Origin of the sequence: Streptococcus timonensis, assembly GCF_047463455.1 — a bacterium.
In the GTDB taxonomy this organism is placed as follows: Bacteria; Bacillota; Bacilli; order Lactobacillales; family Streptococcaceae; genus Streptococcus; species Streptococcus timonensis_B.
The window spans coordinates 1-46,058 of the sequence record NZ_JASHDV010000005.1; the positions used below are offsets into that span (position 1 = coordinate 1).

Genomic DNA, 46,058 nt, shown 5'->3' on the forward strand with positions numbered 1-46,058 from the left:
AGGCGGTTAGAGGTTCGACTCCTCTAGGGTGCATTTTTTTATTTACTTCGGGAAGTAGCTCAGCTTGGTAGAGTACTTGGTTTGGGACCAAGGTGTCGCAGGTTCGAATCCTGTCTTCCCGATTGATATTGCTTATTAAGTAGACCAATGAAGGTCTTTTTTTATTTTTCATTATACTTACTTTTTTTCTACTTATTTAATTTTCTTAACTTCTATAAAAAACTTGCTATCTTGACTATAACTAAGGTATACTAGTAGTTAATAAGCTTTTTAAAAATTTTAAATGAGATATCATGTTGTAAATGAGTGTAAGTTATGGGTTTTAGGAAATTTCGATTATTAATGTCAAAGTATGGTTTTAGCATAACAATCATACTGATAGAATTAATTCTGATTTTTGGCTTGTTTTTATTCTTAAGTCAGATTGTACCACATGTTTGGATTATTCTTGTTGTATTGATAAGTGTGGCGACCATTCTGTCTATTGTTAATAGGACTATGACACCAGAGAGTAAAGTTACTTGGCTTTTAGTTGCTTTCGTTCCGGTATTTGGTCCATTGCTTTATATCATGTTTGGTGAGAGAAGATTATCAAAAAAAGAACTGAAACAACTTCAGGAGTTAAACACTATCGCTTTTCATGAGGATAATGGTAACAACCTCCATCACCAGTTAGAAGAGCGGGATAAGTCCGCTTATGGTATTATAAAATCTTTGCTGAACATGGATAGTAACTCAGAGGTCTATGACCAAACTGCTTCTAAGTTTTTTTCTTCCGGAGAAGATATGTGGCAGCAAATGTTAGAGGACTTGAGAGCTGCAGAAAAATTTATTTTTCTTGAGTACTATATAGTTGATGAAGGTTTGATGTGGGATAGTATACGTGAGATTCTTGAAGAAAAGGCTGCTAAAGGCGTTGAAATTAAGATGCTCTACGATGATATTGGCTGTATGGTTACTTTGCCAGGAGATTATACACTATACTTGAGATCCAAAGGGATTGAGGCACATAAGTTTAATAAAGTAATTCCTCGTATGACAGTAGCTTATAATAACCGTGATCACCGTAAAATTTTAGTGATCGATGGGCAGATTGCCTATACTGGGGGAATTAATCTAGCGGATGAGTACATCAATCATATTGAACGCTTTGGTCATTGGAAAGATACCGGTATTAGGATAGACGGTCCGGCTGTTCAAGCCTTTACAAGATTATTTCTTATGAACTGGTATATTAACGGAGGAGATATTAGTAATTTTGACCAATATCGTATAGAGAATCAAGCTGTTTCGGCTTCTGGCTTATGCATTCCTTATGGAAGCGGACCTAAGCCAATCTATAAATCTAAGGTAGGGAAAATAGTTTATCAAAACCTTATCAATCAGGCAACAGATTTCGTCTATATCACAACTCCTTACCTAATCATTGATTATGATTTGACGGAAGATATAAAAAATGCAGCTATGCGGGGTGTAGATGTAAGAATAGTTACCCCCCATATACCGGATAAAAAACTCATTCAACTTGTAACACGAGGAGCTTATCCTGATCTTTTATCAGCTGGGGTACGTATTTTCGAATATACTCCTGGATTTATTCATAGTAAACAAATCATTGTTGATGGTCGGTTTGCAGCTGTAGGTACGATTAACTTAGATTATCGTAGTTTGGTTTACCACTATGAAAATGCAGTATTACTGTACAAAACAGATTCAATAGCAGATATTCACAAGGATTTTGAAAATATTTTTGAACAATCTCAAGAAATCTTCTCTGACACCATAAATCCTACTTGGTATCAAATGTTGATAAAAGAAGTGACACAGTTATTTGCGCCTATGCTGTAAATAAAATGGCTGAAATGCAAATAATATTAGTGTAAGAGGCGAATGAACGCCTCTTTTTATATGAGCAGAAACCTTGACATTAGGCCATTATTAAGCTATTATATATCCATATAATATATGGGAGTCTGTGTACAGTCTGAGAGGAAGTGTTAAACTTCGACCGCACCTGATCTGGGTAATGCCAGCGTAGGGAACGAAACTTAGCCGAATCATGCACCTTTTTCATATATGAAAGAGGTTTTTCTTTTTTTCAAAGAAAAACTGTAACTTAGAAGGAGGTTTTAATGAAAGCAAGCATTGCTTTACAAGTCCTGCCCCTATCACAGGGGATTGATCGTATAGCTGTAATTGATAAGGTCATTGATTATCTGCAAGCTCAAGGAGTGACCATGGTGGTGACACCCTTTGAAACAGTTTTAGAGGGAGAGTTTGATGAACTCATGCGTATTCTTAAAGAAGCGTTGGAGGTAGCTAGTCAAGGAGCGGACAATGTTTTTGCTAATGTGAAAATAAATGTAGGAGAGATTTTAAGCATCGATGAGAAACTTGAAAAATATACTGAGACGGCACATTAGTCTGCTAGGATTTTTGGGTGTCTTATCTCTTTGGCAGGTAGCGGGTTTGTTAAAACTCTTACCAAAGTTTATCTTGCCGACACCACTTGAAATCCTTCAGTCTTTTGTTCGTGACAGAGAATTTCTCTGGTACCACAGCTGGGCAACCTTGAGAGTAGCCTTGTTAGGTTTGGTCTTGGGTGTCTTGATAGCCTGTATCATGGCCGTCCTTATGGATAGTCTGGGCTGGTTAAATGACCTGATTTACCCAATGATGGTGGTTGTCCAGACCATACCGACCATTGCCATAGCGCCTATTCTGGTTTTGTGGCTTGGTTATGGAATCTTGCCCAAAATTGTCTTGATTATCTTGACGACTACTTTTCCTATCATCGTCAGTATTCTAGATGGATTTAGGCATTGTGACAAGGACATGCTGACCTTGTTTAGTTTGATGCGAGCAAATCCTTGGCAAATCCTGTGGCATTTTAAAATCCCTGTCAGCCTGCCCTACTTTTATGCAGGATTGAGGGTCAGTGTCTCCTACGCCTTTATCACAACAGTTGTATCCGAGTGGTTGGGAGGCTTTGAAGGACTTGGTGTCTACATGATTCAGTCCAAGAAACTGTTTCAGTATGATACCATGTTTGCGATTATTATTCTGGTATCGCTTATCAGCCTTTTGGGTATGAAGTTGGTCGATGTCAGTGAAAAATATGTGATTAAATGGAAACGTTCATAGAACAATAACGTTTGAGAAAAAGAAAAGAGGAAATAAAAATGAAGAAAAAATGGAAAGTGTTTTTAACGATTGTAACAGCTCTTGTAGCTGTCGTGCTTGTGGCTTGTGGTCAAGGAACTGCTTCTAAGGATAACAAAGAAGCAGAACTCAAAAAAATTGATTTTATCCTAGACTGGACACCAAATACCAACCACACAGGACTTTATGTAGCTAAGGAAAAAGGCTATTTCAAGGAAGCTGGAGTGGACGTTGATTTGAAATTGCCACCAGAAGAAAGCTCATCTGATTTAGTTATCAATGGTAAGGCACCGTTTGCTATCTACTTCCAAGACTACATGGCTAAGAAATTGGAAAAGGGGGCAGGTATTACTGCCGTTGCAGCGATTGTAGAGCACAACACATCAGGGATTATCTCTCGTAAGTCTGACAATATCAACAGTCCAAAAGACTTGGTTGGCAAGAAATACGGAACTTGGAATGACCCAACTGAGCTTGCTATGTTGAAAACCTTGGTAGAATCTCAAGGTGGAGACTTTGAGAAGGTTGAAAAAGTACCAAACAACGACTCAAACTCTATCACACCGATTGCCAATGGCGTTTTTGATGCTGCTTGGATTTACTACGGTTGGGATGGAATTCTTGCTAAATCGCAAGGTGTGGATGCCAACTTTATGTACTTGAAGGACTATGTCAAAGAGTTTGACTACTACTCACCAGTTATCATCGCTAACAACGATTATCTGAAAGACAACAAAGAAGAAGCTCGCAAAGTCATCCAAGCCATCAAAAAAGGCTACCAATATGCCATGGAGCACCCAGAAGAAGCTGCAGATATCCTCATCAAAAATGCACCTGAACTCAAAGATAAACGTGACTTTGTCATCGAATCTCAGAAATACTTGTCAAAAGAATATGCAAGTGACAAGGAAAAATGGGGACAATTTGATGCCGATCGCTGGAATGCCTTCTACAAATGGGATAAGGAAAATGGAATCCTCAAGGAAGACTTGACAGATAAAGGATTTACCAACGAATTTGTAAAATAATGACAGAAATTAGACTAGAACACGTAAGCTATGCCTACGATGATGAAAAGATTTTAGAGGATATTAACCTGCAAGTGACTTCAGGTGAAGTGGTCTCTATCCTAGGCCCCAGTGGTGTAGGAAAGACAACCCTCTTTAACCTGATTGCAGGCATTTTAGAAGTCCAGTCAGGACGAATCATTCTTGACGGAGAGGAAAATCCTAAGGGGCGCGTGAGCTATATGTTACAAAAGGATCTGCTTTTGGAGCACAAGACGGTGCTAGGAAATATCATCCTACCTCTCTTAATCCAAAAGGTGGACAAGACAGAAGCCATTGCCAAAGCAGATGAAATTCTTGGGACCTTTCAGTTGACGGCTGTAAGGGATAAGTATCCTCATGAACTCAGTGGTGGGATGCGCCAGCGTGTTGCTTTACTCCGTACCTACCTTTTTGGGCACAAGCTCTTTCTTCTAGACGAGGCCTTTAGCGCTTTGGATGAGATGACTAAGATGGAACTTCATGCCTGGTATCTGGAAATTCACAAACAGCTAGGGTTGACGACGCTCATCATCACGCATAGTATCGAGGAGGCCCTTAACCTTAGTGACCGTGTCTATATCTTGAAAAATCGCCCTGGGCAGATTGTATCTGAAATCAAACTTGATTGGTCTGAAGCTGAAGATAAGGAAGTTCAAAAAATTGCCTATAAACGCCAGATATTAGCAGAATTAGGCTTAAATAATTAGAAACATAGAGAGTGGGTGAAGTTTATTCTTTACTTGCTCTCTTTTTTCTTTAAAAAAATCGAAAAATTCGGTATAATAGTCAAAGATAGTCAAGGTTTAAAGAAAGAGGTGGAGTGCTATGAGATTTAAAAATACATCAGACCATATAGAAGCTTATATCAAGGCTATTCTGGAGCAGTCGGGGATGGTGGAATTACAGCGAAGCCAATTAGCGGATACCTTTCAAGTAGTGCCTAGTCAAATTAACTATGTCATTAAAACTCGTTTTACAGAAAGCAGGGGTTACTTGGTTGAGAGCAAACGTGGTGGTGGAGGCTATATTCGTATTGGGCGAATTGAATTCTCCAACCATCATGAGATGTTGCGTGATTTACTGTATTCAGTGGGTGAAGAAGTTAGCCAGGTTGTTTTTGAAGATGTTTTAAGACTCTTGTTTGAGCAAGATTTGTTGACTAGCCAAGAGATGAATTTATTAGTAGCTATGGCTCCAGACCGTATTTTAGGTGAGGAAGCAAATATAATCCGTGCTAATATGCTTAAGCAGTTACTACAAGAGGTAGATAGAAAAGGAAAATAAGACCACATGAAATATTCAAAAGCATTGAAAGAATGTATAGAAAGTGCCTTTCTAGTAGCCAGTCATTATAAGGCAGAATACTTAGAGTCTTGGCATCTATTGATTGCAATGGCAAATCATAATTACAGTGTAGCTGGGGCAACCTTAAATGAATTTCCATATGAGATTGATCGTCTGGAGGAAGTTGCGGCAGAACTGACAGAGGCAAAGCACAGCGATAAAGAAGAGTATCAGGAACGTCCTTTTTCATACCGTTTGAATGTTTTGTTTCTAGAGGCTGAACATATTGCTTCTGTAGTGCATGCAAAAGTTTTGGGAACGGAACATGTTCTCTATGCTATTTTGCATGATGGGAATGCCTTAGCTACTCGTATCTTAGAGCAAGCTGGATTCTCTTACGAAGATAAAAAAGACCAGGTTAAGATTGCTGGACTTCGCCGCAAACTTGAAGCGCGTGCTGGATGGACTAGAGAAGATTTGAAGGCCCTTCGCCAACGTCATCGTTCAGCAGCAGACAAGCAAAATTCTATGGCCAATATGATGGGAATGCCTCAAAATCCGAGTGGTGGCTTGGAGGATTATACCCATGATCTTACAGAACAAGCTCGTTCTGGGAAGTTGGAACCCGTCATCGGTCGTGACCAAGAAATTTCTCGCATGATTCAAATCTTGAGTCGGAAGACAAAGAATAATCCTGTCTTAGTTGGAGATGCTGGTGTCGGTAAAACAGCTCTAGCACTTGGGCTAGCTCAGCGAATTGCTAGTGGGGATGTACCGGTTGAAATGGCTAAGATGCGAGTCTTAGAACTCGATTTGATGAATGTGGTTGCAGGAACCCGTTTCCGTGGTGATTTTGAAGAGCGCATGAACAACATCATTAAAGATATTGAGGAAGATGGTCAGGTTATTCTCTTTATCGACGAGCTCCACACCATCATGGGATCGGGTAGTGGGATTGATTCGACCTTGGATGCAGCCAACATTTTAAAACCTGCCTTGGCACGTGGTACTCTGAGAACGGTCGGAGCTACAACTCAAGAAGAATATCAAAAACATATCGAAAAGGATGCGGCGCTTTCTCGTCGTTTTGCTAAAGTAACGATTGAAGAGCCAAGTTTGGCAGATAGTATTGCAATTTTGCAGGGCTTGAAAGCAACATACGAGAAACATCATCATGTTCAAATTACAGATGATGCAGTCGATACAGCTGTCAAAATGGCTCACCGTTACCTAACCAGCCGTCATTTACCAGACTCCGCTATTGATCTTTTGGATGAAGCGGCTGCCACTGTGCAAAACAAATCGAAGCATGTGAAAGCCAATGAGTCAGATTTATCTCCAGCTGATAAGGCTCTGATGGACGGCAAGTGGAAACAAGCAGCTCAGCTGATTTCAAAAGAACAGGAATTGCCTGTCTATGAAGACTCGGTAACGGAGTCTGATATCTTGACAACACTCAGTCGTTTGTCAGGAATCCCAGTTCAAAAACTAACTCAAACCGATGCTAAGAAGTACCTTAATTTGGAGGCTGAACTTCACAAGCGTGTTATTGGACAAGAACAGGCAGTCTCAAGTATTAGCCGCGCTATTCGCCGTAATCAATCTGGTATTCGTAACAATAAACGCCCAATTGGTTCCTTTATGTTCCTAGGGCCAACTGGTGTCGGTAAGACAGAGTTAGCCAAGGCCTTGGCAGAGGTCCTCTTTGATGATGAATCTGCCCTTATCCGCTTTGATATGAGTGAATATATGGAGAAATTTGCGGCCAGTCGTCTCAATGGTGCCCCTCCAGGCTATGTAGGCTACGAAGAAGGTGGGGAGTTGACCGAGAAGGTTCGCAACAAACCATACTCAGTTCTGCTCTTTGACGAAGTAGAAAAGGCTCACCCAGACATCTTTAATGTCCTCTTACAGGTCTTGGATGACGGAGTTCTGACAGATAGCAAGGGACGCAAGGTTGACTTCTCAAATACCATTATTATCATGACGTCAAACCTTGGTGCGACTGCCCTTCGTGATGATAAGACAGTCGGTTTTGGAGCTCGAGATATTCGTTTTGATCAAGAGAGTATGGAAAAACGTATGTTTGAAGAGTTGAAAAAAGCTTATCGCCCAGAGTTTATCAACCGTATTGACGAAAAGGTGGTCTTCCACAGCTTGTCAAGTCAAGATATGCAGGAAGTGGTTAAGATTATGGTCAAACCTTTGATTGCAAGCTTGGCAGAAAAAGGGGTAGACTTAAAACTTCAAGCATCTGCTCTAAAACTTTTAGCCCAACATGGCTATGATCCAGAGATGGGTGCGCGACCGCTTCGTAGAACTCTACAAACTGAAGTGGAAGACAAACTAGCTGAACTCTTACTCAAAGGAGAATTGGAAGCAGGCAAGACCCTTAAGATTGGTGTCAAAGCTGGTCAGTTAAAATTTGAGATTGTTTAGAGAATAAGAACTAGGGATATCCCTAGTTCTTATTGCTAAAGAAGCTTACATTGTAGTATCAGAAAGGAAGTGGATGATGATTAGTCAGAAGATTCCAGCTGGAATGAAAGAAAGAGAATATTTTGAGATTCATGCGACTGAGAAGGAATTTTTAGACTGGTACAGCAAACAGGATCTTCCTCAGTATGAAAAACCGAGCGTGACGGTGGATATGGTAGCTTATTGCTTTGTGGAAGGGAAAATCAAACTCTTGCTAATTCGTCGCAAGGGCCATCCTTATCAAAACTGTTTGGCTTTGGTCGGTGGTTTTATGGATAAGAGCGAAGATGCAAGGTATGCTTGTCAGCGTGAGGTAAAAGAAGAAATCAATCTTGATCTTCCACTAGAAAAGATTGAACAACTAGTGACAGTATCGACTCCAGGTCGTGATCCGCGGGGCTGGACGGTTACTATCGCCCACTTGGTGTATCTACCTAGCCGCGCACTTGATCTCGTTCAAGCTGGTGATGATGCCAAGGATGTGGTTTTTGTCGATGTTGATTTTCAGACGGGCAAGTGCTTCCTAGAGGGACTAGAGCTGGGGGAGCAAGCCTTCGCCTTTGACCATTATGCCATTATCCAAGAGTCTATTAAACGAATCCAAGGGCGTCTTGACTGGAATCCGACCTTTCTCTATCTGCTAGAGGAGGAATTCACTGTCTATGAAGGAACCGAATTAGTCAATCTCATCAACCCAGGACGACCAATCGTCAGCAATAACTTCCTCGTAAAATACGGTGAGTATATAGAAGAAGTTGGGCTCAAACGAGTGCCTAAAAAGAAACCAAGAAAAACCTATCGATTGAAATAAAAAGCTTGGAAGCAGAAATCGATAGCCCAAGTCTTGGTTTCCTAGTTTCAGTCCTGAGAAGTTTCAACAAATCCGATGACTGGTTGAGCTTGAGAATAGAGAAAATAAAGTTTGTGTCAAAAATCAATTCAGCTATCGTATCAAAGGTTTATTATTCATAAAAAAGTGAGGTCGGGATTTTGTCCCGACCTCTTTTTGTTTAAGGATGTTTATCTTTATTAGAATTACTCATGGTTCGAATGAAGAGATCTTTGTATTTATATTTTAAATAATGTTCGTGTAAGTACATTAGAGCCACATAAACAATCATGAAAATAGTGGTTAAGTAGAACAAATCAAATATTGTTTGAGCGTAATGAGTAGCAACCCCATAAGAAGAGAAAGCACCAATAATCAACCAGGGAAGATATTTGTAATATTTCTTTGACATAAACCTACACCTCCAATATCCTATTTCAATTTTATTATAGCCCTTCAAGAAAAAAATGCAAGCGATTACACTTTTAAAAGATAGCATTTCAGTAAGAAGAATTTTTCTGTTTTTTTAAATTTTTAACGAATAATAAAGATAGGAGGGAAAAGGAAATAAATATACTCAAAAATAATTCTAAAAAATTTTAGATAAATAGTTGACAGATTTAAAAACAAATATTACAATATCATTACAGAAGTATTTCACAACATTTCAAAAAGATTACAGGAGGTAAATATTATGAAAACAAAACATTCCATTCGTTTACTAGCAGTTGCCGTATTGGCTTCAACTTTGCTTTTAGGAGCATGTGGTAATAAAAAAGAAGAAGCTAAAAATGACAATGCTAATAAAACAACACAAACCACGTCAAGTTCAAAGGCAAGTTCTTCTAACAAAGATAGTAAATCTCAAGCTTCAACAAGCACCACTACTTCAGAAAAAGCTAAAGCTTCCTCTGAACAAGCTTCAAGTCCTACAACTCAGGGTCAAGAATCCAACCAAGCTGCCCCAACTCCCCAAGCTCCTCAGCAACAGGAAACTCCTTCTCAACCATCTTCTAATCAGCAAGCTTCACAAAATCAATCTAATCAAGCAAGCCAGTCAACTTATGACCCAACGACTGACCGCAAATTACAAGATCAGCAGGCAGAACACAATAAACGTTACAAAGGCGTTTTAACCATGGTTGATGGTGATTTTTCAGCAGCAGCAGGAAGTTGGAAGGGAGCAAATGACGAAACCATTACAGTTTCACCAAGTGGCCAATTTACAGTAGAAACAGCTGATAGAAAGAAAGAAAACTATTCTATCCGAGGTTATGCTTACACTCTTGACGATGGTAAGTATAATGCTAAAATCGGTGGTGGAAAAGTCATCCAAATTACAACAGGTGCGGATGGTACAGTTTCTAGTGTTGCCTTGATTCAATAATAGTATCTAGGATTTCCTAGGATAAAAAAACCGTAAACTTCAAGTGAGTTACGGTTTTTTGTGTATTAAGCTTTATCTAATTGCAAGAGGGCTTCAATCTCAGCCAGAGTGCTAGCTTGTGAAATAGCTCCACGGAGTTTAGCAGCTCCGGATGTACCACGGAGATAGTGAGGAGCTAGACCACGGAATTCACGGACAGCGATATTCTCACCTTTAAGGTCAATCAAGCGTTTTAAGTGCTCGTAGGCGATTTTCATCTTGTCTTCAAAGGTCAAATCAGGGAGAATTTCTCCTGTTTCAAAGTAGTGGTTGATCTGGTTGAAGAGATAGGGATTACCCATGGCTGCACGACCAATCATGACAGCGTCAGCCCCGACTTCTTCGATACGCTGTTTGGCTTCTTGGACAGTGCGAATATCACCGTTGGCGATGAATGGAATCTTAGTTAGAGCTTGGGCAACCTCGTGAAGGGTCTCAAGGTCTGCGTGTCCAGTGTACATTTGCTCACGGGTACGACCATGCATAGCAAGGGCAGAAACACCTGCAGCCTCAGCAGCTAGAGCATTCTCCACGGCTAGGGATGGATCAGACCATCCCGTACGCATTTTGACAGTGAGGGGGATATCAAGGACAGATTGGACCTTGTTGATAATAGAGTAGATCTTGTCTGGATCCTTGAGCCACATAGCGCCAGCTTCATTCTTCACGATTTTGTTAACTGGGCAGCCCATGTTGATATCGACGATATCGGTCTTAGTGTTTTCTTGGATGAATTCTGCTGCGCGTGCGAGGCTGTCTTCATCACTACCAAAAAGTTGGATTGAAACTGGGTTTTCCCCTTCATCGATATGAAGCATGTGAAGGGTTTTTTCGTTGTTGTATTGGATTCCCTTGTCAGAGACCATTTCCATGACAACGAGTCCAGCTCCGAGCTCTTTTGCGATGGTACGAAAGGCTGAGTTGGTCACACCGGCCATGGGTGCTAAAACGGTACGATTGGGAATCTCAACATTGCCAATCATAAAAGGTGTATTAAGATTTGTCACGAATGAGTTCCTCCAAGTCGTTTTCATCAAAGTTGTAAGTAGTTTGGCAGAACTGACAAGTAATTTCTGCCCCGTGGTCTTCCTCTTTCATTTCTTCAAGGTCTGAGCTTGGAAGGCTGGCAAGAGCGTTCATAAAACGGTCTTTGCTGCAGTCACATTGGAAACGAATTTCTTCTTCAGATAGGCGTTTGTAAGATTCGTCACCATAGATGGCCTTGAGAAGGGCTTCGATATGGTCATCGCTTTCCAGAAGGGTTGAGATGGCTGGCATTTCTTGGATGCGTTTTTCAAAGCGGGCAATCTCTTCTTCCTTGGCCCCTGGCAACACTTGGAGAAGGAAACCTCCGGCAACTTCGACCTTGTCGTCTTTATCCAAAAGAACATTGAGCCCGACTGCTGAAGGGGTTTGTTGGCTTTCAGTCAGGTAATAGGCCAAGTCTTCACCGATTTCCCCAGAGATGAGAGGAGTCATGGAGTTGTATGGATTTCCAGTACCGTAGTCTGTGATAACGAGAAATTGACCATTGCCGACAAAAGGTCCGACAAGGACTTCACCAGTTGCAGTCTTTTTGATATCAACACCGGGATTTTGAACGTAGCCTTTAACATTGCCCTTGGTATCTGCGACCGTGATGATGGCACCGAGAGAGCTGGTTCCAAGAACTTTAACCGTTAGCTTGGTATTTCCTTTTTCATTGGCTGCGAGAATTTGGCTAGCGATAAGGGTACGACCAAGTGCAACGGTTGAACTGGCTTGGGTTTGATGTTTTTCTTGAGCAGTGCGGACGGTTTCAGTGCTATCAAGGACAAAAGCACGAAAGGCCCCGCTTTCTGATATAGTTTTAATAATTTTATCCATAGCTACTATTTTAGCATAAAAACGCCCAAAGGGGGAGCCGTGTGTTTGCTGTTTATGTGCAATAATGACGAGAAAATCAACTTTAAAATAAAATGAGAAACAGATTATTTCCGCATTTGAAAGATTTATGCTATTCTTGAAGGAGAAAATGAAAGGGGTAACAAATGTATTTAGGCGATTTGATGGAAAAAGCCGAATCTGGTCAATTTTTAGTCCTTTCCTTTTTATTACAAGATTCGCAGACAACCGTCAAGGAAGCCATGGAAGAAACAGGCTTTTCAAAGGCGACTCTAACCAAGTACATCTCTCTGATTAACGAAAATGCCTTGGAAAGAGGGTTAGAGCTGGCCATCCACTTGGATGATGAAAGCTTGCGTCTGTCTGTCGGTACTGCCACAAAGGGGAGAGAGATTCGGAGCTTGTTTCTAGACAATGCCATTAAGTACCAAATTTTGGTTTACCTTCTCTATCACCAACAGTTCCTAGCCCATCAACTAGCTCAAGAATTGATGATTAGCGAGGCCACGCTTGGTCGCCATTTGTCTAGCTTGAATCATATTTTGTCAGAGTTTGACTTATCCATCCAAAATGGTCGTTGGCGAGGTCCGGAGCATCAGATTCGTTACTTTTATTTCTGTCTTTTCCGCAAGGTCTGGTCCAGTCAGGAGTGGGAAAGTCATATGCAGAAAGCTGAGAGAAAGCAGGATATTGCTACCCTAGAAGAAATCTGCGGTGCCAGCTTGTCTTCGGGTCAGAAATTAGACTTGGTTCTCTGGACTCATATCAGTCAACAGCGCCTTCGGGTTAACGCCTGTCAATTTCAGGTTATAGAAGAAAAAATGCGAGGGTATTTTGACAATATTTTCTACCTTCGTTTACTTGGCAAGGCTTCTTCTTTTTTTGGTGGCCAGCACATTCCTCTAGGAACTGAAGATGGGGAGATGATGATATTCTTTTCATTTCTCCTTTCTCATCGTATTCTTCCTCTTCATACTATGGAGTATATTCTTGGTTTTGGAGGGCAATTAGCCGATTTGCTGACACAAATGATCCAGGAAATGAAGAAGGAGGAGTTGCTGGGGGACTACACAGAGGACCATGTCACCTATGAACTCAGTCAGCTTTGTGGTCAAGTTTATCTCTACAAGGGCTATATCTTGCAAGATCGATACAAGTATCAGATAGAGCATCGCCACCCTTATTTGCTGATGGAGCATGACTTTCGAGATATTGCTCAGAAAATTTTCGCCTCCTTGCCAGCCTTTCATCAGGGGACGGATCTGGATAAAAAAATCCTTTGGGAATGGCTTCAGTTGTTGGAGTATATGGCAGAAAATACAGGCAAACATCTGAGAATAGGGCTAGATCTAACAGCAGGCTTCCTTGTCTTTTCGAGAATGTCGGCCCTTTTAAAACGATATTTGGAGTACAACCGCTTCATTACCATCGAAGCCTATGACCGTACTCGTCATTATGACTTGCTGGTTACCAATAACCCCATTCATAAGAAAGAACAAACACCTATCTACTATTTGAAAAATGATTTGGACATCGAAGATTTAGCTACGATTCGTCAGATGCTATTTGCCTAAAAGACCTGAATTTTCAGGTCTTTTTTGTGAAATTCGCACAATCTCCTCACTTTTTTTTAAAATTTTAAAAAAATTGATAAACAGGAAAGCGCTTTATTTTGTATACTAGTTACTGTAAAGAGGAACCCCCTCAAGATTTTATCAGGAGGACAGCACATGTCACAAGAAAAATACATTATGGCTATTGACCAAGGAACTACCAGTTCTCGTGCCATCATTTTTAACAAAAAAGGCGAGAAGGTCAGCTCTAGCCAAAAAGAATTCACTCAAATTTTCCCTCAAGCAGGTTGGGTAGAGCACAATGCCAATGAAATTTGGAACTCTGTTCAGTCAGTTATTGCGGGTGCTTTCATCGAAAGTGGTGTGAAACCAAGTCAAATCGAGGCAATCGGGATTACCAACCAGCGTGAAACAACTGTCGTCTGGGATAAGAAAACAGGGCTCCCTATCTACAATGCTATCGTTTGGCAATCACGCCAAACTGCTCCTCTGGCTGAACAACTAAAAAGCCAAGGTTATGTGGAAAAATTCCATGAGAAGACTGGTTTGATCATCGATGCTTACTTCTCAGCGACTAAGGTTCGTTGGATTTTGGACCATGTAGAAGGCGCTCAAGAGCGAGCTGAAAAGGGTGAATTGCTCTTTGGTACCATTGATACTTGGCTGGTTTGGAAATTGACTGACGGAGCAGCTCACGTGACCGACTACTCAAACGCAGCTCGTACCATGCTCTATAACATCAAGGATCTTAAGTGGGATGATGAGATTTTGGAAATCCTCAATATTCCTAAGGCTATGCTTCCAGAAGTTCGTTCTAACTCTGAAATCTATGGCAAGACAGCTCCATTCCATTTCTACGGTGGAGAAGTGCCAATCTCTGGTATGGCGGGTGACCAACAAGCAGCCCTCTTTGGTCAGTTGGCTTTTGATCCTGGTATGGTTAAAAATACCTACGGAACTGGTTCCTTCATCATCATGAACACTGGTGAAGAAATGCAGTTGTCTGAAAACAACCTTTTGACAACGATTGGTTATGGTATTAACGGCAAGGTTTACTATGCTTTGGAAGGTTCTATCTTCATCGCAGGAAGTGCCATTCAATGGCTTCGTGACGGTCTTCGCATGGTGGAAAACTCACCAGAGTCTGAAAAATATGCTCTTAATTCTCACAATAATGACGAAGTCTATGTCGTACCTGCCTTTACAGGTCTAGGGGCACCATACTGGAACCAAAACGCTCGAGGATCTGTCTTTGGCTTGACTCGTGGAACAACTAAAGAAGACTTTATCAAGGCGACTTTGCAATCTATCGCTTATCAAGTACGTGACATCATTGACACCATGCAAGTGGATGCTCAGACAGCTATCCAAGTCTTGAAGGTAGATGGTGGTGCAGCCATGAACAACTTCCTCATGCAGTTCCAAGCTGACATCTTGGGAATTGATATCGCACGCGCTAAAAACTTGGAAACAACTGCCCTAGGGGCAGCCTTCCTGGCAGGATTGTCAGTGGGCTACTGGAAGGACTTGGATGAGTTGAAACTCTTGAACGAGACAGGAGAACTTTTCGAACCATCGATGAACGAATCTCATAAGGAACAACTCTATAAGGGCTGGAAGAAAGCTGTGAAAGCAACTCAAGTCTTTGCGGAAATCGATGACTAATACTGTTTCTTGATGCAATTATCAGTTTAAGAATGAAACAACTCAGTTAGAAAGTGTGTAAATATGGAATTTTCAAAGAAAACACGTGAATTGTCAATTAAAAAAATGCAGGAACGCACCTTGGATCTCTTGATTATTGGTGGAGGGATTACAGGAGCTGGTGTAGCTTTGCAGGCAGCAGCCAGTGGTCTTGACACTGGTTTGATTGAAATGCAGGACTTCGCAGAAGGAACATCTAGCCGTTCAACAAAATTGGTCCACGGAGGTCTGCGTTATCTCAAACAATTCGACGTGGAAGTGGTATCAGATACAGTTTCTGAGCGTGCGGTGGTTCAACAAGTCGCTCCACATATTCCAAAACCAGATCCAATGCTCTTGCCAGTTTACGACGAGGATGGAGCAACATTTAACCTTTTCCGTCTCAAAGTAGCCATGGACTTGTACGACCTATTGGCAGGGGTTAACAATACGCCTGCTGCAAACAAGGTTTTGAGCAAAGAAGAAGTCTTGGAACGCCAGCCAAACTTGAAGAAAGAAGGTTTGGTAGGAGGTGGAGTTTATCTTGACTTCCGTAACAACGATGCCCGTCTCGTGATCGAAAACATCAAACGTGCCAACCAAGATGGTGCCCTCATTGCCAACCACGTGAAGGCAGAAGGCTTCCTCTTTGACGAAAGTGGTAAGATTACAGGTGTCGTAGCTCGTGATTTGTTGACAGACCAAGTCTTTGAGATCAAGGCTCGTCTGGTTATCAACACGACAGGTCCTTGGAGCGACAAGGTACGCAATCTGTCTAATAAGGGAACGCAATTCTCACAAATGCGTCCAACCAAGGGAGTTCACTTGGTGGTGGACTCAAGCAAGATCAAGGTTTCACAGCCAGTTTACTTTGACACAGGTTTGGGAGATGCCCGTATGGTCTTTGTTCTCCCACGTGAAAACAAGACTTACTTTGGTACAACCGATACAGACTACACAGGTGATTTGGAACATCCAAAAGTGACGCAGGAAGATGTAGATTATCTACTTGGCATTGTCAACAACCGCTTCCCAGAAGCAAACATTACCGTTGCTGATATTGAAAGCAGCTGGGCTGGTCTTCGTCCATTGATCGCAGGCAATAGCGCTTCTGACTACAATGGTGGAAATAACGGAACCATTAGCGATGAAAGCTTCAATAACTTGATTGCTACTGTCGAGGCTTATCTATCGAAAGAAAAATCGCGTGAAGATGTTGAGTCTGCTGTCAGCAAGCTTGAAAGTAGCACATCTGAGAAACATTTGGACCCATCGGCAGTTTCACGTGGTTCGAGCTTGGACCGTGATGAGAATGGACTTTTGACCCTTGCTGGTGGTAAAATCACAGACTACCGTAAGATGGCTGAAGGAGCTATGGAGCGCGTGGTTGACATTCTCAAAGCAGAATTTGACCGCAGCTTTAAACTCATCAACTCGAAGACTTATCCTGTTTCAGGTGGAGAATTGAACCCAGCAAATGTGGACTCAGAAATTGAAGCCTTTGCTCAACTTGGAGTGTCACGTGGCTTGGATAGCAAGGAAGCTCATTACCTAGCAAATCTCTACGGTTCAAATGCACCGAAAGTCTTTGCCCTTGCTCACAGCTTGGAACAAGCGCCAGGACTCAGCTTGGCAGATACCTTGTCCCTTCACTATGCAATGCGCAATGAGTTGGCTCTGAGCCCAGTTGACTTCCTCCTTCGCCGTACCAACCACATGCTCTTTATGCGTGATAGTTTGGATAGCATTGTGGAGCCAGTTCTGGATGAAATGGGACGATTCTATGATTGGTCAGAAGAAGAAAAAGCAGCCTACCGTGCGGATGTTGAAGTAGCCCTTGCTAACAACGATCTAGCGGCATTGAAAAATTAAGAAAAACTAGAAGAGAGGGAGACAAGCCTTCCTTGCCTTCTCTCTCCTTCTTTTAAATGGAGACAACGATATGATGAAAGAATTATTTGGAGAATTTTTGGGGACCTTAATCCTTATCCTCCTAGGAAATGGTGTTGTAGCAGGTGTGGTTCTTCCCAAAACTAAGAGCAACAATTCAGGATGGATTGTCATCACTATGGGATGGGGAATTGCTGTAGCCGTTGCGGCTTTTGTATCTGGCACGCTCAGCCCAGCCCACCTAAATCCAGCTGTAACGTTTGCGATGGCCTTAAAAGGAACGCTCTCTTGGGGTTCTGTTTTCCCTTATATCCTAGCCCAATTCGCTGGAGCGATGGTGGCTCAGATTTTGGTTTGGTTGCAATTCAAACCGCACTATGAAGCAGAAGAAAATGCAGGAAATATTCTAGCAACTTTCAGCACTGGACCAGCTATCAAAGATACTGTGTCAAACTTGATTAGTGAAATCCTTGGGACTTTTGTCTTGGTATTGACAATCTTTGCTTTGGGTCTCTATGACCTTCAAGCAGGGCTAGGAACCTTTGCAGTGGGAACCTTGATTGTCGGTATCGGTCTTTCACTAGGTGGGACAACTGGTTGTGCCTTGAACCCAGCTCGTGACCTCGGTCCTCGCATTATGCATAGCCTTCTTCCAATTCCAAACAAGGGAGATGGGGACTGGTCTTATGCTTGGATTCCTGTTGTAGGACCTGTTATTGGTGCAGCCCTAGCAGTTCTCGTATTTTCACTTTTCTAAGATAATAAAACCCAAATATTTATATCTCAATAAACATAACTTACCAAAAATGACCAAAATAAGGAGCGCTGCCTCACTTCATTTTGGTCGTTTTGATTTTTTTAAGTTTATATACTGGTGTTAATTATTATTTCAGCTAAAAAACAGAGTACTTCACTAGTTCATTCATCAATCTTTTAGGTCTTGAATTATATTTGTTGTTTAAATAATTTTGTCTCGTTATTGGGGTTTAGTGGTAAGAGTCATTTGTTTTTTTATTTTAGGAAATTGGATAATAGAGATATATAGTTTTTAAATTATGATATAATGAATAAAGTTAATTATCCTTGATAATATGATAGGGACTAATCCTAAAATGACAAATCAGGAGATGAGAAAAAGAGAAAAGGAGTCCATCTGGTATGAATTATTTTGAGGGGAATGAGTTTTTCCTTCTATTATTTGTGGTTTTACTGATTGGCTTTGTTTTAAACTATTTTGGCAAGCGTAAGGATTATTATATTTTAAGTCTGTCAATTTTATTTGCAGGAGCCATCTATGGTAAGAGTAAATCCATGGTTGTTTATCTATTGGCTTTCATCATCTACCAATATGTCCTAGTTTTCATAGCACAAAGAATGGATTCAAAACGGTTAAAACCTCTAGTTATGTTATCCATTTTACCTTTAGTGGTCAATAAAGTCTTTGCAATAACCCAGCTACATTTATTGGCTTTTATTGGGATTTCCTACATGTCCTTTAAGACCATTCAGATCATGCTAGAAATATCGGATGGTTTAATCAAAGAAAAAATCAGTGTAAAAGATTATCTGCAGTTTCTACTCTTTTTCCCTACAGTTAGTTCTGGTCCAATCGATCGTAGCAGAAGATTTCTAAAAGAGATCAATGAAGTCATGCCTAGAAAAGACTACCTAGAGTTAGCAGGTGATGGTATTTATCGCATCGTTTTAGGCCTTCTCTACAAGGTTGTTTTATCAACCTATGTTTACCAGATACTACTTGCTTTAAGCAATACTGGTACAGTTGTCTACTCAATCAAATATATGTACCTGTATACTCTTTATCTGTTCTTTGACTTTGCGGGGTATAGTTTAATGGCTGTTGGAAGCAGTAATGTTTTGGGTATTCAGACACCGATGAATTTCAATAAACCTTTCTTGAGTATTGATATCAAGGATTTCTGGACTAGATGGCACATCACCTTGTCAACATGGTTGAGAGATTTCGTATTTTCAAGAGTTTTAATGCAGGTTATCAGAAAGAAATGGTTTAAGAATAGATTACACAATGCAGCCTATGCCTATATGGTCAATATGTTGGTTATGGGATTTTGGCATGGAATTAGTGTCAGCTACATCGCTTATGGTTTTTACCATGGAATCTTGATGTCTGGATTTGAAATTTATCAAAAGAAAAGCACTTTTTATAAGAAACATAAAAATAAAACTTGGTACAAGCTAATAAGTTGGTTTGTGACCATGAATTTAGTTATGGTTGGCTTCTTTATCTTTTCAGGTGAACCTTATAAGATAATTATGGCAATTCTAAGTAGATAAAGAGATCTGCTAAAACAAGGAGATTGGACAAAACAAGATGATTAAGTTAAAAGCATTTTTACTATCGCTTGTGCTCGTAATTGCGACTCTTGCTCTTTTAAATGTGACATATGTCAAGAAGATTGACGACTATTATAAAGTCAAGGACAACAGTATTCGCTACAGCACTTCTTATGAAAAGTACAAAAGTAGAGATATTCTAACAAATAATATCACTCCCAATACACTAGTTCTAATGGGTTCCTCAGAGTTAGTTGCGACGATAAATGAAGATTACCATCCCAATAAAATTTTTAACTACAATGATTTTAATATTATGCAGATAGGAACCAGTTACTCTCAAAATATCATTCAAGCTACAACCTTGAGCTCGATTGAGGGGGCTATGAGTAAGCGAAAAGTAGCCATCGTAGAGTCTGTTCAATGGTTTGAAAAGGATGGGACTCATCAAGACGCCTTCTTAAACAAGGCCTCTCAGGAACATATTTTTCACATGCTAGATAACGAGAAAATCAGTAAGGAAACGAAAGAAAAACTGATTAATCGTATTATTGAGATTACCAAAGGAAACAAACAACAAAATGATATCTATAAAAAGTATAAAAGCTATTTCATAGAAGGAAAAGGAACAATCATTGATAAAAAACTATTGGAGCTTGACAATGCAATTTATTCCTTTAAGCTTAAACGAAAATTCTATGAAAATCATGCCAAATCAGACTATCCTGCACTAGGAGATAAAACGCCGGATTATGATTGGGAGGAGATGACGAAGAAGTTTGTAGAAGAAGTTAAAAAGAAAACAGATAACAATGATTATGCTGTGGATAATAACTACTACAATACCTACTTGAGAGACCGCTATGCTTCGTTGAAAGATTCTAACAAAGACTTGAGTTACATAGAGTCACCAGAGTATTCAGATATGGAACTCTTCTTGACAGTTGCTAAGGAATTGGGAATTGAAGTTGAAGTCATTATCTTTCCTGTAAATGGTAAATGGAATGATTACACAGGTGTTTCACGAGAAATGCGTGAAGAAACTTACAAAAAAATAGAAAATATTGCCAAAAACCACGGTGCTACGGTGTTAAACTATGGAAATAAAGAGTATGAAGATTACTTTTTATTTGACGTGATGCACGTTGGAGTGAAAGGATGGATGGAAGTTGAAAAAGAACTTTACAAATTTGCAAATGAAACTAACTGACACACATCGTTTACTATTGTGGACCTTGTTTTTCTATACAGTTATTTTAAGCATCGTAATCTACTGTTTTGTGACTGATTTTTCTAACATTCAAGATTTCATCTATAGTGAATTTTAAGATTACATATTATAAAAATCTCTAGACAAAGGGAATTCTACCAATAAAGTGAGACATAAGATAAGGCTCTATAATATTTATAGTGGGGAGTCCTCTATAGGTGTATAGAGCCTACTTTGTTGTAGCTCCCAATATAATCTATACTGGAAAGCATTAAAGCTATCATTAGAAGGTATCATATGGAACAATTTAATGATGTTTAAATGTAGTGGAAATGGACGGAAAACAATTGAAAAAATAGTTTATAAAGTGGTATAATAGCAGAAAAATAAGTTAGTAAGAAATTGATTTTATTTTAGTTGAAAATTACAGGAATGAAAGGTTTTTCTTGATGAAACAGAGAAATGAACTCTATCTCTTTCTTGGTCGGACAGCCTTGTATTTTATCATTTTCTTGGGCCTGCTTTACTTTTTTAGTTATCTCGGTCAGGTTCAAGGTAGCTTTATCTATAATGAATTTTAACTTAAAGGAGAACCCCTATTGTGTCAAATAAACCAATAGTAGATATGATTGAAACCATTGAGCATTATGCTCAAAAGCAGCCTAATTTTCCAGTCTACAATGTCCTTGGAGAAGAGCATACCTATGGCCAATTGAAGGCTGATTCAGATAGCTTAGCAGCCCATCTTGACCAAATGGGACTTCCTGAAAAGTCACCTGTTGTGGTCTTTGGTGGTCAAGAATATGAAATGTTAGCAACCTTTGTGGCCTTGACCAAATCTGGCCATGCCTATATCCCAATTGACAGCCATTCTGCCTTGGAGCGCGTGTCTGCGATTGTTGAAGTAGCAGAGCCAAGCTTAATCATCGCCATCAATGAGTTTCCAATTGAAAACCCAGCTGCTCCAATCATGTCCTTGGAGCAAGTGCGTGAAGCTTATGCGGCTCAGCATGCCTATGATTTGCAACATCCGGTCAAAGGGGATGATAACTACTACATCATCTTTACTTCAGGAACAACTGGGAAACCAAAAGGGGTGCAGATTTCACATGATAACCTGCTCAGCTTCACCAACTGGATGATCACAGATAAAGAATTTGCGACGCCAGAGCGTCCGCAAATGTTGGCGCAACCGCCCTATTCCTTTGACTTGTCTGTCATGTATTGGGCGCCAACTTTGGCTCTTGGAGGCACGCTTTTTGCCCTCCCATCAGCCATTACTCAAGACTTCAAACAACTCTTTGCGACCATCTTTTCTCTTCCGATTGCTATCTGGACTTCAACGCCATCATTTGCAGATATGGCCATGCTGTCTGAAGATTTCAATGCTGAAAAGATGTCAGGTATTACCCATTTCTACTTTGATGGGGAAGAGCTGACTGTTAAAACGGCTCAAAAACTGCGCGAGCGTTTCCCAAATGCTCGCATCATCAATGCTTACGGGCCAACGGAAGCAACAGTTGCTTTGTCGGCAGTTGCTATTACAGATGAGATGTTAGCAACTTTGAAACGTCTGCCAATTGGTTACACGAAAGAAGATTCTCCAACCTTCATCATTGATGAGGCAGGAAATAAATTGCCAAATGGTGAGCAAGGTGAGATCATCGTGTCTGGACCGGCTGTTTCAAAAGGTTATATGAATAATCCTGAGAAAACAGCAGAAGCTTTCTTCGAATTTGAAGGTCTGCCAGCCTACCATACGGGAGATGTCGGAACGATGACGAATGAAGGCCTTCTTCTCTACGGTGGTCGGATGGACTTCCAGATCAAGTTTAACGGCTACCGTATTGAGCTAGAAGATGTTTCTCAAAACTTGAACAAATCTCAGTACATTGACTCGGCTGTTGCGGTACCGCGCTATAATAAAGATCACAAGGTTCAAAATCTCTTGGCCTATGTTATCTTAAAAGATGGGGTCAAAGAACAATTTGAGCGCGAGATTGATATTACCAAAGCGATCAAGGAAGACTTGGAAGATATTATGATGTCTTATATGATGCCTTCGAAATTCCTCTACCGTGACAGCTTGCCGTTAACTCCAAATGGGAAAATCGACATCAAAGGGTTGATTAGTGAGGTTAACAATAGATGATGGAGCTTCTTAAACAGCTTCCTCATATTGAGCCTTATGGGAATCCGCAGTACTTTTTGTATGTGATTACTGCTATTTTGCCAATCTTTATCGGTCTTTTTTTCAAAAAACGTTTTGGCTGGTATGAAATATTGGTTAGTCTCTTCTTTATAGTCACTATGTTGACGGGAGGCAAGACCAATCAATTGGCTGCCTTGGGTATTTATCTGTGCTGGGAAATATTGCTCCTGCTTTTCTACAAGCACTATCGAAAAAGCAAGGATGGCAAGTGGGTATTCTACCTCGTTAGTTTTCTGTCCCTCCTTCCCATCATCTTTGTCAAGGTGCAACCAGCTATTAACGGTACACAGTCTCTGCTGGGATTCGTAGGAATCTCTTATTTGACCTTTCGTTCAGTGGGAATCATCATCGAACTTAGAGATGGAGTCATTAAGGATTTGAAAATGTGGGAGTATTTGCGTTTTCTTCTCTTTATGCCGACATTTTCAAGTGGTCCTATTGATCGTTTCAAACGTTTTAATGAAAATTATAAGACGATACCAGAGCGCGATGAGTTGCTAGATATGCTAGCCGAGTCCGTTCGGTATATCATGTGGGGATTTCTGTATAAATTTATCCTAGCCCATATTTTAGGCGAGATTTTATTACCACCGCTAAAGAATTTAGCTTTACAAACAGGTGGCGTCTTTAACTATTATGTAGTGGCCATCATGTACACATTTGGTTTGGAACTCTTCTTTGATTTTGCAGGTTACTCTATGTTTGCTATAGCTATTTCAAATCTGATGGGGATTCGTAGTCCGATCAACTTCAACAAACCCTTTTTGTCAAGAGATTTGAAAGAGTTTTGGAATCGTTGGCACATGAGTTTATCCTTCTGGTTTCGTGACTTTGTCTTTATGCGCATGGTCATGGTGATGACGAGAAAGAAGCTTTTTAAGAATCGAAATGTGACCTCAAGTGTCGCTTATATTGTAAATATGCTGATTATGGGGTTCTGGCATGGGATAACATGGTTTTATATCGTTTACGGGCTCTTTCATGGAGTGGGCTTAGTCATTAATGATGTCTGGGTTCGAAAGAAAAAAACGCTCAATAAAGAACGTAAGAAAGCAGGACGACCTCCCTTGCTTGAAAATCGTTGGGCTCAGTTGCTTGGCATGGTGATAACCTTCCATGTCGTAATGGTTTCATTCTTAATCTTTTCTGGATTTTTGAATGATTTATGGTTTAAAAAATAGAAGGAAATTAAAAAATGGATATCAAATCAGAAGTTATTGAAATTATCGATGAATTATTTATGGAAGATGTTTCTGACATGATGGATGAAGATCTTTTCGATGCAGGTGTCTTGGATAGTATGGGAACGGTTGAATTGATTGTAGAAATCGAAAATCGCTTTGATATACGTGTCCCGGTTACAGAATTTGGCCGTGATGATTGGAATACAGCCAATAAAATCGTGGCAGGGATTACGGAGTTAAAGAATGCTTAAACGCCTGTGGTTAATCTTCGGGCCGATTCTTATTGCAGGTTTATTGGTTCTTCTACTCATTTTTTTCTATCCTAGTAGTAAGAGTCATAATCTAATGGAGGAAAAATACTCTGCAGCCTCAGTAAGTGCAGAAAGTTTCAAAGAGAGAAGTCAAAAAGTGAGAGCTCTCACGGATCCTAATATGCGTTTTATACCCTTTTTGGGTTCGAGTGAATGGATTCGTTTTGATAGCATGCATCCAGGAGTGTTGGCTGAAAAGTATAATCGCTCCTACCGTCCGTATTTTATGGGGCAGGCAGGAGCCGCTTCTCTTAGTCAATATTTTGGGATGCAACAAATCACATCTGAACTTGAAAACAAACAAGCGGTATTTGTAATCTCTCCACAGTGGTTTACAAAAGAGGATCATGACCCGACTATTTTTCAAACTTATTTTAACAATGATCAGTTGACTGCCTTCTTGGAGAATCAATCTGGAGACGTAGCTTCTCAATATGCGGCTAATAGACTCTTAAAGCAAAATCCAAGAGTTCCGATGAAAGGAATTGTTGAGAAGATAGCTAAGAATGAACAGTTGTCAGACTTTGATCAAACGATGGTTAATATCTCTGCCGAGTTCAATGAGAGACAAGCTGCCCTTTTTGGTCAATTCTCTATTCGAGGCCAATTAAAGTATAAAGATCATATTGAAAAATATTTGAGCAGTCTCCCAGATCAGTTTTCGTATGAAGAATTGGAAAATATTGCACGTAAGGATGCAGAGGAAAATACGACCAATAATGATTTGGGGATGGATAACCACTTTTACAATACTCAACTTAAGAAAGATTTAAAAAAGTGGGAAGAGTATCAAAAAAATTACAACTTCCTCCAGTCAAGGGAATACAATGATTTACAGCTGGTGCTTGATCAATTTGCCAAATCTAAGGTGAATGTACTCTTTGTCTTTCAACCTGTCAATAAAAAATGGATGAATTATACCGGATTAAGTGAGGAAATGTATCAACACTCTGTCGAAAAAATTCGTTACCAGTTGGAGAGTCAAGGTTTTACCAATATTGCTGATTTTTCAAAAAACGGTGATGAACCTTATTTTGTCAAGGATACGATTCATATCGGTTGGTTAGGCTGGCTGGCGTTTGATAAGGTTGTAAATCCTTTTTTAAGTAATCCAACAACAGCACCTAGTTACCAAATGAATGACCGCTTCTTTAGCCAGGATTGGGCAAATTACGATGGGAATATTAAAGATTTTCAATAAATAGCAAAAGAGCCTGAACCTTGTTTTGGGCTCTTTGTAATGAATAATTTTTGGTAATGGACAGTGTTGTAGCGGCCTCTTCATTTGAATAAGGGTAAGTAAAAAGAGATCAAGCAAATGAAAACATAAAAAATTGTTTTCATCTTTTTTCTTGACTCCATTCTTAGATGTGATATACTTAACTAGTAAAGAAACGACGAAAGACCTTTGTATTTATGGAAGTACAGTTAAGGAAAGGAGAAGTTCATGAGACAATTAGCAAAAGATATTGATCATTTTTTAAATGAGGTTATCCTGAAAGCTGAAAACCAGCACGAAATTTTGATTGGTCATTGCACCAGCGAAGTGGCTCTGACTAATACCCAGGAGCATATTCTTATGCTTTTATCAGAGGAATCATTGACCAATTCGGAGTTAGCACGACGTCTGAATGTTAGTCAGGCTGCTGTTACCAAGGCTATCAAATCTTTGATTAAAGAGGGGATGTTGGAGACATCTAAGGATCCCAAGGATGCTCGTGTCATTTTCTATCAGTTGACAGATCTAGCTAGACCGATTGCTAAAGAGCACCATCATCATCATGAGCACACCCTCTCGACTTATGAGCAAGTTGCCAGTCAATTCTCAGCTGAGGAGCAAAAAATTATCCAGCGGTTTTTAACTGCTTTAGTAGGAGAAATCAAGTAATGAGATACATCACAGTAGAGGATTTGTCCTTCTATTATGACAAGGAACCTGTGCTTGAGCATATCAATTACAGTGTTGATAGCGGGGAATTTGTCACCCTTACTGGAGAAAATGGAGCAGCCAAGACAACGCTAATCAAGGCTAGTCTGGGTATTTTGCAACCAAGATTTGGAAAGGTTACCATCTCAAAAACAAATATTCATGGGAAAAAGCTAAGAATCGCCTATCTTCCTCAACAGATTGCAAGTTTTAATGCAGGCTTTCCTAGTACTGTTTATGAATTTGTCAAATCAGGACGTTACCCAAGAAAAGGTTGGTTCCGTCGTTTAAATGCTCACGATGAAGAGCACATCAAGGCGAGTTTGAACTCTGTCGGTATGTGGGAACATCGGGATAAGCGCATTGGCTCTCTCTCTGGCGGACAAAAGCAAAGGGCGGTTATTGCACGTATGTTTGCTTCAGATCCGGATATCTTTATCTTGGATGAGCCAACGACAGGGATGGATGCGGGAACCAAGAATGAATTTTATGAGCTCATGCATCATAGTGCCCACCATCATGGTAAGGCTGTTTTGATGATTACTCACGATCCTGAAGAAGTTAAGGACTACGCAGATCGTAATATTCACCTGGTTCGAGACCAAGATTCGCCATGGCGTTGCTTCAATGTCCATGAAAGTGATCAGGAGGTGGAGCATGCTTAATCTATTGTCTTATGATTTTATGCAGCGAGCCTTTTTGGCAGTTATTGCCATGAGTCTCTTTTCACCAGTTCTTGGGACCTTCCTCATCTTGCGTCGTCAGAGTCTTATGAGTGATACTCTCAGCCACGTCTCGCTTTCGGGTGTTGCCTTTGGTTTGGTTTTGGGGATCTCTCCGACCATCTCAACCATTGTGATTGTCTTGATTGCAGCGGTCTTCCTTGAATACCTACGTACGGTTTATAAAAGCTTTATGGAGATTGGAACAGCTATCCTCATGTCAACAGGTCTTGCGGTTTCACTTATTGTTATGAGTAAGGGTAAGAGCTCTAGCTCGATGAGTTTGGACCAATACCTCTTTGGTTCTATCGTGACTATTAGTCAAGAGCAGGTAATTGGGCTCTTTGTCATTGCGGCAGTTGTTTTGGTCTTAACCTTCCTCTTTTTAAGACCCATGTATATCCTGACCTTTGACGAGGACACAGCTTTTGTCGATGGACTTCCAGTGCGTACCATGTCTATTCTCTTTAACATGGTAACTGGTGTGGCTATTGCTCTTATGATTCCAGCTGCAGGGGCACTTTTGGTATCAACTATCATGGTTTTGCCAGCTAGTATCGCTTTGCGTTTAGGGAAGAACTTTAGTTCAGTGATGATTCTTGCGAGTGCCATCGGTTTTCTAGGCATGGTTGCGGGACTTTATATTTCCTATTATGCAGAGACACCACCGAGTGCAAGTATTACCATTATCTTTGTAGTTGTCTTTTTGTTAGTCAGCTTACTCAAACGTTTTATAAAATAGGAGAAGTAAATGAAAAAACTAGGCCTACTTTTGGCAAGTCTTGTGACCTTGTTCTTAGTCGCTTGTTCTAATCAAAAACAAGCAGACGGGAAATTAAATATCGTTACAACTTTCTACCCTGTCTACGAATTTACCAAGCAAGTGACAGGGGATACAGCCAATGTCGAACTCTTAATCGGGGCTGGAACAGAGCCACATGATTATGAACCATCACCAAAGGCAGTCGCTAAAATCCAAGATGCTGATGCCTTTGTTTATGAGAATGAAAACATGGAAACATGGGTTCCCAAGCTGTTAGAATCTCTAGATGCGAAAAAAGTAAAAACCATAAAAGCTACTGGAGATATGTTGCTTCTTCCAGGAAGTGAAGAAGAGGAAGACCATGACCACGGTGAAGAAGGTCATCATCACGAGTATGACCCTCATGTATGGTTGTCTCCTGCGCGTGCAATCAAACTTGTAGAACATATCCGTGATAGTCTTTCAGCTGACTATCCAGATAAGAAGGGGACTTTTGAGCAAAATGCAGCAGCCTATATCGAAAAACTGCAAGCCTTGGATAAGGCTTATACTGAAGGACTTTCTAATGCTAAGCAAAAGAGTTTTGTGACTCAACACGCAGCCTTCCGTTATCTAGCCTTGGACTACGGACTCAATCAAGTTTCTATCTCAGGTCTTTCACCTGATGCTGAGCCTTCAGCAAGCCGTTTGGCAGAATTGACCGAGTACATCAAGAAAAATAAAATCTCTTATATCTACTTTGAAGAAAATGCTTCTCAAGCCCTAGCCAATACCCTCTCAAAAGAAACAGGAGTGAAGTTAGATGTTCTGAATCCTCTTGAAAGCTTGACCGAAGAGGACATGAAGGCTGGAGAAAACTATATCTCTGTCATGGAGAAAAATCTCAAGTCTCTCAAGCAGACAACTGATCAGGCAGGAGCAGAGATTGAACCAGAAAAAGCAGAGGAAACTAAAACCGTTCAAAATGGCTACTTTGAGGATGCAGATGTTAAGGACCGTACCCTAAGTAATTATGCTGGCAACTGGCAGTCTGTCTATCCTTTACTTGAGGATGGGACTCTTGACCAAGTCTTTGACTACAAAGCTAAATTGACTGGTAAGATGACCAAGGATGAATATAAGGCCTACTATCAAAAGGGTTACCAAACAGATGTGACCAAGATTAACATCACGGATAATACTATGGAATTCATCCAAGGTGGCCAAAGTAAGAAATATACTTACAAGTATGTCGGCAAGAAAATATTGACTTATAAGAAAGGAAATCGTGGAGTACGCTTCCTCTTTGAAGCGACAGATGCGGATGCTGGACAATTTAAGTATGTTCAGTTTAGCGACCATAATATTGCTCCAGTCAAGGCAGAGCATTTCCATATCTTCTTTGGAGGCACTAGCCAAGAAGCCCTCTTTGAAGAGATGGACAACTGGCCAACTTACTATCCAGATGGCTTATCAGGTCAAGAAATCGCCCAAGAAATGTTGGCTCATTAAATCCAAACAATCCTTCCTACATGGGGAGGATTTTTCTTGTTTTATCAGCGTTGAGCATCTGGATTGACATTGGCTGAGAGGGGAGTATAATAGATGTAATAAAAGAAGTTACAACTAAGGAGCTTTTCTATGGTTTACGAATATAATAGTCGCATTCATTTGGCTGAAGTAGCTTTAAATGTCAAGGACTTAGAAAGTCAGACAGCATTTTATCATCAGTTGCTTGGGTTGGAGATTTTGATTCAATCGGAAAAAGAAATTCTTTTAGGTGCCGGTGGGAAACCGCTAGTTCGGCTAATTAAGACAGATGACATTAGCAATCCTAAGCAAAGTTATGGTCTTTATCATATGGCCCTTCTTTTGCCAAGTCGAGAAGATTTGGCTAATGTTTTTAAACACTTGTTAGACTTAAAGATTCCGTTAGTTGGTGGAGCTGATCATGGCTATAGTGAAGCTATCTATCTTGAAGACCTGGAGGGTAATGGCATTGAACTCTATAGAGACAAGCCTGTGACCGAGTGGGACATTCGTGAGGATGGACGAATTATCGGTGTGACAGAAGAGCTGTCTGCACAAGATATCTACGAACTAGGAAAAGAAATAGAGCCTTTTGCAATCGCAAGTGGCACTCGCATGGGTCATGTTCACCTATCTGTTAAAAACAGCCGAGAAGCATCTGTCTTCTACCAAGAGTCTCTTGGTCTTGAGGATAAATTCACGATTCCACACGCAAGTTGGATTGCATCGGGAGATTACCATCATCATCTAGCAGTTAATGAATGGGGAGGTAAAAACTTAGCTTTACGTGAAAATGGGATGGCAGGTCTAGCCTACTATGTGGTTGAAGTTGAGAACAAAGAGAAATTATTAAAAGTATTTGCTCAATCTCAAACTGGCAAGCCTAATGTTCAATGGGTTTCCTCTTCAGAATTCACCATTACAGATAAAGATGGGATTGTTACTTATGTGAGAATGGGGGCTAGAAGGCTTTGACTACTAAAAAAGTGATACCTTTGACAAAGCCCTTTATTAGAGATATAATGTAGAAAAATCGTTAAGGATAAAGAGATGACAAAATCAAAGTACATTACACGCCTCAAACGCTCAGAAGGTCAATTGCGGGGTATTCAAAAGATGATGGAGGAAGAGCGTGATTGTGTCGATATCATTACTCAATTAACGGCAGTGCGATCCAGTGTTGATCGTATTATTGAACTGATGATAACGGAGAATTTAACAGCTTGCATTAACGACCCTCTAGAGGATCCTCAAGCACAGAAGGAACGCTTGGAAAAGGCGGTTAAATACTTGATTAAACGTAAGTAATAAAAAACATACGTTTCTCTTAAATAGTGAACAAATGATTAAAAGAGCAATTGGTCTTATTGAAAGTAGACCAATTGCTCTTTTTGAATTTTATTTACTCAACATCACCAGGCCAGTGGTTCATGCCGCCTTCTACATTGGTGACAGCCAGACCTTGGGCTTTGAGAAATTGACAGGCAGATGCAGAACGCCCACCGCCTTGGCAGATGATATAGTATTCTTGATCAGATGTGAGTTCTTTGTAGCCTTGCTCCAAGGTGCTTAAAGGAATATTCCTTGCACCAGGTGCATGTCCTGCTTGGTATTCATGTGCTTCGCGTACATCTATGAGGTTAAGTTCTTCATTTTGATATTTCTTAAAAAAGTCAGTCATGCTGATATTAGTTTTCATATTCGACTCCTTCTGGGTTGGCAATTTTGTATAGTGAATAAGCGCCGTCAAGGTTTTGGACGGTAAATCCTGCTTGCTTGAGGATACGCTCTGCGATATAGCTGCGCAAACCACTGTGGCAGCTAACGATGTAAGCTTGGTTCTTGTCTAGTTCGTCCAAGCGTTCCCGTAGTTCGTTTAGGGGAATATGAATGGTATCGACTTTGAGTCGACCACTCTGGAATTCGCTACTTGTCCGTACATCTAGAAATTTCTTTCCCTTAGCCAGTTCGTCTTCGAGCTGGTACCATTGAACGTTGTCGCTGAGATCTTCGATAAGGTTCAAGGCTGCGTAACCCAGCATATTGACGGGATCTTTGGCAGAGCCAAATGGCGGTGCATAAGTAAACTCTAATTCTGGTAAATCAAAGACAGTGAGATTTGCCTTTATAGCTGTTGCCAGGATGTCAATTCGCTTGTCGACCCCTTTTTCTCCGACTCCTTGGGCGCCATAAATTTTGCCACTGGTTGGGTCAAAGAGGAGCTTCAGGGTCATATCAGTAGCACCTGGATAATAACCAGCGTGGTCTTTCCCACTGACATGAATTGCCTTGTATGGGAGTTGATTGTCACGAAGAGTGCGCTCGCTAAGACCTGTCGAAGCAGCGGATATACCAAAAGCACGAACGATAGCAGTACCGATACTGCCTTTGTTAGTACGGTTGATTCCTGCGATGACGTCCGCTACTTGGCGTCCTTGACGATTGGCAGGAGAAGCTAGTGAGATGAGAGCGTCTTGGCCCGTAATCTCTTGCTTAACGACGATGGCATCCCCAACCGCAAAAATATCTTTATGACTGGTTTCGTAGTTTTCATCAACCAGGATCCCGCCACGAATTCCTAGTTCAATCCCCACAGCTTTGGCCAGACCGTTTTCAGGTTCAACACCGACAGAAAGGATGGTGAGGTCAGAAGTAATCTTTTGACCATTTTCGAGAACGATGATTTTTCCTTGTTCTTCAAATCGAGTCGCAGATAGGGAAGTGATAACACTAACGCTGTTTTTAACCAATTCTGCTTGGACAAAGGCTGCCATTTCTTGATCTAATGGTGGCAAGACATGAGGAGCTTTTTCGACGATGGTGACATGCAAGCCACGTTTTGCCAGGTTTTCAGCCATTTCAAGCCCTATAAAACCTGCACCGATGACGACAGCTTCCTTTGGATGCTTGTCCAAGGCGGCCATAATTTCATCGAGATCAGGAACATTGCGGAGCGTGTAGGCATTCTTAGCTTCTGCCAAGCCATCAATGGCAGGAACAAATGGCTTAGCTCCTGGAGAGAGAATCAACTTATCGTAGCCTTCTGTGAATTCCTGTCCATCATGTCGGACAGTGACAGTGTGATTTTCTGGAGAAATTTGGACAACCTCGTGAAATGGTCGCACATCAAGATTAAACCGTGCCTTGAGACTTTCAGGTGTTTGAACTAATAAACTATCACGACTGGCAATTTCTCCTGAAACATAGTAAGGAAGTCCGCAGTTTGCAAAGGAAACAAAGGGCCCTTTCTCAAAAATAATGATCTCAGCGTCTTCCATGAGGCGTCTGAGACGGGTTGCTGCTGACATACCGCCTGCAACTCCTCCGATAATGATAATTTTCATTGGCTTTCTCCTTTGAACTTTTAGATGACCTTACCTTTCCAAGCGATCATACCGCCTCGGACGTTGATAACATCATAGCCTTTTTTCTTGAGCTTTTTAGCAGCCATCTTGCTTCGAACACCAGAATGACAAATGACATAGAGTGTTTCCTTTGTCGCAGGTGTGTAAGATCCGATTTCCGATAGAGGAACATTCTTGGCATTTTTGATATGACCTCTACAGAATTCCGTAGGCGTCCGAACGTCCAGTAGCTGAATCGGTTCCTTGAGTTTAGCTTCTAATTCGCTGGTAGAAATACTATCAATTTTTGTAAATAAGTGAAACATAGGCACCTCCAAATATACCCTTATGGGGTATATTAAACCACTAAGCAAGGCTTTTGTCAAGTAAGTTGAATTGATTAGTATTGTTTCTTTTTCAGTATACAAGATGCCAACTTACAAACTAAAGAGTTGGTTGATAAGTTAATGAATAGAACCTGTCTTGTTTATTCAACAACTACTTGTCTAGAAAATTACCTTTTCAGAAAACGAAGGCCATCTATACTAAAGTAAGAAAAAACAAGCAAAGCCCTTGAAAAATCAGACCAAATCAAGTATAATATAAGTAATCATTTGTCGTAGGTTTTGTCTGAAATATTGTCCAGACAAGGCTCACAGCAGTTAAATCTTCTTACAAAAGTCAGATTTAGCTGCTCTTTTTGTGCTTTTTTTCAGTATTTTTGTCATCTGTAACAGAGATTTAAAGATTCTGAAAATTACCTAGAAGGATAAGGTGATAGGGGTTTGTTAACCATCTAACGATAATCAAAGGCCTAGATAATTAGGCTTGGAATTTTAACTAAAAGGAGAATCATCTTGGCAGGACATGACGTTCAATACGGGAAACATCGTACCCGTCGTAGTTTTTCAAGAATCAAAGAAGTTCTTGACTTACCAAATTTGATTGAAATTCAAACAGATTCATTTAAAGATTTCCTGGATCATGGTCTTAAGGAAGTGTTTGAAGACGTATTGCCAATTGCAAACTTTACAGAAACTATGGAGTTGGAGTTTGTTGGCTACGAAATCAGAGAACCAAAATACACGCTAGAGGAAGCACGTATCCATGATGCTAGCTACTCTGCGCCAATCTTTGTAACTTTTCGTTTGATTAACAAAGAAACTGGCGAAATCAAGACTCAAGAAGTTTTCTTTGGAGATTTCCCAATCATGACTGAGATGGGTACTTTCATCATCAATGGTGGTGAGCGTATCATCGTATCACAGTTGGTTCGTTCTCCTGGTGTTTACTTTAACGATAAAGTAGACAAAAACGGTAAAGTTGGTTACGGTTCAACTGTTATCCCTAACCGTGGAGCTTGGTTGGAACTTGAAAGCGACTCAAAAGACATTGCCTACACTCGTATCGACCGTACTCGTAAAATCCCATTTACGACTTTGGTTCGTGCACTTGGTTTCTCAGGTGATGATGAAATCTTTGATATCTTCGGTGATAGCGAGTTGGTTCGCAATACAGTAGAAAAAGATATCCATAAGAATCCTATGGACTCTCGTACTGATGAAGCCTTGAAAGAAATCTACGAACGCCTTCGTCCAGGTGAGCCAAAAACAGCTGAGAGTTCACGTACCTTGCTTGTAGCTCGTTTCTTTGATCCACGTCGTTATGACTTGGCTGCCGTTGGACGCTACAAGATTAACAAGAAACTTAATATTAAAACACGCCTACTCAACCAAACTATTGCAGAACCATTGGTAGACCCTGAAACTGGTGAAATCTTGGTAGAAAAAGGGACTATCATGACTCGTGATATTATCGAGAGTATCGAAAGTCACTTGGACGGCGACTTGAACAAGATTGTATACACACCAAATGATTCAGCGGTATTGACAGAACCAGTAGTACTTCAAAAATTCAAGGTAGTTGCGCCTACTGATCCAGACCGTGTTGTAACTATCATTGGTAATGCAAATCCAGATGACAAGGTTCGTACCATCACTCCTGCGGATATCCTGGCTGAGATGAGCTACTTCCTTAACTTGGCTGAAGGAATTGGTCGTGTTGATGACATTGACCACCTTGGAAACCGTCGTATCCGTGCTGTTGGTGAATTGCTTGCTAACCAAGTTCGATTAGGACTTTCTCGTATGGAACGTAATGTTCGTGAGCGTATGTCAGTTCAGGACAATGAAGTCTTGACGCCGCAACAAATCATCAATATCCGCCCTGTAACAGCTGCAGTCAAAGAATTCTTTGGTTCATCACAGTTGTCACAGTTCATGGACCAACACAACCCTCTGTCAGAATTATCACACAAACGTCGTTTGTCTGCCTTGGGACCTGGTGGTTTGACACGTGACCGTGCCGGATATGAAGTCCGTGACGTGCACTACACTCATTATGGTCGTATGTGTCCAATCGAGACACCTGAAGGACCAAACATCGGTTTGATTAACAACCTGTCTTCATATGGGCACCTCAATAAGTATGGCTTTATTCAAACACCATACCGCAAGGTTGACCGTGCAACTGGTAAAGTAACTAACGAAATCGTTTGGTTGACTGCCGATGAAGAAGATGAATACACAGTAGCTCAGGCTAACTCTAAATTGAACGCAGATGGAACTTTTGCTGAAAAAGTTGTCATGGGACGTCACCAAGGGGTTAACCAAGAATATCCAGCATCAAGCGTTGACTATATGGACGTTTCTCCGAAACAGGTAGTTGCCGTTGCGACAGCATGTATTCCTTTCTTGGAAAACGATGACTCCAACCGTGCCCTCATGGGTGCCAACATGCAACGTCAGGCTGTTCCTTTGATCGATCCTAAAGCGCCTTTCGTTGGGACTGGTATGGAATACCAAGCAGCCCATGACTCAGGAGCTGCGGTTATTGCACAACATGGTGGTAAGGTTACCTATGCGGATGCGGACAAAGTAGAAGTTCGCCGTGAAGATGGCTCATTGGATGTTTACCATATCCAAAAATTCCGTCGTTCAAACTCAGGTACTGCTTATAACCAACGTACCCTTGTTCGAGTTGGCGATGTCATCGAAAAAGGTGACTTTATCGCTGATGGACCTTCTATGGAGAAAGGTGAAATGGCGCTTGGACAAAACCCAATCGTTGCCTACATGACATGGGAAGGTTACAACTTCGAGGATGCCGTTATCATGAGCGAACGCTTGGTGAAAGACGATGTCTACACATCTGTTCACCTCGAAGAATACGAATCAGAAACTCGCGATACAAAGCTTGGGCCTGAAGAAATCACTCGTGAAATTCCAAACGTTGGTGAAGATGCCCTTAAAGACCTTGACGAAATGGGTATCATCCGTATCGGTGCTGAGGTTAAAGAAGGGGATATCCTTGTAGGTAAAGTAACACCTAAGGGTGAAAAAGACCTTTCTGCTGAAGAACGTCTCTTGCACGCTATCTTCGGTGATAAATCTCGTGAAGTCCGTGATACTTCTCTTCGCGTACCACACGGTGCCGATGGTGTCGTTCGTGATGTTAAAATCTTTACACGTGCAAACGGTGATGAATTGCAATCTGGTGTCAACATGCTGGTTCGCGTCTACATCGCTCAAAAACGTAAGATCAAGGTTGGAGACAAGATGGCCGGACGTCACGGAAACAAAGGGGTTGTCTCTCGTATCGTTCCTGTAGAAGACATGCCTTACCTTCCAGATGGAACTCCAGTCGATATCATGTTGAACCCACTTGGGGTGCCATCACGTATGAATATTGGTCAGGTTATGGAGCTTCACCTTGGTATGGCGGCTCGTACTCTTGGTATTCACATCGCAACACCAGTCTTTGACGGAGCAAGTTCAGAAGATCTTTGGGACACTGTTAAAGAAGCAGGTATGGATAGCGATGCCAAGACGATCCTATACGATGGACGTACTGGTGAACCATTTGATAACCGTGTGTCAGTTGGTGTCATGTACATGATCAAACTTCACCACATGGTTGATGATAAATTGCACGCACGTTCAGTCGGACCATACTCAACTGTTACGCAACAACCACTCGGAGGTAAAGCTCAGTTTGGTGGACAACGTTTCGGTGAGATGGAGGTTTGGGCGCTTGAAGCTTATGGTGCGTCAAATGTCCTTCAAGAAATCTTGACTTACAAGTCTGACGATATCAACGGACGTTTGAAAGCTTATGAAGCTATTACAAAAGGAAAACCAATTCCAAAACCAGGTGTTCCAGAATCATTCCGAGTTCTTGTAAAAGAATTGCAATCTCTTGGTCTTGACATGCGTGTCCTTGACGAAGACGATCAAGAAGTGGAGCTTCGTGACCTTGATGAAGGAATGGACGAAGATGTCATCCACGTAGATGACCTTGAAAAAGCCCGCGAAAAAGCAGCTCAAGAGGCGAAAGCAGCCTTTGAAGCAGAAGAAAAAGCAAAAGCGGAAGCTACTGAACAAGAATAAGTAGTTCACTAATAATAGAAAGGGAAGAAATAGTGGTTGATGTAAATCGTTTTAAAAGTATGCAAATCACGCTAGCTTCTCCAAGTAAAGTCCGTTCATGGTCTTATGGAGAAGTCAAAAAACCTGAAACAATCAATTACCGTACGTTGAAACCAGAACGTGAAGGACTATTTGACGAAGTCATCTTTGGTCCTACAAAAGACTGGGAATGTGCTTGTGGTAAGTACAAACGCATTCGTTACAGAGGGATTGTTTGTGACCGTTGTGGGGTTGAAGTAACGCGTACTAAAGTTCGTCGTGAACGTATGGGACATATCGAATTGAAAGCTCCTGTATCTCACATCTGGTATTTCAAGGGGATCCCAAGCCGTATGGGCTTGACCCTTGACATGAGTCCTCGTGCTCTCGAGGAAGTTATCTACTTTGCAGCTTATGTGGTTATCGATCCTAAGGACACTCCACTTGAGCACAAGTCTATCATGACAGAGCGCGAATACCGTGAGCGCTTGCGTGAGTTTGGTTACGGATCATTCGTTGCCAAAATGGGTGCGGAAGCTATCCAAGACCTCTTGAAGCAAGTAGACCTTGAAAAAGAAATTGCTGAACTCAAAGAAGAGTTGAAAACAGCTACTGGACAAAAACGTGTGAAAGCTATCCGTCGTTTGGATGTTTTGGATGCTTTTCACAAGTCTGGCAACAAACCTGAATGGATGATTCTCAACATCCTTCCGGTTATTCCACCGGACCTTCGTCCAATGTTGCAGTTGGATGGTGGCCGTTTTGCCTCATCTGACTTGAACGACCTATACCGCCGTGTTATCAACCGTAACAACCGTTTGGCTCGTTTGCTTGAGTTGAACGCACCAGGTATTATCGTTCAAAATGAGAAGCGTATGCTTCAAGAAGCGGTTGACGCTTTGATTGACAATGGTCGTCGTGGTCGTCCGATTACAGGACCAGGTAGCCGTCCACTTAAATCATTGAGCCACATGCTTAAAGGAAAACAGGGACGCTTCCGTCAAAACTTGCTCGGTAAACGTGTTGACTTCTCAGGACGTTCCGTTATCGCCGTTGGTCCAACTCTTAAGATGTACCAATGTGGTGTGCCACGTGAAATGGCGATCGAGCTCTTCAAACCATTCGTCATGCGTGAAATCGTAGCTCGTGATATTGTGCAAAACGTTAAAGCCGCTAAACGTTTGGTAGAACGTGGAGATGAACGTATCTGGGATATCCTCGAAGAAGTTATCAAAGAACACCCAGTGCTTTTGAACCGCGCACCTACCCTTCACCGTTTGGGTATCCAAGCCTTTGAACCTGTCTTGATTGACGGTAAAGCCCTTCGCTTGCACCCACTTGTCTGTGAAGCCTATAATGCCGACTTTGACGGTGACCAAATGGCCATCCACGTACCGCTTTCAGAAGAAGCCCAAGCAGAAGCTCGTATCTTGATGTTGGCTGCTGAGCATATCTTGAACCCTAAAGATGGTAAACCGGTTGTTACTCCATCTCAGGACATGGTTTTGGGTAACTACTACTTGACCATGGAAGAAGCTGGTCGTGAAGGCGAAGGTATGGTCTTCAAGGATCGTGACGAAGCTGTCATGGCTTACCGTAATGGTTATGTTCACCTTCACTCACGTGTCGGTATTGCAACAGATAGCCTAAATAAACCTTGGACAGAAGAGCAAAAACACAAAATCTTGCTTACAACTGTAGGTAAAATCCTCTTCAACGATATCATGCCTGAAGGTTTACCATACTTGCAAGAACCAACTAACACAAACTTGACAGAAGGTGTTCCTGCTAAATACTTCTTACCGCTAGGTGGAAATATCAAGGAAGCTATTAATGAACTTGAACTCAACCCACCATTCAAGAAGAAAAACCTTGGAAATATCATCGCTGAAATCTTCAAACGTTTCCGTACGACAGAAACATCTGCCCTACTTGACCGTATGAAGAACCTCGGCTACCACCACTCAACTCTTGCAGGTTTGACAGTAGGTATCGCCGATATTCCAGTCGTTGAAGACAAGGCTGAAATCATCGAAGAATCACACAAACGTGTAGAACAAATCACAAAACAATTCCGTCGTGGTATGATCACAGATGACGAACGCTACAATGCTGTTACAGCTGAATGGCGTGCTGCCCGTGAAAAACTCGAGAAACGTTTGGTTGCCAACCAAGATCCTAAGAATCCTATCGTTATGATGATGGATTCTGGAGCCCGTGGTAACATCTCTAACTTCTCACAGCTTGCCGGTATGCGTGGTCTGATGGCTGCTCCGAACGGACGTATCATGGAATTGCCAATCCTTTCAAACTTCCGCGAAGGTTTGTCAGTACTTGAAATGTTCTTCTCAACTCACGGTGCCCGTAAAGGGATGACCGATACGGCCCTTAAGACAGCAGACTCAGGTTACTTGACTCGTCGTTTGGTTGACGTTGCCCAAGACGTTATCATCCGTGAGGATGACTGTGGAACTGACCGTGGTCTCTTGATCCGTTCTATTACTGAAGGTAAAGAGATGATTGAGTCTCTTGAAGAACGTCTCAATGGTCGTTACACTAAGAAAACTGTTAAACACCCAGAGACAGGTGCAGTCCTTATCGGTGCTAATGAATTGATTACTGAAGACAAGGCGCGCGAAATCGTTAACGCGGGTGTTGAAGAAGTAACGATCCGTTCAGCATTTACATGTAACACCCGTCATGGTGTCTGCCGTCACTGTTATGGTATCAACTTGGCGACTGGTGATGCGGTTGAAGTTGGTGAAGCAGTTGGTACAATCGCTGCCCAATCTATCGGGGAACCTGGTACACAGCTTACAATGCGTACCTTCCACACGGGTGGGGTTGCCTCAAATACCGATATCACTCAGGGTCTTCCTCGTGTCCAAGAAATCTTTGAAGCCCGCAATCCAAAAGGGGAAGCGGTTATCACAGAGGTTAAAGGACAAGTTACCGCTATCGAAGAAGATGCTTCTACTCGTACTAAGAAAGTCTTTGTCAAGGGCGAAACTGGCGAAGGTGAGTACGTGGTACCATTTACCGCTCGTATGCGTGTAGAAGTTGGTGATCAAGTATCTCGTGGTGCAGCTCTAACAGAAGGTTCTATCCAACCAAAACGTCTCCTTGCTGTTCGTGATGTCTTGTCAGTAGAAACCTATCTTCTCGGTGAAGTACAAAAAGTTTACCGTAGCCAAGGGGTAGAAATTGGTGACAAACACATCGAGGTAATGGTCCGTCAAATGATCCGTAAAGTTCGTGTCATGGATCCAGGTGATACAGATCTTCTCATGGGTACTCTCATGGATATTAACGACTTTACAGATGCTAATAAGGACGTCCTTATCTCAGGTGGAGTTCCAGCGACTGGTCGCCCAGTTCTTATGGGAATTACTAAAGCCTCACTTGAAACAAACAGCTTCTTGTCAGCTGCTTCTTTCCAGGAAACAACTCGTGTCCTTACAGACGCAGCTATCCGTGGTAAGAAGGACCATCTCCTTGGACTTAAGGAAAATGTCATCATCGGTAAGATCATCCCAGCAGGTACTGGTATGACTCGCTACCGTAACCTTGAACCAAAAGCTATCAATGAAGAAGTTTACCTTGAACCGTCTCAAGAAGATGAAGAAACCAATCTTGTTGTAGAGGCTCAAGTTGAAGTAAACGAATAGAATATTTTACTTGAAATGAAAAAGAGGGGATACCCCTCTTTTTCCGGGTAAAAGTATTGCATAAAATCGCGCAAAAAATGCAAAAAATAGCAATATTTTGACACTTCGAAGTATATATATTCTTTTTGAAAATATTAAGCACAATACTTTGTATTTTAGGTAATTGAATGCTAAAATGTTAAGTGGTTGTTTGTGTATTCATGAAAAACAACGCATAAAATATAACAATATAAGCAATCCCGCAAGGGTATTGGAGGTAATATCGTGAAAAATGATTTGTTTAACGATCGTATCAGTCGATTTTCGATTCGTAAACTAAATGTTGGAGTATGCTCAGTCTTACTCGGAACATTAGTTATGCTCGGAACAGCTGCAAACGTTAGTGCGGATGAAGTTGCTGAGGATAAACAAGTTGAGGGGGTTGTTGCGACTACGGAGGTAGAAAGTCCAGCTAGTCTTCCAACTGTTGAAGCAGAAAAAACGCCTGAAACAACTTATCAAGCTGATGCAGCACCTGTAGTTCCTGCAGAAAAAACAGCTCCAGCAACAACTGATAAAGCTGAAGCTCCTGTAACTCCTACAGAAACAGCTCCAACTATAATAGCTCCTGTTGAAGAAAAAACTCCAGTTGTGGCACCTGCACCAGCTCAAGCAGATAAGAAAGAAGAAGCTATAGCTGCAGGCGTAGAGGCACCAGCAAAAGAAGAGAAAGCTGCAACAGCTCCAGCAGAAAACACTGGGAAACGTCGTAGCCGTCGTGCTCTTGGTGACGCAAATGATCCAAACTTGATTGGGGATGACGTTGAAGACGCAACTTCAACTCCTAAGGTTGAGAAACCAGGCTATTCAACCTTAAATGCTAAAGAATTCACGAAACAGATCAACTGGCTAGATTTCGGAGACACTGCAAATTGGACCAACACAACTACAGGAGAAAATGGTCAAACAGCTCTCCAAGTTGGTTCAACCTATACAAAAGAAATCATGCCTGGTTATGTAGTTACTGTAAAAGTGAAGTCTTTGAAACCCTTCCAAGCAACTGAAATTTATAAGAAGCGTATGGAGGAGCGAGGCGCAACTGCTGAAGAAAAAGCTACCTATGATCCAAATGCAAAAAATGGTGTTGTAAGTGGAGTTATAACACCAGCTACTAAAGAAGCGTTTAACAATGGTGAAGAAGCAAAAATTATCGCCGATCCTCAGAATCGTTGGACAGAGATTCGACAGGAAGGTATTGATACTGGTACAAAGCAAACTACAATTGGTTCTGAACTCAATGGTTCCAATATCGGTGTACAATTTGAGATTTCTGCTACATTTAGAGGGAAATCTGTTAAGCCAGCAGTAGTCATGGCAGATGGAGAATCAGCCAATCCTGGTGAATTGGTTCTATTCACGACAAATGGTACGGGTTGGCAACATGTCGGAGAATGGAAAAAAGGTCGAAATGGTCAACCTTATGTAGTTCAAGACACAAATTACCTTTTTGATCCTGCGAATGGATTCATTAATAATAAACGGGTTGATGTTAATGGAGTTAAAATTAATGGACTAAATTTGCAACTCCTAATTAAATCGGATCAAGTTGGTCCAGATAAGAAACCAGTCGCATGGAAGTACTTTGGTAGTGCTGATTTGACAACTGGTGGTCTTGGAACTGGCGTGTTTGGACCAAATTATTCAGCCGGTAACGTTTCAGTACCTTTGGTTATGACGCGCGGGGCATCTGAGATTGGCTTGTATATTGCTTCATCTGGTAAACAAGCAGCTATGCTTGGTTTCTTCCCGCTTGATGAGGGAGATGCACCGGAAAGTTATGGCAAAGCTTCTCATGCGATTGGAACAGTTGACGGAGTTACTGGTGGTAAGGTAAGTCAACCATACTTGGGAGACGTTAGCCCAGATATGGATGAAAACAACAAGGGCGACTGGGAAGGTGACGACAAATCGGTTACTGCTGACGAAGGAATCGACCAACTTTTACCAGATGACTTGAAGGGCGCGACTAATGAGATGATCAAGCTAGATCGTACTCGTCCAGGAAACTATACTTTGAAGGTTGAAGCCCATACAGATGGAGCAGATAAAGCTTATCTATATGGTTGGATTGATTTTAACCAAAATGGGAAGTTCGATGATAACGAACGCTCTGATCTTGCTACAATCACAAAAGATGGCACTGTTGAGTTGAAGTTCAACAATGGTAAAGCGATTACAGATCCAAGTGTTACTGAGCTTGGAGTCCGTGTCCGTATTGCAAAAGATGCAAAAGAGATTGAAAGTCCCACAGGCTTGGCTCTATCTGGTGAGGTAGAAGACTTCAAGACTCAAGTAACCTTCCCACCAAAAGGTGAGCGTAAGGAAACAAGTGATGTTCAAGGAGCTAAACAAAGCTCAACTATTGCCTTTACTCCACAAGGATTAGCTAAATATAGCCGTACTCAAAAAGCAGTCATCGACGAAAAAGTTGCACCAGTCATGATCGACAACAAGACGAAACAAGTCGTGACTCCTGGAGCAGATGGTTATTACGCAGTAGCTGGTCAAGGTAAATACAAGATCACTGCTAATGGTAAGGACGTTGATGTAGAATTCATCCCAGAAGACAACTTTGTCGGAACTGCAGATGGTATCTCAATCCGTCGTACAGACAACAATGGTAACGATACTGATTGGAACTCTAAAGACAAAACAGCTCTTCCTTCAATCAATGAAGTAATGGATAACATGGATGGTCTTTACATCCCGACTGTAACTCCTAAGAACCTTGAAGGTATAGATAAAGAAACAACAGATGTCCAAGGTGCTACTCAACTTGGAACACCAACTTTTGCAGTAGAAGGAACGAATAGCAAGGGTCAGAAAATTACTGTATCACCAAGTGGAGAATACCCTGCGAAATTCGTAGATCCAACGACTGGTCAAGTTACAGATAACACTGCTATTACAGTCCCAGGCGAAGGAGAGTATTCATTAAACCGTGCAACTGGTGAGGTAACCTTCCGTCCAGAACCTGGATTTGTAGGAACTGCTAAGGGTGTAACCTTGTCTCTAACTGCTCCAGTTGGTCGCGATAAGAACGGGGATGCTCCAGCAGAAGCTATTAAGACTGCGACAGCTAAATACATTCCAACTGTAACACCTGTAACAATTACTCCTACTAACAAGGAGTCAGTGGACATTCAAAATGTTCCTCAAACTCAAACTCCAACATTTGATTTGAGTAGTGATAAGACAGCTAAAATCACAAGTAAGAAGCTAGTGGATCCAGCAACTGGTCAACCTACTGATGAAAAAACTGTCACCGTGCCTGGCGAAGGAACATACACAATCGATCCTTCTACAGGAGCCGTTACATTTACTCCTGAAAAAGACTTTGTTGGTAAAGCAAAAGGTATAACAGTACAAGCAACTGCAACTGTTAGAAATGAGCCTGGTAATACAGCTACAATTACTTCTGATGCGAAGTACACACCAACTGTACTTTCTGCAGCTCCAACGGCACAACCTGCAACATCTAAAGATATTCAGGGAGCTGTTCAAACAGGAACACCTACTTTTGCGGGTGCTACAGTTAATGTAAATGGTCAAGACAAACAAATTCCACTAAAAGAAAATAGCTATAAGCTTTTGGATAAAGATGGAAATGAAGTTCTTGGTACAACTCCAGCTTATGCAGAAGATGGAACAACACCAATTGGTACTTTCTCTATTGATTCAACTACAGGTAAGGTAACTTTCACACCAACTGATAAATCTTATACAGGTAAAGTTACCCCAGTTAAAGTTCAAGCTGAAAGTACAAATGGCCTTAAAGTAGATACTACTTACACTCCAGAGATTGTACCAGTAACACCAACAGCGACACCAGCTGAAACTACAAATGTTCAAGGTGCGACTCAAAAAGGTAAACCAGAATTTAAAGGTGGTACTGCTGATGTTGACGGTGTTGAAAAGGCTGTAGCCATTAACGAAGCTGTTCCTGCTAAATTTGATGATGGTACAACAAGTAAGAAGGTTGAAGGAGTAGGTACTTACACAGTAGCTCCAGATGGAACAGTCACATTCGTCCCAGAAAAATCATTTGTTGGTAAAGCACCAGCAGTAACAGTAGTTCGTGAAGACATGAACGGAACAAAAGCTTCTGCAACATACACACCAACAGTAACGCCGGTAACTCCTACAGCAACTCCAGCTGACTCAGTTGCACCTCAAGGTGTGGTTCAAACTGGTACTGTTACATTCACAGAAGGTGATCCAGTAGCACCAATCGACAAGGATACCATTACTCTTCTTGATGAAAATGGTCAACCAGCTGCATCAGTAGTTGCTAAATCACCAGAAGGTAAAGAAATCGGTACCTTCACAGTTGATAAAGCAACAGGTGTTGTAACCTTCACACCAACAGATAAGACATACTCAGGTGATGTGGTTGCAGTTAAGGTTCAAGCGAAGGATGCCAACGGTACCCCAGCTGAAACAACCTACACACCTAAGATTACTCCAGTTGTTCCAACAGCAGAGGATGTAACTTCAAAAGATAAACAAGGCCAAACTCAAACAGGTAAGCCTAAGTTTACAGAAGGAAATCCAAATATTCCAATGGATGATGATACGCCAGCTACATTCGAAGATGGTTCAACAACGAAAACAATTCCAGGCGAAGGTACTTATACAGTCGCACCAGATGGAAGTGTAACCTTCGTACCAGAGAAATCATTCATCGGAACAGGAACAGGTGTAACAGTTAAACGTGTAGATAAGAATGGTACACCAGTAACAGGTAAGTACACACCAACAGTAACACCAGTAACACCAACAGCGACACCAGCTGACTCAGTTGCACCTCAAGGTGTGGTTCAAACTGGTACTGTTACATTCACAGAAGGTGACCCAGTTGCGCCAATCGACAAGGATACCATTACTCTTCTTGATGAAAATGGTCAACCAGCAGCATCAGTAGTTGCTAAATCACCAGAAGGTAAAGAAATCGGTACCTTCACAGTTGATAAAGCAACAGGTGTTGTAACCTTCACACCAACTGATAAGACATACTCAGGTGATGTGGTTGCCGTTAAGGTTCAAGCTAAGGATGCCAACGGTACGCCAACTGAAACAACTTACACACCTAAGATTACTCCAGTTGTTCCGACAGCAGAGGATGTAACTT

The 46,058-nt window shown here is 41.3% G+C and carries 35 protein-coding genes, 1 tRNA gene and 1 riboswitch; of the genes, 30 read left to right on the plus strand and 6 right to left on the minus strand.

The window, feature by feature from the left end; translation table 11 throughout:
- The first annotated feature begins 48 nt into the window (after window positions 1–48).
- The 9 genes from QM847_RS07645 to QM847_RS07685 all read left to right on the plus strand — a co-directional run bounded on the left by QM847_RS07645 (window position 49) and on the right by QM847_RS07685 (window position 8,784).
- A tRNA-Pro gene (locus tag QM847_RS07645) sits at window positions 49–122 on the plus strand.
- Window positions 123–315: 193 nt separating this feature from the next.
- Complete coding sequence (gene cls / locus QM847_RS07650; RefSeq protein ID WP_414354828.1) at window positions 316–1,848, plus strand: cardiolipin synthase; 1,533 nt, start codon at window positions 316–318, stop codon at window positions 1,846–1,848.
- A gap of 107 nt (window positions 1,849–1,955) precedes the next feature.
- A riboswitch (TPP riboswitch) is annotated at window positions 1,956–2,058 on the plus strand.
- 74 nt (window positions 2,059–2,132) lie between these two features.
- Window positions 2,133–2,423, plus strand: a complete 291-nt coding sequence (locus tag QM847_RS07655; RefSeq protein WP_414354830.1) for an MTH1187 family thiamine-binding protein — start codon at window positions 2,133–2,135, stop codon at window positions 2,421–2,423.
- Window positions 2,386–3,144 carry an ABC transporter permease gene (locus QM847_RS07660; protein ID WP_414354831.1) on the plus strand — a complete coding sequence of 253 codons (759 nt, stop codon included), beginning with the start codon at window positions 2,386–2,388 and terminating at the stop codon, window positions 3,142–3,144. The genes QM847_RS07655 and QM847_RS07660 overlap by 38 nt, the downstream gene beginning before the upstream one ends.
- Window positions 3,145–3,182: 38 nt before the next feature.
- Window positions 3,183–4,190, plus strand: a complete 1,008-nt coding sequence (locus QM847_RS07665; RefSeq protein WP_414354832.1) for an ABC transporter substrate-binding protein — start codon at window positions 3,183–3,185, stop codon at window positions 4,188–4,190.
- Entirely contained in the window at window positions 4,190–4,918 is a 729-nt protein-coding gene (locus QM847_RS07670) for an ABC transporter ATP-binding protein (protein WP_414354834.1), read from the plus strand. The genes QM847_RS07665 and QM847_RS07670 overlap by 1 nt, the downstream gene beginning before the upstream one ends.
- A gap of 118 nt (window positions 4,919–5,036) precedes the next feature.
- Window positions 5,037–5,495 (plus strand): CtsR family transcriptional regulator, encoded by a 459-nt coding sequence (locus QM847_RS07675; protein WP_414354836.1) that lies wholly within the window; start codon window positions 5,037–5,039, stop codon window positions 5,493–5,495.
- Window positions 5,496–5,501: 6 nt separating this feature from the next.
- Window positions 5,502–7,934, plus strand: a complete 2,433-nt coding sequence (locus QM847_RS07680; protein ID WP_414354838.1) for an ATP-dependent Clp protease ATP-binding subunit — start codon at window positions 5,502–5,504, stop codon at window positions 7,932–7,934.
- A 76-nt stretch (window positions 7,935–8,010) separates the two neighbouring features.
- On the plus strand, window positions 8,011–8,784 hold the full coding sequence (locus tag QM847_RS07685; protein WP_414354872.1) for an NUDIX domain-containing protein: 774 nt from the start codon (window positions 8,011–8,013) through the stop codon (window positions 8,782–8,784).
- A 199-nt stretch (window positions 8,785–8,983) separates the two neighbouring features.
- Here QM847_RS07685 and QM847_RS07690 read toward each other — a convergent pair whose 3' ends face one another.
- Window positions 8,984–9,214, minus strand: a complete 231-nt coding sequence (locus QM847_RS07690) for a hypothetical protein (protein WP_414354840.1) — start codon at window positions 9,212–9,214, stop codon at window positions 8,984–8,986.
- Between the two features lie 282 nt (window positions 9,215–9,496).
- Between QM847_RS07690 and QM847_RS07695 the strand changes: the two genes are divergently transcribed.
- A complete protein-coding gene (locus tag QM847_RS07695; protein ID WP_414354841.1) occupies window positions 9,497–10,189 on the plus strand; it encodes a hypothetical protein in 693 nt (230 codons plus the stop codon).
- A gap of 65 nt (window positions 10,190–10,254) precedes the next feature.
- Here the strand turns inward: QM847_RS07695 and dusB are convergent, their stop codons facing one another.
- Window positions 10,255–11,235, minus strand: coding sequence for a tRNA dihydrouridine synthase DusB (gene dusB, locus QM847_RS07700; protein ID WP_414354843.1), 981 nt, complete (start codon window positions 11,233–11,235; stop codon window positions 10,255–10,257).
- On the minus strand, window positions 11,222–12,094 hold the full coding sequence (gene hslO, locus QM847_RS07705) for an Hsp33 family molecular chaperone HslO (protein ID WP_000357858.1): 873 nt from the start codon (window positions 12,092–12,094) through the stop codon (window positions 11,222–11,224). The genes dusB and hslO overlap by 14 nt, the downstream gene beginning before the upstream one ends.
- Before the next feature lie 164 nt (window positions 12,095–12,258).
- Between hslO and QM847_RS07710 the strand changes: the two genes are divergently transcribed.
- From QM847_RS07710 to QM847_RS07790, 17 genes are all read left to right on the plus strand, one after another.
- The gene (locus QM847_RS07710) at window positions 12,259–13,686 is read left to right on the plus strand and encodes a helix-turn-helix domain-containing protein (protein ID WP_414354845.1); all 1,428 of its coding nucleotides are present in this window, start codon (window positions 12,259–12,261) and stop codon (window positions 13,684–13,686) included.
- Window positions 13,687–13,842: 156 nt separating this feature from the next.
- Entirely contained in the window at window positions 13,843–15,351 is a 1,509-nt protein-coding gene (gene glpK / locus QM847_RS07715) for a glycerol kinase GlpK (protein WP_414354846.1), read from the plus strand.
- Window positions 15,352–15,414: 63 nt separating this feature from the next.
- Window positions 15,415–17,241 carry a type 1 glycerol-3-phosphate oxidase gene (glpO, locus tag QM847_RS07720; RefSeq protein WP_414354847.1) on the plus strand — a complete coding sequence of 609 codons (1,827 nt, stop codon included), beginning with the start codon at window positions 15,415–15,417 and terminating at the stop codon, window positions 17,239–17,241.
- A gap of 70 nt (window positions 17,242–17,311) precedes the next feature.
- On the plus strand, window positions 17,312–18,016 hold the full coding sequence (locus QM847_RS07725; RefSeq protein WP_414354849.1) for an MIP/aquaporin family protein: 705 nt from the start codon (window positions 17,312–17,314) through the stop codon (window positions 18,014–18,016).
- Window positions 18,017–18,417: 401 nt separating this feature from the next.
- On the plus strand, window positions 18,418–19,572 hold the full coding sequence (gene dltB, locus QM847_RS07730) for a D-alanyl-lipoteichoic acid biosynthesis protein DltB (protein WP_320693074.1): 1,155 nt from the start codon (window positions 18,418–18,420) through the stop codon (window positions 19,570–19,572).
- Between the two features lie 37 nt (window positions 19,573–19,609).
- Complete coding sequence (gene dltD / locus QM847_RS07735) at window positions 19,610–20,782, plus strand: D-alanyl-lipoteichoic acid biosynthesis protein DltD (RefSeq protein WP_269798088.1); 1,173 nt, start codon at window positions 19,610–19,612, stop codon at window positions 20,780–20,782.
- 449 nt (window positions 20,783–21,231) lie between these two features.
- Window positions 21,232–21,363 (plus strand): teichoic acid D-Ala incorporation-associated protein DltX, encoded by a 132-nt coding sequence (locus tag QM847_RS07740; protein ID WP_004254020.1) that lies wholly within the window; start codon window positions 21,232–21,234, stop codon window positions 21,361–21,363.
- Window positions 21,364–21,383: 20 nt separating this feature from the next.
- A complete protein-coding gene (dltA, locus tag QM847_RS07745) occupies window positions 21,384–22,934 on the plus strand; it encodes a D-alanine--poly(phosphoribitol) ligase subunit DltA (RefSeq protein WP_414354852.1) in 1,551 nt (516 codons plus the stop codon).
- On the plus strand, window positions 22,931–24,175 hold the full coding sequence (gene dltB, locus QM847_RS07750; RefSeq protein ID WP_070678274.1) for a D-alanyl-lipoteichoic acid biosynthesis protein DltB: 1,245 nt from the start codon (window positions 22,931–22,933) through the stop codon (window positions 24,173–24,175). Before dltA ends, dltB (QM847_RS07750) begins: the two co-directional genes overlap by 4 nt.
- A gap of 14 nt (window positions 24,176–24,189) precedes the next feature.
- Window positions 24,190–24,429 carry a D-alanine--poly(phosphoribitol) ligase subunit DltC gene (gene dltC / locus QM847_RS07755; protein ID WP_000351968.1) on the plus strand — a complete coding sequence of 80 codons (240 nt, stop codon included), beginning with the start codon at window positions 24,190–24,192 and terminating at the stop codon, window positions 24,427–24,429.
- Window positions 24,422–25,690, plus strand: a complete 1,269-nt coding sequence (dltD, locus tag QM847_RS07760; RefSeq protein WP_414354855.1) for a D-alanyl-lipoteichoic acid biosynthesis protein DltD — start codon at window positions 24,422–24,424, stop codon at window positions 25,688–25,690. The genes dltC and dltD (QM847_RS07760) overlap by 8 nt, the downstream gene beginning before the upstream one ends.
- Before the next feature lie 246 nt (window positions 25,691–25,936).
- On the plus strand, window positions 25,937–26,377 hold the full coding sequence (gene adcR / locus QM847_RS07765) for a zinc-dependent transcriptional regulator AdcR (RefSeq protein WP_414354857.1): 441 nt from the start codon (window positions 25,937–25,939) through the stop codon (window positions 26,375–26,377).
- On the plus strand, window positions 26,377–27,081 hold the full coding sequence (locus QM847_RS07770; RefSeq protein ID WP_269798082.1) for a metal ABC transporter ATP-binding protein: 705 nt from the start codon (window positions 26,377–26,379) through the stop codon (window positions 27,079–27,081). Before adcR ends, QM847_RS07770 begins: the two co-directional genes overlap by 1 nt.
- Window positions 27,074–27,880 carry a metal ABC transporter permease gene (locus QM847_RS07775; RefSeq protein ID WP_269798081.1) on the plus strand — a complete coding sequence of 269 codons (807 nt, stop codon included), beginning with the start codon at window positions 27,074–27,076 and terminating at the stop codon, window positions 27,878–27,880. Before QM847_RS07770 ends, QM847_RS07775 begins: the two co-directional genes overlap by 8 nt.
- Before the next feature lie 9 nt (window positions 27,881–27,889).
- Window positions 27,890–29,392 (plus strand): zinc ABC transporter substrate-binding protein AdcA, encoded by a 1,503-nt coding sequence (locus QM847_RS07780; RefSeq protein ID WP_414354860.1) that lies wholly within the window; start codon window positions 27,890–27,892, stop codon window positions 29,390–29,392.
- Between the two features lie 129 nt (window positions 29,393–29,521).
- Window positions 29,522–30,385: a VOC family protein gene (locus QM847_RS07785; RefSeq protein WP_414354862.1), complete on the plus strand. Its 864-nt coding sequence runs from the start codon at window positions 29,522–29,524 to the stop codon at window positions 30,383–30,385.
- A gap of 75 nt (window positions 30,386–30,460) precedes the next feature.
- The gene (locus QM847_RS07790) at window positions 30,461–30,718 is read left to right on the plus strand and encodes a metal-sensitive transcriptional regulator (RefSeq protein ID WP_045613673.1); all 258 of its coding nucleotides are present in this window, start codon (window positions 30,461–30,463) and stop codon (window positions 30,716–30,718) included.
- A 94-nt stretch (window positions 30,719–30,812) separates the two neighbouring features.
- Here QM847_RS07790 and QM847_RS07795 read toward each other — a convergent pair whose 3' ends face one another.
- The 3 genes from QM847_RS07795 to QM847_RS07805 are packed head-to-tail and all read right to left on the minus strand — an operon-like array spanning window position 30,813 to window position 33,080.
- Window positions 30,813–31,109, minus strand: coding sequence for a rhodanese-like domain-containing protein (locus QM847_RS07795; RefSeq protein ID WP_414354864.1), 297 nt, complete (start codon window positions 31,107–31,109; stop codon window positions 30,813–30,815).
- Complete coding sequence (locus QM847_RS07800) at window positions 31,099–32,754, minus strand: FAD-dependent oxidoreductase (protein WP_414354866.1); 1,656 nt, start codon at window positions 32,752–32,754, stop codon at window positions 31,099–31,101. The genes QM847_RS07795 and QM847_RS07800 overlap by 11 nt, the downstream gene beginning before the upstream one ends.
- Window positions 32,755–32,774: 20 nt before the next feature.
- Window positions 32,775–33,080 (minus strand): rhodanese-like domain-containing protein, encoded by a 306-nt coding sequence (locus tag QM847_RS07805; RefSeq protein WP_269798076.1) that lies wholly within the window; start codon window positions 33,078–33,080, stop codon window positions 32,775–32,777.
- 531 nt (window positions 33,081–33,611) lie between these two features.
- Between QM847_RS07805 and QM847_RS07810 the strand changes: the two genes are divergently transcribed.
- The 3 genes from QM847_RS07810 to QM847_RS07820 form a co-directional block, all read left to right on the plus strand.
- On the plus strand, window positions 33,612–37,202 hold the full coding sequence (locus tag QM847_RS07810) for a DNA-directed RNA polymerase subunit beta (RefSeq protein ID WP_269798075.1): 3,591 nt from the start codon (window positions 33,612–33,614) through the stop codon (window positions 37,200–37,202).
- Window positions 37,203–37,234: 32 nt separating this feature from the next.
- Window positions 37,235–40,888: a DNA-directed RNA polymerase subunit beta' gene (rpoC, locus tag QM847_RS07815; RefSeq protein ID WP_414354868.1), complete on the plus strand. Its 3,654-nt coding sequence runs from the start codon at window positions 37,235–37,237 to the stop codon at window positions 40,886–40,888.
- Window positions 40,889–41,152: 264 nt separating this feature from the next.
- Window positions 41,153–46,058, plus strand: a 4,906-nt coding sequence (locus QM847_RS07820; RefSeq protein ID WP_414354870.1) for a CshA/CshB family fibrillar adhesin-related protein, incomplete at its 3' end; no start/stop codon positions are given.

Bases quoted from the DNA above. Each gene is read 5' to 3' on its own strand.
- cls (WP_414354828.1), top strand. From the start codon at position 316: ATGGGTTTTAGGAAATTTCGATTATTAATGTCAAAGTATGGTTTTAGC.
- QM847_RS07680 (WP_414354838.1), top strand. From the start codon at position 5,502: ATGAAATATTCAAAAGCATTGAAAGAATGTATAGAAAGTGCCTTTCTA.
- adcR (WP_414354857.1), top strand. From the start codon at position 25,937: ATGAGACAATTAGCAAAAGATATTGATCATTTTTTAAATGAGGTTATC.
- QM847_RS07785 (WP_414354862.1), top strand. From the start codon at position 29,522: ATGGTTTACGAATATAATAGTCGCATTCATTTGGCTGAAGTAGCTTTA.
- QM847_RS07670 (WP_414354834.1), top strand. From the start codon at position 4,190: ATGACAGAAATTAGACTAGAACACGTAAGCTATGCCTACGATGATGAA.
- QM847_RS07770 (WP_269798082.1), top strand. From the start codon at position 26,377: ATGAGATACATCACAGTAGAGGATTTGTCCTTCTATTATGACAAGGAA.
- glpK (WP_414354846.1), top strand. From the start codon at position 13,843: ATGTCACAAGAAAAATACATTATGGCTATTGACCAAGGAACTACCAGT.
- dltC (WP_000351968.1), top strand. From the start codon at position 24,190: ATGGATATCAAATCAGAAGTTATTGAAATTATCGATGAATTATTTATG.
- QM847_RS07695 (WP_414354841.1), top strand. From the start codon at position 9,497: ATGAAAACAAAACATTCCATTCGTTTACTAGCAGTTGCCGTATTGGCT.
- QM847_RS07805 (WP_269798076.1), bottom strand. From the start codon at position 33,080: ATGTTTCACTTATTTACAAAAATTGATAGTATTTCTACCAGCGAATTA.
- QM847_RS07780 (WP_414354860.1), top strand. From the start codon at position 27,890: ATGAAAAAACTAGGCCTACTTTTGGCAAGTCTTGTGACCTTGTTCTTA.
- QM847_RS07725 (WP_414354849.1), top strand. From the start codon at position 17,312: ATGATGAAAGAATTATTTGGAGAATTTTTGGGGACCTTAATCCTTATC.
- QM847_RS07775 (WP_269798081.1), top strand. From the start codon at position 27,074: ATGCTTAATCTATTGTCTTATGATTTTATGCAGCGAGCCTTTTTGGCA.
- hslO (WP_000357858.1), bottom strand. From the start codon at position 12,094: ATGGATAAAATTATTAAAACTATATCAGAAAGCGGGGCCTTTCGTGCT.
- dltB (WP_320693074.1), top strand. From the start codon at position 18,418: ATGAATTATTTTGAGGGGAATGAGTTTTTCCTTCTATTATTTGTGGTT.
- QM847_RS07710 (WP_414354845.1), top strand. From the start codon at position 12,259: ATGTATTTAGGCGATTTGATGGAAAAAGCCGAATCTGGTCAATTTTTA.
- dltD (WP_414354855.1), top strand. From the start codon at position 24,422: ATGCTTAAACGCCTGTGGTTAATCTTCGGGCCGATTCTTATTGCAGGT.
- QM847_RS07685 (WP_414354872.1), top strand. From the start codon at position 8,011: ATGATTAGTCAGAAGATTCCAGCTGGAATGAAAGAAAGAGAATATTTT.
- QM847_RS07675 (WP_414354836.1), top strand. From the start codon at position 5,037: ATGAGATTTAAAAATACATCAGACCATATAGAAGCTTATATCAAGGCT.
- QM847_RS07795 (WP_414354864.1), bottom strand. From the start codon at position 31,109: ATGAAAACTAATATCAGCATGACTGACTTTTTTAAGAAATATCAAAAT.
- QM847_RS07800 (WP_414354866.1), bottom strand. From the start codon at position 32,754: ATGAAAATTATCATTATCGGAGGAGTTGCAGGCGGTATGTCAGCAGCA.
- QM847_RS07660 (WP_414354831.1), top strand. From the start codon at position 2,386: ATGAGAAACTTGAAAAATATACTGAGACGGCACATTAGTCTGCTAGGA.
- dltB (WP_070678274.1), top strand. From the start codon at position 22,931: ATGATGGAGCTTCTTAAACAGCTTCCTCATATTGAGCCTTATGGGAAT.
- QM847_RS07740 (WP_004254020.1), top strand. From the start codon at position 21,232: ATGAAACAGAGAAATGAACTCTATCTCTTTCTTGGTCGGACAGCCTTG.
- glpO (WP_414354847.1), top strand. From the start codon at position 15,415: ATGGAATTTTCAAAGAAAACACGTGAATTGTCAATTAAAAAAATGCAG.
- QM847_RS07790 (WP_045613673.1), top strand. From the start codon at position 30,461: ATGACAAAATCAAAGTACATTACACGCCTCAAACGCTCAGAAGGTCAA.
- QM847_RS07655 (WP_414354830.1), top strand. From the start codon at position 2,133: ATGAAAGCAAGCATTGCTTTACAAGTCCTGCCCCTATCACAGGGGATT.
- dltD (WP_269798088.1), top strand. From the start codon at position 19,610: ATGATTAAGTTAAAAGCATTTTTACTATCGCTTGTGCTCGTAATTGCG.
- QM847_RS07665 (WP_414354832.1), top strand. From the start codon at position 3,183: ATGAAGAAAAAATGGAAAGTGTTTTTAACGATTGTAACAGCTCTTGTA.
- QM847_RS07690 (WP_414354840.1), bottom strand. From the start codon at position 9,214: ATGTCAAAGAAATATTACAAATATCTTCCCTGGTTGATTATTGGTGCT.